This is a genomic window from Streptomyces scopuliridis (genome assembly GCF_042790125.1).
Taxonomy (GTDB): Bacteria; Actinomycetota; Actinomycetes; order Streptomycetales; family Streptomycetaceae; genus Streptomyces; species Streptomyces scopuliridis_A.
In genome coordinates this window covers 1-42,074 of sequence record NZ_JBHTZS010000048.1, presented here as the reverse complement: position 1 = coordinate 42,074, position 42,074 = coordinate 1, and the positions used below count along the sequence as shown (strand labels likewise).

The following is a 42,074-nucleotide window of genomic DNA, read 5'->3' as shown; positions in this document are numbered from 1 at the left end:
GAAGCTAAGCCTCACAGCGCCGATGGTACTGCAGGGGGGACCCTGTGGGAGAGTAGGACGCCGCCGAACAATCTTTGTGGGAATGCCCCGCACCTTCTGGTGCGGGGCATTTCTGCGTTCAAGGTCCATTTCGTGGAGCAGCAGCCGGTAATGGGTAGCCGATTGAAGTCCTCGGTCTCGGCTACCCATCTTCGCCCTCAGAGGCGTCCCGCAGCCTTCAGTGCCAGATATGCGTCAGCGAGGGCCGGAGCGAGGTTTTCCGGGGTGGCGTCGACGACTGTGACGCCGTAACGCTGCAATTGTTCTGCCGTACGACGTCGCTGGGCCTGCGCCTGTGTACCGGCGGCGGCCTCGTAGACCGCGTCCACTGTGCCCCGCCCTCGGCTCATCTTCTCGACGTGGGGATCGGCGACGGACGCCACCAGGACCGTATGGCGTCGGGTCAACTGAGGCAGGACCGGGAGGAGCCCTTCTTCGATGGGTGCGGCGTCGAGGGTGGTGAGCAGCACGACGAGTGATCGACGTGGGGCGTTCTTCAGTGTGGCCGCGGCGAGGCCGCGCGCGTCGGTCTCCACGAGTTCTGGTTCGAGTGGGGCGAGCGCATTCACCAACGCGGGCAGGACGTCGCCCGCTGCGCGGCCCCTGACCTGGGCGCGGGTACGGCGGTCGTATGCGAGGAGGTCCAGTCGATCGCCTGCTCGTGAGGCGAGCGCGGCCAGGAGCAGTGTGGCGTCCATGGCCGCGTCGAGGCGGGGGACATCGCCGACCCGGCCGGCTGAGGTGCGGCCGGTGTCGAGGACGACGAGGATGTGCCGGTCGCGTTCGGGACGCCAGGTCCGTACGGCGACGGCTGACTGGCGCGCCGTGGCCCGCCAGTCGATCGACCGGGTGTCGTCACCGGGTACGTACGCGCGGAGGCTGTCGAACTCGGTGCCCTCGCCGCGTGTCAGCAGGCTCGTACGGCCGTCGAGCTCTCGCAGACGGGCCAGTCGGGAGGGCAGGTGCTTGCGGCTGTGGAAGGGCGGCAGCACGCGTACGGTCCAGGGCACCTCGTGGTGGCCCTGGCGGGCCGCCAGACCCATGGGGCCGAACGAGCGCACCGTGATCCGTTCCGCGTGGCGGTCGCCGCGGCGGGTGGGGCGCAGCAGCGTGGTGAGCCGACGGCGCTCGCCCGCCGGCACGGTCACCTTGTGCCGTGACGTCGCCTGTTCGTCGCCAGGGAGCCAGCTGCTGGGCGGCCAGGCGTCGCGGAGGTGGGCGCGCAGGCGGCGGCCCGAGAGGTTGGTGACGGTGAGGTGGACCTCGGCGCCGTCACCGAGTCGAACTGACGTATCACCACTTCGGGTGAATCGGAGCGTTCGCACTGGTGCGGCGAGGGCGTAGTCGCACAGAATTGCTAGCGAGAGCGGGGCGTTGACAGCGAGGATGCCGGCCCAGCTGGGGGCGAAGAGGCCGACGGGGAGTGAGCCGAGGGCCGCGAGCAGCGCGGTTCGTCCGGTGAGGGCCACGGGTTCACCGGCTCATCGGGGGACGGGGACATGGGCGAGTATCGCGGTGATGACGGAGTCGGTCGTGACCCCCTCCATCTCGGCTTCGGGCCGGAGTTGGACGCGATGGCGGAGTGTGGGGAGGGCCAGGGCCTTCACATCGTCGGGGGTGACATAGTCCCGGCCGGTGAGCCAGGCCCAGGCGCGGGCGGTGGAGAGCAGGGCGGTGGCGCCTCGTGGGGAGACGCCGAGGGCGAGTGAGGGGGATTCACGAGTGGCACGGCAGATATCGACGACGTAGCCCGCGATTTCGGGCGAGACGGTGGTGCGGGCGACGGCGGCGCGTGCCGCTTCCAGGTCGGCGGGCCCGGCGACGGGCCGTACCCCCGCGGCCTGGAGGTCACGCGGGTTGAAGCCTTGCGCATGGCGGGTCAGGACATTGACCTCGTCGTCGCGGGACGGCAGCGGGACGGTCAGTTTGAGGAGGAATCGGTCGAGCTGGGCTTCGGGGAGGGGGTAAGTGCCTTCGTATTCGACCGGGTTCTGGGTGGCGGCCACCAGGAATGGATCGGGTAGCGGCCGGGGGGTGCCGTCGACCGTGACCTGGCGCTCCTCCATCGCCTCCAGCAGCGCCGACTGGGTCTTGGGCGGCGTCCGGTTGATCTCGTCGGCCAGCAGCAGATGGGTGAAGACGGGGCCTGGCTGGAAGGAGAACTCCGCGGTCCTCGCGTCGTAGACGAGGGAGCCGGTGATGTCGCTCGGCATCAGGTCGGGGGTGAACTGGACGCGCTTGGTGTCGAGTTCGAGGGACGCGGCGAGTGCCCGTACGAGGAGAGTCTTCGCGACGCCGGGCACTCCTTCGAGGAGCACATGCCCTCGGCAGAGCAGGGCGACCACAAGCCCGGTGACGGCGGGGTCCTGGCCGACCACCGCCTTCGCGATCTCCGCGCGCAGGGCCTCCAGGGAAGCGCGGGCGCTGTCCGCGTTCCCGGCGTCACCGGTGTGCGCGGCGTTCTGTGCGGTCGGGGCACTCATGAGGTGCGTACCTCTCTTTCGAGGGCGTCGAGTTGGTCCGCGAGGCGGACAAGAGCGGCATCGTCGGTCGGCGCCGGACCGAAGAGCAGGGTGCGCGGATCTCGGGCGGTGTCCGGGAGCCGGGCGGAGACGGCGGGGATCAGGACGTCGGGGGAGTGGGCGTCGGCCGGCGGCACGCCGAGGAGGGGCGCGAGGCGGTCACGGGTTGCCGAGCGCAGGGACGAGGCGGCGTGGTCCCTGGCGTTCGCCTTGCGGTAGAGGCGGGCGCGGCCCTCGGTGGACTCCGAGGCCCGGATGGCGACGGGGAGTCGTTCGGCCACGAGCGGGCCCAGGCGGCGGGCACGCCAGACGGCGGCGAGCACCGCGGCGAGGAAGAGCTGGAAGGCGCCCCAGAGCCAGCCGGAGGGGATGAGATCGAGGAAGCCACTGTCGTCTCCGCTCTCGGCGGCGGCGGAACCATCACTGAGCGAGGGGAGGTACCAGACGAGATGAGGCCGGGAACCGAGCAGTTGAAGAGCGAGCGACGCGTTGCCGCGTTGGTCGAGGCGGTCGTTGTACAGGATGTCGGGAGAGCCGAGAAGGACGGTGTCTCCGTCTTCGGTGCCGGTGTCCCTGATTCTGAGCAGGGTCGGGACGCCGTCGCTCGTGTAGCAGGCGTCGGCGTCGGCGATGTCGGTGGCGTATCGCTCACCTCCGATGTCGACGGTGCCCGCGCGGTCGGCGGCGGGCAGCGGGCATCGCGGGGCGCGTTCCGCGACCGGGGCGGGGGTGTCCGTGCGGACTCCCGGCGCCAGGGTGTCGACGGAGGGCGGACCGGCGCCGAGCAGGACGGTGCGGCCTCCCGAGGGCGCCGTCACGGTGTACAGGGAGCGCTGCTGGTGTTCTGTCAGCAGGTCGGGATTGGTGACGAGGAGCGTGGTGTCGGGGCCGGCCGCGGCGGTGGCCTCGTCCAGCGTGGTGACGGCTTCGACGGTGACTCCACGGTCCTTGAGGAGTTCGGCGACGGCGCGGCTGCCGAACCGGTCGGCCGAGCGCGGGTCGAGGCGGCCGTGCTGGTCACCGGAGTTGAGGGTGGCCATGGTGATCCCGGCCGCGAGCAGAATCACGAGCGCGAGGACCAGTCCGCGGCTGCGGGTCCACACCTGTCGGGTGGTGGGGGAGAGCGAGGTGGAGCTGATCGTGGAGGTCACTCGGCCGTTCCTCCGGATGCGGTGCTCAGCTGCGGCTTCGCCCTTTCCAGGTCGAGATCGAGTGCGCTCAGCCGCCGGTATGTGTCCTCGTCGGCGGTGCGGCCCCCGTATGTGATGTCGTCGAAGTCCCTGGCGGCCGCGCGCAGTCGGGCCGCGTGGCCGGGGAGCGGGCGGCCCGCCTCGGAGGCGGCCTCGTCTGCGGTGCGGCCGGGGCGCGGGTCGAGCAGGGCCCGTTCCTCCAGGGAGCGGACGATGGCGCGCATGCGTTCCTGGGCGGCCTGGTTCCAGCGGCCGGCGGCGGCGTGTGTGTCCGCGGTGGTGCGGTGCTCCGCCGCGCTGCGGGGGCCCCGCTCGAAGAGCGTGCGTGCTGTCCCGGGTATGCGGCGCGGTGTACCCAGCCTCCACCAGAGAGCGGCGAGGAGCGCGACGACGATCAGCACGATGACGACGAGACCGAGCGGGCCGCCGGGGGCCGCGCCGGAGGCGGAGTCGAAGAGGTCGCCGACCCACTCCCAGAAGCGGTTGAGCGCGCGCTGGAGGAGGTTCGGGTCGTTCTCGTGGTACGTCGGCCTGGACAGCTCGCGCTCCGCCGCTTCCCGGGCCGGAACGCGAGGGGTGTCCACCGGTATGTCGTCGTCCGCGCGGACGAGTTGCCGCGCGAGTGCCGTTCCCCCCGTGGTGGACACCGCGTCAGTTCCCCGGGGAGCCGTGGCCCGGCGGCTGTGTGCCGTAGCCCGCCACGCCGGCGGCCCGTGCCAGTTCGAGATCGAGGGCCTCACGCCGGATGCGCTGGTCGATATAGAGGAGCACGGTCACCCCGGCGGAGATCGGATAGGTGATCGTGGAGGCGATCACCGAGCCGATGCCGGTGACGATCAGGTACGGCCAGCTGTAGTCCGGGCCACTGCCGGAAAGCAGGCCGGCGAGACCCGCGCTGTCCACCGCGGTGGCGATGATGGCGGTCGGGATGGCGATGATCAGCGAGATCAGGAAGGAGATCAGCAGCGTAAGAAGCAGGATGCCGAAGGTGCGCCACCAGGCGCCCGTGACGAGCTTGGCGGAGCGCCGCATGGCGGACAGCACGCTCTGGCGTTCCAGCATGAGCGCGGGGGACGCGAGGCTGAAGCGGACCATCAGCCACACGACGACAGCGAGGGCGGCCATCCCGCCGAGCGCGGTGAGCGCGGCTCCTCCGGCCGAGCCCATCAGGAGGCCGGGAAGGATCGCGACGGTCATGATGGCAGCGCTCATCAGCGGCAACAGCAGGGTCAGGCCCAACAGTTGCGGAAGCCGGGGACGGGCCTCTTTCCAGGCTTCGGAGAGCTTGACAGGACGCCCCAGCACGGAGCGGCTGATCACTATGGTCAGTACGGCCGTGGTGAACAGGGTGCCGATGATCAGAATGGCGAGCGCCGGGATCTCGGACACGAGGGTGGACGAGAGCGAGTCGGCGGCCTGACTGAGGACTTCCGACGGGCTCGCGTTCGGGTCGAGTTCGACCGGCTCCGGGAGCAGGTAGCGGCGGAAGAGGATGTCGGCGATCTGGGAGACCACGGCGACGGCGAGGGTGACGCTGAGCACCACCCGCCAGTGGGTGCGCATCGTGGAGACGGCGCCGTCGAGGATCTCGCCGACCCCGAGAGGCCGGAGCGGGATGACACCCGGCTTGGCGGCGGGCGGCGGGCCCCAGCCGGGTCCGCCACCCTGGGGTGGCCCGCCCCAGCCCTGCGTGGGCCGGGGAATGGCGGGTCCTGCGCCGGGGGCGCTCGGCGGGGACCACTGACCGGCCGGCGGCTGGGCCGCGGACCACTTCGAGGAGGAGCCGGTGTCGTCGGCGGGCGCGGCAGGTCTGGGCACACCGGAGTCCTGGCCGTCGGACGGGGCGGATCCGGGCGAGGCCCAGCCCGGAGTGTCGTTCACGGTCGTCCACCTCGTGGATTGGTTGCGGGGCCGGCTCGGCGAGCCGGCGCTTCAACAGTGCCTGTCCGCGGAGCGGGGCGGCGGGCTGGCAGCCATCGTGCCACGCGCCGCGCTCCGGCGGACCGGGGGCCGTATCTCCTTCTGTGCTCCGTCCTCGTTCTCTGCTCCGTCCTTGCCTTCATTGTCCGTGCCGCAGCGGGCAGACTGAGCGGATGGCTGATCAGTACGCACCAACCCCGGCCGGCGCCGGGCCGCCCATGCTCCCCTCGATCCGCTGGGACGAGCCGCCGGAAGGGCCCGTACTGGTACTTCTCGACCAGACGAGACTTCCGGCCGAGGAGACCGAGCTGGTCTGTACGGACGTGCCGGCTCTGGTGCGGGCGATCAGGGCGCTGGCGGTGCGTGGGGCGCCGCTGCTGGGCATCGCGGGCGCCTATGGGGTGGCGCTCGCCGCGGTACGGGGCTTCGACGTGGAGGACGCGGCGGAGCGGCTGGCCGGGGCGCGGCCCACCGCTGTGAACCTCGGCTACGGAGTGCGGAGGGCGCTTGACGCGTACCGGGAGGCGGTCGGCAAGGGCGCCGATCCGGAGCAGGCGGGGGCCGCGGCGCTCGCCGAGGCCAGGCGGCTGCACCGTGAAGACGCCGAGGCCAGCGCGCAGATGGCGGCGTTTGGGCTTACGCTCCTCGATGAACTGCTGCCGGGTGGCGGCCACCGCATCCTGACCCACTGCAATACCGGGGCGCTCGTCTCGGGCGGGGAGGGGACCGCGTTCGCCGTCGCGTTGTCGGCCCACCGGGCCGGTCGGCTGCGGCGCCTGTGGGTGGACGAGACCCGTCCGCTCCTCCAGGGCGCCCGGCTGACGGCGTACGAGGCGGCTCGCAACGGGATGGCGTACACATTGCTCACGGACAACGCGGCGGGCTCGCTCTTCGCGGCGGGGGAGGTGGACGCCGTTCTGATCGGGGCGGACCGGATCGCGGCCGACGGGTCGGTGGCGAACAAGGTGGGGAGTTATCCGCTCGCCGTGCTGGCCAGGTACCACCATGTGCCGTTCGTCGTGGTCGCCCCGACCACCACGATCGACCTCGGTACCCCGGACGGGGCGTCGATCGAAGTGGAGCAACGACCGGGGCAGGAAGTGACGGAGCTCACGGCACCGCGGACAGCGGTGGCGGGAGTGGAGACGGGAGGTGGGATGCCGGTGGCGCCGCTGGGAACGCAGGCGTTCAACCCGGCCTTCGATGTCACCCCTCCGGAACTGGTGACGGCGATCGTCACCGAATACGGCGCGCTGTCCCCGGTGACCGGGGACGGAATCGCGGAGCTGTGTGCCAGGTCACGCCAAGGTAACGATGAGCTAATGGGATGATGTCGATATGAAGGGACGTGTCCTTGTCGTCGATGACGACACCGCACTCGCCGAGATGCTCGGCATTGTGCTGCGTGGTGAAGGTTTCGAGCCGTCGTTCGTAGCGGACGGTGACAAGGCACTGGCCGCCTTCCGTGAGGCCAAGCCGGATCTGGTGCTGCTGGATCTGATGCTGCCCGGCCGCGACGGTATTGAGGTGTGCCGGCTGATCAGGGCCGAGTCCGGGGTGCCCATCGTCATGCTCACGGCCAAGAGCGACACGGTCGACGTGGTGGTGGGGCTGGAGTCCGGGGCCGATGACTACATCGTCAAGCCGTTCAAGCCGAAGGAGCTGGTGGCGCGCATCAGGGCGCGGCTGCGCAGGTCCGAGGAGCCGGCGCCGGAGCAGCTGGCCATCGGTGATCTGGTCATCGATGTGGCGGGTCACTCCGTGAAGCGGGAGGGGCAGTCGATCGCCCTGACGCCGCTGGAGTTCGACCTGCTGGTCGCGCTCGCCCGTAAGCCGTGGCAGGTGTTCACCCGTGAGGTGCTTCTTGAGCAGGTGTGGGGCTACCGGCACGCCGCGGACACCCGGCTGGTCAATGTGCATGTGCAGCGGCTGCGCTCCAAGGTCGAGAAGGACCCCGAACGGCCCGAGATCGTGGTGACCGTCCGCGGGGTCGGTTACAAGGCGGGACCGAGCTGATATGAGCGGCGGCAGCGCTGCTCCGAAGCCCGGTGAACCGGGAGTCCGTGCGGGGCGGGCTGCCGGGCCGGGGCATGCGCTGGCGCGGTTCGTCCGGCTGTTCCAGAGCGGCAGGCTGCTTCAGGACGGCTCGCCCGGCGGACCGGTGCTGCGGCTCCTGGTGCGCTGGGTGCGGCGTCCGCTGCTGCCCGCGGTACGGCTGTGGCGGCGCAATATCCAGCTCAGGGTCGTCGCGGCGACGCTGCTGATGTCGCTCGGTGTGGTGCTGCTGCTCGGGTTCGTGGTCATCGGGCAGGTGCGCAACGGCCTGCTGGAGGCGAAGGAGAAGGCGGCCCAGAGCCAGGCGGCCGGCGGGTTCACCGTGGCGAAGGAGAAGGCCGACGCCCCGGCGGCGCCCGGAGCCCGGGAGGGCGACGGGACGAACGGCAGGTCGGGGAGGAACTCCGTCAACTGGCGGTCCGACCTTGTCGAACAGCTCGCCAGTGGCGGCCCGGGTGCGTTCAATGTGGTGGCGCTGAGCCCCGACGCGGCGGACGCCGTGTCCACCAGCCGGGCGCCGCGTGTCTCGGGCGGGGTGGACTTCGCCAGCGTTCCCGCGGATCTGCGGACGGCGGTCGCGCAGGGGACCGGGCCGTTCCAGACGTACGCCCAGATCAAGTACACCGGGGCCACCGAAGCCCGGGAGCCGGAGCCGGGGCTGATCATCGGCAAGCGGCTGAACGACGTCGACCGCAACGCGTACGAGCTGTACTACATATTTCCGCTGACGCAGGAGGAGCAGTCGCTCAACCTGGTCAAGGTCACGCTCGCCACGGCCGGGCTCTTCGTGGTCGTGCTGATCGGGGCGATCGCCTGGCTGGTGGTGCGGCAGGTCGTCACGCCCGTACGGATGGCCGCGGGGATCGCCGAGCGGCTCTCCACCGGCCGTCTCCAGGAGCGGATGAAGGTCACCGGCGAGGACGACATCGCCCGCCTCGGCGAGGCCTTCAACAAGATGGCGCAGAACCTCCAGCTCAAGATCCAGCAGCTGGAGGAGCTCTCCAGGATGCAGCGGCGCTTCGTCTCCGATGTCTCGCACGAGCTGCGTACGCCTCTGACGACCGTGCGGATGGCCGCCGACGTCATCCATGAGGCACGCGGTGACTTCGATCCGGTGACGGCGCGCTCCGCCGAACTGCTCGGTGACCAGCTGGACCGCTTCGAGTCGCTGCTGTCGGATCTGCTGGAGATCAGCCGCTTCGACGCGGGCGCGGCGGCGCTGGAGGCCGAGCCGATAGATCTGCGCGAAGTGGTGCGCCGGGTCATCGGCGGCGCCGAGCCGCTGGCGGAGCGCAAGGGCAGCCGGATCCGGGTCCTCGGGGACGAACAGCCCGTCGTCGCCGAGGCCGACGCGCGCCGGGTCGAGCGGGTGCTGCGCAATCTCGTCGTCAACGCCGTCGAGCACGGCGAGGGCCGGGATGTCGTCGTACGGCTGGGCGCGGCGGGCGGGGCGGTGGCGATCGCCGTACGCGACTACGGCGTGGGGCTCAAGCCAGGCGAGGCGACCCGGGTGTTCAACCGCTTCTGGCGGGCCGATCCGGCCCGTGCCAGGACGACCGGGGGGACCGGACTCGGGCTGTCGATCGCCGTCGAGGACGCCCGGCTGCACGGCGGCTGGCTCCAGGCGTGGGGGGAGCCGGGCGGCGGCTCCCAGTTCCGGCTGACGCTGCCGCGTACGGCGGACGAGGCGCTGCGCGGCTCGCCCATACCGCTGGAGCCCGAGGACTCCCGGCGCAACCGCGAGCGCGGCGGCGCCCAGGATGCCAAGGAGACCGCGCAGCGGCTGGCCAGTGTGCCGCTCCAGCCGGGCGCGGACCGCTCGGCGCAGGCCGGAGCCCCCGGCGTGCCCGCCCCGCCCCGTACGACGGCGACGGTGGACCCGGCGGCTCTGCCCGGCAGCGGTGCGCGGGTGGTGGCGCGGCCCACCGGGGAGCGGCCGTCCGAGAGCGAATCCGATCGCTTCGATCACGATCGCTCCGATCACTCTGTACGCCGGGCTCCGGAGCGGGAGGACACAATTCGTGGGCGCTGACCGCCGTCGTTATGGCCCGGGGCGCGCGGTCCGTACGCCGACGCTGCTGGCGGCCGTCGCCGCACTGCTGGCCGGGTGCGCGTCGGTCCCCGACAGTAGCGACGTCGAGCCGGTCAAGGCGTCGCCGCCCGGTGAGTCCCAGGTGCGGGTGTATGCCGTGCCTCCCCGGGAGAAGGCGGAGCCGGACGAGATCGTCAACGGCTTCCTGGAGGCCATGACCAGCGATGATCCCGACTTCGTGATGGCCAGGAAGTATCTGACGAAGAAGGCGTCGGATTACTGGCGGCCGGGCGCAGGTACGACGGTGCTGCGCGCCGCGCCCGACCCGGCGGGCCCGAAGGAGCTTTCCGGCGCCGACGGCTCCGCTCTCACCTATCCGCTGTACGGCGACCGGATCGCGGATGTGGACTCCGTACACGCCTACCAGCCGACCGAACCGAGCGAGTACACCGGAGAGATCCGGCTGGTCCGGCAGAACGTCGGGGGTGCCAAGGAGTGGCGGATCGACAGCCTGCCGCAGGGGCTGGTGCTCGGTGAGTCGGACTTCCAGCGCAACTACCGGTCGGTCAATAAGTATTACTTCGCGTCGGGGAAGAACTGGCTGGTCGCCGACCCTGTCTACATCCGTCAGCGAATAGACCCCACGACCCGGATGGATCCGGTGACCCAGGCGGTCAAGGTGCTGCTCGACGGGCCGACGAACTGGCTGAAGCCGGTGGTCGACTCGCCCTTCCCCGCCGGTACGGCGCTCCAGAAGGGCACCCAGTCGCTGGAGTTCGACGACCGCAACGCCCTCAAGGTGCCGCTGAACGACAAGGCGTCCAAGGCGGGCCGTACGCAGTGCCGGAAGATGGCGGCGCAGCTGCTCTTCACGCTGCGGGATCTCACGTCCACACCGGTCGGGCAGGTCGAGCTGCTGGCCGACGGGTCCTCGCTCTGTGTGCTGAGCGGCGACCAGGCCGAGGAGTTCGCGCCCGACCGCACCACCGGCCGGTCCGACAATCCGTATTTCGTCGACGACCGCGGACGGCTGTCGCTGCTGCGGGCGAGCGCCGACGAGAGCGTCGACCGGTCGCATGTCATCGGACCGTTCGGCAGCGGCGGCGTGAAGCTCGGCTCGGTGGCGGTGGCCCGCGACGAGAAGCGTGCGGCGGGCGTCACGGAGGACGCCAAGTCGCTCTATGTGTCGTCCATACTGTCGGACGGCGAGCTGGCCCCCGCGCTTGTGTCCAGCGGCGGTCCGGCGCACAGCCGGCTGTCCCCGCCGAGCTGGGACGGGCACGGTGATCTGTGGATCGCGGACCGCGACCCCGGCAAGCCGCGGCTGCTGCGGTTCGCGGGGGGCACCGGTACGCCGCGACCGGTCACGGTCGAAGGGCTCGGCAACGGGCGTATCCAGGGGCTTCGGGTGTCGGCGGACGGGGTACGCATCGCGCTGCTCGTAGCCGAGGGCGGACGGACCACGCTCCGGATCGGACGGGTGGAGCGGAGCGGCTCCGCGGCCGATCCGACCGTGTCCGTGGCGCAACTCCAGTCGGTGGCCCCGCAGATGGAAACGGTGACCGCGGTGTCCTGGGCCGGGCCGAGCCGGCTGGTGGTCGTCGGCAAGGAGTCCGGCGGTGTACAGCAAATGCGCTATATCCAGACCGATGGATCGACCTCGGCCGCGAGCGTGCTGCCCGGTCTGAACCAGGTGACCGCGATCGCGGCGGCGAACGACGACCGGCAGCCGCTGGTGGCAGATTCCGACGACGCCGGGATCGTCCGGCTGCCCTCCGGGGGGAACTGGCAGACGATGGTCGAGGTGGGCTCGTCGCCCGTCTACCCCGGCTGACACGTACGCGCCGGTCGGGGCTCCGCGAGCGCGCGGGATCGGGCCCCCGGGGGTGTTCCGGAGTGCCTGGCGGAACGAACCGGATCTTTGCCTGAACGAGTTGTCCACAGGGGTGGCCCGGCGCCCTCGTCGTTGGCACAGTGGTTGCCATGCGGGCGTGGTGGCGGGAGATCACCGGCCTGGTGCTGCCGGTCGCCTGTGGCGGCTGCGGGAGCCCCAGGACACCTCTGTGTGAGGACTGCGGACGGGCCCTGTACGGCACCTGGCCGTGCCGGGTACGGCCCGCGCCGGAGCCCGCGGGATTGCCGGCCGTCCATGCCGCCGCGCCGTACGAGGACGCCGTACGGGCCGTCCTGCTGGCGCACAAGGAGCGCGGCGCCCTCGGGATGGCGGCGCCGCTGGGGCGGGCCCTGGCGGGGGCCGTGCGGGCCGCCGCGCCGTCCGGCACGGGGGTCGGTCCGCTGCTGCTGGTGCCGGTGCCCTCCACGCGCCGTGCGGTCGGGGCGCGGGGACACGACGCGGCCCGCAGGATCGCGCTGGCCGCCGCCGGGGAGCTGCGGCGCGCCGACCGGCCGTGCCGGGTTCTTCCGGTGCTGCGGCAACGGCGCGCGGTGGCCGACCAGACGGGCCTCGGCGCCCGTCAGAGGCTGGCGAATCTGTCCGGGGCGCTGGAGGTCGCCGTCGGGGGCGCGCGGCTGCTGGAGGGCGGCAGGGTGGTGCTGGTGGACGATCTCATGACGACCGGCGCCTCGCTCGTCGAGGCGGCGAGGGCACTGCGTGCCGCGACGGGCCCCGGCATTCCGGGATTCGTGCAGGTGAGCGCGGCAGTTGTCGCCGCGCCGCCGCTCTCCTTCGAAATAAACCGGAACTGATCAGAAGCGTGCATCGTTGCAGGTAATGAGGGCAGGAGAGTAACTGAACAGAGGTACGTGCCGGTAGCGGGTGCCGACACCCGTCCGACAGGGCTATGTTCGGATATGAGGAGTGGCGCGAGTCATGATTCGCTGAATACCCCGTGTTGCGTCGGCGTTTTTCAGAACCTTGGAAGTTCGGGGGATGGGGATGATGCCGATGGGGGAGGAGGAGGTGAAAGTCGCCAAGTCCGAGGCTCCGGTGATTACCGGAGTCTGGTGCAACAGGGAGTAACTCCGCAGCGAGGCGGAGTGATCCGGGAACGGAGTTCTGCGTGGACATCGTCGTCAAGGGCCGCAAGACAGAGGTGCCCGAGCGGTTCCGCAAGCACGTGGCCGAGAAGCTGAAGCTGGACAAGATCCAGAAGCTCGACGGCAAGGTGATCAGCCTCGACGTCGAGGTGTCCAAGGAGCACAACCCGCGGCAGGCCGACCGGTGCGACCGGGTGGAGATCACGCTCCACTCCCGCGGCCCCGTGATCCGCGCGGAGGCGGCGGCGGCCGATCCGTACGCGGCGCTCGATCTGGCCACTGGAAAGCTGGAGGCACGGCTGCGCAAGCAGCACGAGAAGCGCCACAACCGCCGGGGTAACGGCAGGTTGTCGGCGGCCGAGGTCGTCGAGGTCGTTCCTGGGGTCGCCCAGTTGAACGCGAACGGCGAGACCGCGGCGCAGGAGGCGGCACAGGCCGTTCCCACCACGATGGTCGGCTCTCTTGAGGTGCAGGGCGAAGGGCCGCTCGTGGTGCGGGAGAAGACCCATGTCGCCGCTCCGATGACGCTCGATCAGGCGCTCTACGAAATGGAGCTGGTCGGGCACGACTTCTATCTGTTCGTCGATTCCGACACCAAGGAACCCAGCGTCGTCTACCGGCGCCATGCCTACGACTACGGCGTCATTCATCTCAGGACGGACCCGCTCGCCGGATCGGAAGCGGGCGGCGCGGGCGGCGCCCTCGGCGGCTGACACACCGATCGGGACCGCCGGAATCCGGCCGGAATAAGTCCGGAATCCATGCCCCCGTGGTGCCCCTGAGCGCCCTTCGCGGCCTCAGGGGCACCGTTGTGCGCCCCCAAGGACCATCGCTACGGCGTCCGGGCATGAAATCATGGCGTGGCGGCCAACAAGTGGTCCGCGAACTGCGGTTGGCCGGCCCCCGGGACATTCGGGCCATGGCCTCCAGGGGAGGGAACGATGGCGGACACCTTCGGTCCGGTGCATCACGCGAGCGATGCCGACGGCACGATCGGCGGCGCCGGGTCCGATGCCGCCGGGGAACGGGGCGACTCCCGCGGGGAGCCGATCCGGGTCCTCGTCGTGGACGACCACGCCCTCTTCCGCCGCGGACTGGAGATCGTCCTCGCCCAGGAGGAGGACATCCAGGTCGTCGGAGAGGCCGGGGACGGCGCGGAGGCCGTCGACAAGGCCGCCGATCTGCTGCCCGACATCGTGCTGATGGACGTACGGATGCCCAAGCGCGGCGGGATCGAGGCCTGTACCTCCATCAAGGAGGTGGCCCCCAGTGCCAAGATCATCATGCTGACGATCAGCGACGAGGAGGCCGACCTCTACGACGCGATCAAGGCGGGCGCCACCGGCTATCTCCTCAAGGAGATCTCCACCGATGAAGTGGCCACCGCGATCCGCGCCGTGGCCGATGGGCAGTCACAGATCAGCCCGTCGATGGCGTCCAAACTGCTGACCGAGTTCAAATCGATGATTCAGCGCACCGACGAACGCAGACTCGTTCCGGCGCCGCGTCTCACCGACCGCGAACTGGAAGTCCTCAAGCTGGTCGCCACGGGAATGAACAACCGTGATATCGCCAAGGAGTTGTTCATCTCCGAGAACACGGTGAAGAACCACGTCCGCAACATCCTGGAGAAGCTGCAACTGCACTCGCGGATGGAAGCGGTCGTCTACGCGATGCGGGAGAAGATCCTCGAAATCCGCTGAGGTTTTCCAGGCACCGCGCCCAGCGGCGTACCGGGACCCGGTGACGTATCCGGACCCGTGGACGGCGCTCAGAGGGCGGTGAGCGCGTCCACCAGCGGGCCGCGCAGCGCGGGCGCGTCGACCCGCTCCACCCGTACGTCCGAGCAGCCGACCCACTCCGCCGCCTCCCGCAGCGCCTGGGCCATCGGCGGCACCGCCCTGGGGGTCTCCAGGGACACCTGCTTCGCCACCAGCGTCTTCCCCTCGCGCGCCGGGTCGACACGGCCCAGCAGCTTCCCCCCGGACAGCAGCGGCATCGCGAAATAGCCGTAGACCCGCTTGGGCTTGGGCACGTACGCCTCCAGCCGGTGGGTGAAGCCGAAGATCCGCTCCGTACGGGCGCGCTCCCAGATGAGGGAGTCGAAGGGCGACAGCAGCGTCGTGCGGTGCCGCCCCCTCGGTGTGGTCGCCAGCGCCTCAGGATCGGCCCAGGCCGGCTTCCCCCAGCCCTCGACCGCCACCGGCACCAGCCCCGAGTCCGCGAGCACGGCGTCGACCTGCTCGCCCTTGAGCCGGTGGTAGTCGGCGATATCGGCGCGCGTACCGACGCCCAGCGACTGGCCCGCGAGCCGTACGAGCCGGCGCAGACACTCCGTGTCATCCAGATCGTCATGGAGGAACTCACCGGGGACGGCCCGCTCCGCGAGGTCGTAGACCCGCTTCCAGCCGCGCCGTCCCGTGCACACGACCTCGCCGTACATGAGCGCGCGCTCGACGGCGACCTTCGCCTCGGACCAGTCCCACCACGGCCCGCCGTTCTTGGCGCCGCCCAGCTCCGTGGCGGTCAGCGGGCCCTCGGACTCCAGCTGCTTGATCACCGTGTCGTACGCGCCGTCCGCCAGCTCGTGGTACCACTGCGGGCGGGCGCGGTAGGCACGCCGGCGGAAGGCGAAGTGCGGCCACTCCTCGATCGGCAGGATGCAGGCCGCGTGGGACCAGTACTCGAAGGCGTGCGGCTGTGCCGGTGACGTACCGGCCGGGGCCGGGGTCCAGTACGCGTCCTCGACCGTCCTGCGGCCGACCGCGCCCAGGCGCGCGTACGGAATCAGTTCGTGCGACCGCGCCAGCACCGAGATCGTGTCCAGCTGGACGGCGCCGAGATGGCGCAGCACGCCCCGTACCCCGCCGCGCCGGTCGGGGGCGCCGAGGAACCCCTGGGCGCGCAGCGCTATCCGGCGGGCTTCGTCGGCGGACAGCTCGGTGGTGGCGGGCGGCACAGTCGTCATGGACCGCACGATAGACGGCGGCACTGACAGTGCGGGGCCGCGCGGGCGCCTTCAGGCCCGCGCGGACCCGTCCAAGCCCCCTGCGGGCACGCCCGGACCCACCGCCGGGCCTTCCCCTCCCCGGAGGGGAGGTACGGGTGAGTGCCCGGCAGCCCCAGGTCGGACGGGAGCAGCGCGCCCACCCACATGTCCCGCAGCGTGTCCCTGTGGAACAGCGCGGCCCGCAGCGTGCCCTCCACCAGGAAACCGGCCTTCTCCGCGACGGCGCGCGAGCCCGTGTTGCCGACTTCGGCCCGCCACTCCAGGCGCTGCGCGCCCAGTGCCGTGAAGACCCAGTGGGCCACCGCCCGCGCGGCTTCGGCCGTATAGCCCCGGCCGCGGTGCTCCCTCGCCGTCCAGTAGCCGATCTCCCAGAGGCCCGACCGGCAGTGCGCGTTGACCGCGCCCATCACCTGGCCGCCGTCCCGGGGCACCACACCGAAGGTGCAGACGGTCGCCGTGCGCCAGCCGTCCGGGACCATCCGCTCGACGAAATGCTCCGCGTGCTGCCGCTCGTACGGCACGGGAATCGGGACCCAGCGCTGGATCTCGGGGTCCTGGCAGGCCGCGAGGACATCGTCGGCATCGTCCGGAGCGAGGGGGCGCAGCACCAGGCGCTCGGTGGTGAGAGTGACGGGTTCCATAGCCGGATTCTGCTGAGCGGGGTCCCCCGGCACGAGTGCTTTTCCCGTCTCACCGGCACCTTCCACGGGTCCCGCGCGTTCTCCTTGCGGGCGTCGGCGGGCCCGCGTGACCTCGGCCCTCCCTGCGCGGGCGGGTCCTCGCTTACGATGGCCGTTGCGGTGGGGCCCGCCTGCCGTGCCCGCGCCCGTGTCCGTATCCGACCCACGTGCCAGGCCCGACCGGCAAGGAGACCAACCTCAGTGTCCGTCTTCAACAAGCTCATGCGTGCAGGCGAAGGCAAGATCCTGCGCAAACTGCACCGCATCGCGGACCAGGTCAACTCCATCGAAGAGGATTTCGTAACCCTCTCCGACGCCGAGTTGAGGGCGCTCACCGCTGAGTACAAAGAGCGGTACGCCGACGGTGAGAGCCTTGACGACCTGCTCCCCGAGGCTTTCGCGACCGTCCGCGAGGCGGCCAAGCGCGTCCTCGGCCAGCGTCACTACGACGTGCAGCTGATGGGCGGCGCCGCCCTGCACCTCGGCTATGTCGCCGAGATGAAGACCGGTGAGGGCAAGACCCTCGTCGGCACGCTGCCCGCGTATCTCAACGCACTGTCCGGCAAGGGCGTCCACCTGATCACGGTGAACGACTACCTGGCCGAGCGCGACTCCGAGATGATGGGCCGCGTCCACAAGTTCCTGGACCTCAATGTCGGCTGCATCCTGGCGAACATGTCGCCCGCGCAGCGCCGTGAGCAGTACGCCTGCGACATCACGTACGGCACGAACAACGAGTTCGGCTTCGACTACCTGCGCGACAACATGGCGTGGTCCCAGGAGGAACTGGTCCAGCGCGGCCACAACTACGCCATCGTCGACGAGGTCGACTCGATCCTCGTGGACGAGGCCCGTACGCCGCTGATCATCTCCGGCCCCGCCGACCAGGCCACCAAGTGGTACGGCGACTTCGCCAAGCTGGTCACGCGGCTGACCAGGGGCGAGGCGGGCAACCCGCTCAAGGGCATCGAGGAGACCGGCGACTACGAGGTCGACGAGAAGAAGCGCACCGTGGCCATTCACGAGCCCGGTGTGTCCAAGGTCGAGGACTGGCTGGGCATCGACAACCTGTACGAGTCGGTGAACACCCCGCTCGTCGGTTATCTGAACAACGCCATCAAGGCCAAGGAGCTGTTCAAGAACGACAAGGACTATGTCGTCATCGACGGCGAAGTCATGATCGTCGACGAGCACACCGGCCGTATCCTCGCCGGCCGCCGCTACAACGAGGGCATGCACCAGGCGATCGAGGCGAAGGAAGGGGTGGACATCAAGGACGAGAACCAGACCCTCGCCACGATCACCCTGCAGAACTTCTTCCGCCTCTACGGCAAGCTCTCCGGTATGACCGGTACGGCCATGACCGAGGCCGCCGAGTTCCACCAGATCTACAAGCTGGGCGTCGTCCCGATCCCGACGAACCGGCCGATGGTCCGTATGGACCAGTCCGACCTGATCTACCGCACCGAGGTCGCCAAGTTCGCGGCGGTCGTGGACGACATCGCGGAGAAGCACGAGAAGGGGCAGCCGATCCTGGTCGGCACCACCTCGGTCGAGAAGTCCGAGTACCTCTCGCAGCAGCTCAACAAGCGCGGTGTCCAGCACGAGGTGCTCAACGCCAAGCAGCACGACCGGGAGGCGACGATCGTCGCCCAGGCCGGCCGCAAGGGCGCCGTCACCGTCGCCACGAACATGGCCGGACGCGGTACGGACATCAAGCTCGGCGGCAACCCCGACGATCTCGCCGAGGCGGAGCTGCGCCAGCGCGGCCTGGACCCCGTCGAGCATGTCGAGGAGTGGGCCGCCGCCCTGCCGGCCGCGCTGGAGAAGGCCGAGCAGGCGGTGAAGGCGGAGTTCGAGGAGGTCAAGGATCTCGGCGGGCTGTACGTCCTGGGCACCGAGCGGCACGAGTCGCGCCGTATCGACAACCAGCTGCGCGGCCGTTCCGGACGTCAGGGCGACCCCGGTGAGTCCCGCTTCTACCTCTCCCTCGGTGACGACCTGATGCGGCTGTTCAAGGCGCAGATGGTCGAGCGCGTGATGGCCATGGCCAATGTGCCGGACGATGTCCCGATCGAGAACAAGATGGTGACGCGCGCCATCGCCTCCGCCCAGTCCCAGGTCGAGCAGCAGAACTTCGAGACGCGTAAGAACGTCCTGAAGTACGACGAGGTGCTCAACCGGCAGCGTGAGGTCATCTACGGCGAGCGCCGCCGCGTCCTGGAGGGCGAGGACCTGCAGGAGCAGGTGCGCCACTTCATGGACGACACGATCGACGCGTACATCCAGGCGGAGACCGTCGAGGGCTTCGCCGAGGAGTGGGACCTCGACCGGCTGTGGGGAGCCTTCAAGCAGCTCTACCCCACGAAGGTCACGGTGGACGAGCTGGAGGACGCGGCGGGCGACCGCGCCGGGATCACCGCCGAGTTCATCGCGCAGTCCGTCAAGGACGACATCGCCGCCCAGTACGAGGAGCGCGAGAACCAGCTCGGCCCGGACATCATGCGTGAGCTGGAGCGGCGCGTGGTGCTGTCCGTCCTGGACCGCAAGTGGCGCGAGCACCTCTACGAGATGGACTACCTCCAGGAGGGCATCGGCCTGCGTGCCATGGCGCAGAAGGACCCGCTGGTCGAGTACCAGCGCGAGGGCTTCGACATGTTCAACGCCATGATGGACGGCATCAAGGAGGAGTCCGTCGGCTACCTGTTCAACCTGGAGGTCCAGGTCGAGCAGCAGGTCGAGGAGGTCCCGGTGCAGGACGCGGCCGAGCGTCCCTCGCTCGCGAAGAAGGACGACGCGGTGCCCGCGGGCACCGCCCGTCCGGAGATCCGCGCGAAGGGCCTCGAAGCGCCGCAGCGGCCCGACCGGCTGCACTTCTCGGCTCCCACGGTGGACGGCGAGGGCGGCATCGTCGAGGGCGACTTCCAGAGCGCCGAGGGGCCGACGCGGTCGACGTCGGACGGGATGACGCGCGCCGAGCGCCGTAAGGCCCAGAAGGGCGCGAGCGGCGGGCGGCGCCGCAAGAAGTAAGCCGGCGCACGAGGCGATGGGGTAATCGCGAGGTAATACCGACGAGGGCGGGCCGGGGCGCACAGCGAGTGCGCGCCCCGGCCCGCCCTCATGTGCGCCGCCGTCTCCGTTTTGCCGGACCTTTTCGTCGCCTCCGTCCTCATGCTTCCGCGCCCTCATGTCCGTTCGCCGCCGAGTTCGACCGCCGCGCAGCGCCAGCGCAGGTCGGGGCCCTGTTCCAGCCGGAAGGCCATGGCGCGCACCTGATCGCCCGCCGAGATGCTGGCGGCGGCCTCGACCGCTCCGGGGCGCGGCTGGAAGGCGCGGCAGGTACGGATGACGGGGCGGGCGCCCCGGGCCCTGAGCGGGGTGCCGGGCGCGAGCCGGACGAGCTGTTCGTACGCCTCGCCGATCGTCTGGCCGAGCATCCAGTGCACGGGGCGGTGGCCGCTGAGGACGGCGAGCAGGCGCTCCGCGAAGAGCTCGTGCGGCGGTGGGAGGTGCGGGCGCCGCCGCGGGCGTACGGCGCCGGGCCCGCGCTGGTCGCGCCGGCCGGGCGGCCTCGCCGCGGCGGTGGTCCGGGCCCTCGCCGTGCCGGTCGGAGTGCTGGTACCGGTCGGAGTGCCGGTGCCGGTCGTGTTCACGCAGATCGCCCCCGTTCTGCCCGGCCGGTTCGGATACCGGCCGGTAACTTTCTGTTGGGGGATCTTTTACGGGCCCTTGGGGGACGCCCGCAAGACCGGTCCGGACACGGAGCACGGGGCGCCGGAATCACCTATCCGGGTGACCGGCGGGCGATACCGGGCCCGGCGGCGGGGTGGCGTGCGGTTCCCGGTGGACGACTGGGGGCTCCATGAGCGTCACCCCGAAGAGGGACTCCCGCACGTATCCTTAGGTGCTCTCCCGACTACGAAAGCGGCCAGCCATGCGCGTCTACGTCCCCCTGACCCTTCCCGGTCTCGCAGAGGCGCACAAGACGGGTGAGCTGGGACCGGGACCGCTGACCGCGTACGCCGTGACCCCCGGGCTGCGCGAGTGGTACGTCTCCGACGACATCGAGGAGCTGGAGTACGCGGCCCTCAACCGCGCCGCCGCCGCCTCGCTCCGGCTGCTCGCCGCCGATCCGGCGGCCGGGCGCCGCAGGGTGGTCGTGGCGGCCGATGTGCCGGACAGGGAAGCCGTGTCGGATCCCGACCGCGGGCTGGACGACGCGGGCCTCGGCGAGGTGCGGATCGCCGCCCCGATCGCGCTGTCGAAGGCGGCGGCGGTGCATGTCGACTCCGACGAGGCGGACGCCGATGTGTCGGCCGCGGCGGCGGCGCTGGGCGCGGCGGACCACGGGGACGACGACGCGCAGTTCACGGTGGACGGTGCTGAGGACCACGAGCTGCTCTGGTACGGCGTCCAGGAGATCCCGAACCTGATCGGCTGACCGCGTCGACGGGCGACCCCGCCGCAGGTCACGGCGGTCGGCGGGGGCCGCGCCAGGGCCGTTGTCAGACCCGGCCGGTACCGTTTTCGGCATGGGGAAGCAGAACACGCATCTGGTCTGGGACTGGAACGGCACGATCCTCGACGACATCGAGGCGGTCATCGGGGCGACGAACGCGGCCTTCGCGGAGATAGGGCTGGAGTCCATCACGCTGGACACCTACCGCGAGCTGTACTGCGTCCCGGTCCCGAAGTTCTACGAGCGGCTGATGGGACGCCTGCCGAGCGACGCCGAGTGGGCCGTCATGGACGAGACCTTCCACCGCCACTACACGGAGCGGCGGACCGGCTGCGGGCTCACGGAGGGCGTCGAGGAGCTGCTGTCGCAGTGGCGGCTGGCCGGGGACAGCCAGTCACTGCTGAGCATGTACGGGCACGAGCAGCTGGTTCCGGTGGTGCGGGGATACGGGATCGAGAGCCACTTCCTCCGTGTCGACGGCCGGACGGGCCCGTCCGGCGGAAGCAAAGCGGTGCACATGGAGCGCCATCTGACCGCGCTGGCGTCGGCGGGCGCGATATCCGCCGAGCGGACGGTGGTGATCGGTGACGCGGTCGACGACGCGCTGGCGGCGGCGCATGTGGGCGCGCGGGCCGTGCTGTACACGGGGGGCTCGCACAGCCGGGCCAGCCTGGAGGCGGTGGGAGTGCCGGTGGTGGACACGCTCGCGGAGGCGGTCGACACGGCGCGACGGCTGACGTCCTGACGCTCTCGTGGCCGCCGGGACGCCGGGAGGGCCGCGACCGCCGGGGGGGACCGGGAGGGCCGCGACCGCCAGGGGCGACTGCGACGACCGGGACGACCGTAGGGTCCCGGGTGCGTCCGGCCCCCGCCGAGGGCCGGGCGTACCCCGGGCGGTCCCGCAGTCACCGCACGCCGCAGGGGGTCACCGGACCCGCGCCGCTCAGGTCACCGGGGCCTTCGCGCGCAGCACGGTGAGGAATTCGCGCATCCAGGCCGGGTGGTCGGGCCAGCCTCGGGACGAGACGAGCGTGCCGTCCACCACCGCCTCCGAGTCCTGGAAGGTGGCCCCGGCCGCCTGCATGTCCAGCTCCAGGGCCGGATAGGCCGTGACCCGGCGGCCGGCCAGCTCGCCGATCGCGGACGTCAGCAGCGGACCGTGGCAGATCTGGGCGACGGGCTTGTCGGCGTCGAAGAAGGACTTGAGGATCTTGCGCAGCTCCGGGTCGCCGCGCAGATACTCGGGGGCGCGCCCGCCCGGGATGACGAGGGCGGCGTACTGCGTCGCGTCGACCTCGGCGAAGGCGAGATCGGCGGGCCAGGTGTAACCGGGCTTCTCGGTGTAGGTGTCGAAGCCGGGCTCGAAGTCATGGACCACGAACTGGAGCTTCTTACGGGTTGGAGCGGCGATATGGACCTCGTACCCCTCCTCGCGCAGACGCTGGTACGGATAGAGCACTTCCAGCGATTCGGCGGCGTCGCCGGTGACGATCAGAACCTTGGCTGCCATGACTGCTCCCGGAGAGAGTGTGCCGGTCTGTCCAGCTGTCGACCAGTGTCGTCCTGTGGACCAGTGTCGTCCCGGTCGGCGCGCGTCGGCGAGGGTTCCGGGCCCGACACGGCCGTGAGCCTCCGACGGGCGTCCGTGTCGCTGTCCAGAGTGTCAAAGTTGGGGCCCCGTATTTGTACACATGCGGCCCATGACGGCGCCCCGGTCAAGGGCGATAGCCTGGTGCCCGTGATCAGCGCGATATGCCGTGGGGGCAGCGAAGCCTCCCGCCTGCGCCCGGAGCGCCACCGCGTCCGGGCGATCGCTGGTCCCCCAGGACCGGTCCCTCCGGGACAGGGCAGGGGGCGGAACCTCGATCCGGGTCGACTGCCAAAATTGGCCAATAACGCCCCGGACATCTCTCATCGCGGCATAACGTCGACTCCGACCGGAAACCCCGCGTCGTGGCGTTGTGTCGCTTCCTTCACCTACGTCACGCAACGGCGCGCGACAGGAGCCAGAGGACATGCAGACCAAGCTGGACGAAGCCAAGGCCGAGCTGCTCGAACAGGCGGCTCGGGCCGCTGAGAACAGCCCGGTGGGGGGAACCGGGGGGCTGGGGGCCGGCCCCCGGAAGGACGAGGCCTCGGCCGGATCCCGCACAGCCGGCCAGGAGGACGGTCCCGGCCGGGACGCCCTTCTCGCGTACCTCCAGCGCTACTACCTGCACACCGCTCCCGAGGACCTGGACGGCCGCGACCCGGCCGACGTCGTCGGCGCGGCGCTCTCGCACTACCGGCTGGCCGGGAATCGTCCCCAGGGGACGGCGAACGTACGGGTGCACACCCCGACCGTCGAGGAGAACGGCTGGACCTGCCGCCACTCCGTGGTCGAGGTCGTCACCGACGACATGCCGTTCCTGGTCGACTCCGTCACCAATGAACTCTCGCGCCAGGGCCGCGGCATCCACGCCGTGATCCATCCGCAGATCGCCGTACGGCGCGATGTCACCGGCAAGCTGATCGAGGTGCTGCCCGAGGAGGCGGTCACCGCCGCGGAGCCCCGGCACGATGTGTTCATCGAGTCCTGGATCCATGTCGAGGTCGACCGCGAGACCGACCAGGCCGATCTCCAGCAGATGACCTCCGACCTGCTGCGGATCCTCTCCGATGTCCGCGAGACCGTCGAGGACTGGGAGAAGATGCGGGAGGCCGCGCTGCGCATCGCCGAGGAGCTGCCCGGCGAGCCGACCGCCGACGATCTGCGCGAGCAGGAGGTCGAGGAGGCCCGGGAGCTGCTGCGCTGGCTCGCCGCCGACCACTTCACCTTCCTCGGCTACCGCGAGTATCAGCTGACGGACAGCGACGCCCTCTCCGCCGTGCCCGGCACCGGACTCGGCGTGCTGCGCTCCGACCCGGCGCACACCGGCGACGAGGACCACCCGGTCAGCCCGTCCTTCAGCCGGCTGCCCGCCGACGCCCGCGCCAAGGCCCGTGAGCACAAGCTGCTCGTGCTCACCAAGGCCAACAGCCGCGCCACGGTCCACCGCTCCGGCTATCTCGACTATGTCGGGGTCAAGAAGTTCGACGCCAAGGGCAATGTCGTCGGCGAGCGGCGCTTCCTCGGGCTCTTCTCCTCGGCCGCGTACACCGAGTCCGTCCGCCGGGTGCCGGTGATCCGCCGCAAGGTCGCCGAGGTCCTGGAGAGCGCGGGCCTCTCGCCCAACAGCCACGACGGCCGCGATCTGCTCCAGATCCTGGAGACCTATCCGCGCGACGAGCTGTTCCAGACGCCCGTCGACGAACTCCGCTCGATCGTCACCAGCGTGCTGTACCTCCAGGAGCGCCGACGGCTGCGGCTCTACCTGCGCCAGGACGAGTACGGGCGCTACTACTCCGCCCTCGTCTATCTGCCGCGCGACCGCTACACCACGGGCGTCCGGCTGCGGCTGGTCGAGATCCTCAAGGAGGAACTCGGCGGGACCAGCGTCGACTTCACGGCGTGGAACACAGAATCGATCCTCTCCCGGCTGCACTTCGTCGTCCGCGTCCCCCGGGGCACCCAGCTGGCGAAGCTCACCGACGCCGACACCGAGCGGATCGAGGCCCGGCTCGTCGAGGCAGCCCGCTCCTGGGCCGACGCCTTCGGCGAGGCGCTGACCGCCGAGTGCGGTGAGGAGCGCGCCGCCGAGCTGCTGCGCAGGTACGGCTCCGCCTTCCCCGAGGGCTACAAGGCCGACCACTCCCCGCGCGCCGCCGTCGCCGACCTGGCCCATCTGGAGGCGGTCACCCGGGCCGAGGCGGGCTCGGACTTCGCGCTCTCGCTGTACGAGCCGGTCGGCGCGGGTCCCGGCGAGCGCCGCTTCAAGATCTACCGCTCGGGCGAGCAGGTCTCCCTCTCCGCCGTCCTGCCGGTGCTCCAGCGGCTCGGTGTCGAGGTCGTCGACGAGCGCCCGTACGAGCTGCGCTGCGCGGACCGTACCCACGCCTGGATCTACGACTTCGGCCTGCGGCTGCCCCAGGGCGGCGGGGGCGACTATCTCACCGAGGACGACCGTCAGCGCTTCCAGGACGCCTTCGCCGCCGTGTGGACCGGAGCCGCGGAGAACGACGGCTTCAACTCCCTCGTGCTGCGGGCCGGTCTGGACTGGCGGCAGGCGATGGTGCTGCGCGCGTACGCCAAGTACCTGCGCCAGTCCGGCTCGACCTTCAGCCAGGACTACATGGAGGACACCCTCCGCAGCAATGTCCACACCACCCGGCTGCTGGTCTCCCTCTTCGAGGCCCGGATGTCGCCGGGCCGCCAGCGCGCCGGCGTCGAGCTGACGGAGGCGATGCTGGAGGAGCTGGACGGCGCCCTGGACCAGGTCGCGAGCCTGGACGAGGACCGCATCCTCAGGTCCTTCCTCACTCTCATCAAGGCCACGCTGCGGACCAACTTCTTCCAGCGCGCCGGCGAGGGCGACGGCGCGAAGGGCCAGAAGACCGCCGCGGGCGAGCAGCACAGCTATGTGTCGATGAAGTTCGACCCGCAGGCCATCCCCGATCTGCCCGCGCCCCGCCCGGCGTACGAGATCTGGGTGTACTCCCCGCGCGTCGAGGGCGTCCATCTGCGCTTCGGCAAGGTCGCCCGCGGTGGTCTGCGCTGGTCCGACCGGCGCGAGGACTTCCGAACGGAGATCCTCGGCCTGGTCAAGGCGCAGATGGTCAAGAACACCGTGATCGTGCCGGTCGGCGCCAAGGGCGGCTTCGTCGCCAAGCAGCTGCCCGACCCGGCCGCGGACCGGGACGCCTGGCTCGCCGAGGGCATCGCCTCGTACAAGATCTTCATCTCGGCGCTGCTCGACATCACGGACAACATGGTGGCGGGCGAGGTCGTGCCGCCGGCCGATGTGGTCAGGCACGACGAGGACGACACGTATCTGGTCGTGGCCGCCGACAAGGGCACCGCGAGCTTCTCCGACATCGCCAATGACGTCGCGGTCGCCTACCACTTCTGGCTCGGGGACGCCTTCGCCTCCGGCGGCAGCGCGGGCTACGACCACAAGGGCATGGGCATCACGGCGCGCGGTGCCTGGGAGTCCGTCAAGCGGCACTTCCGCGAGCTCGGCCATGACACCCAGACCGAGGACTTCACGGTCGTCGGCGTCGGGGACATGTCCGGTGACGTGTTCGGCAACGGCATGCTGCTCTCCGAGCACATCCGGCTGGTCGCGGCCTTCGACCACCGGCATATCTTCCTCGACCCGCACCCGGACGCGGCCACCTCGTACGCGGAGCGCCGCCGGCTGTTCGAGCTGCCGCGCTCGTCGTGGGCCGACTACGACAAGGGGCTGCTGTCGCAGGGCGGCGGAATCCACCCCCGCACCGCCAAGTCGATCTCCATCAACGCGCATGTACGGGAAGCGCTCGGTATCGAGCCCGGCGTCTCCAAGCTGACGCCCGCCGAGCTGATGAAGGCGATCCTCCAGGCCCCGGTGGACCTGCTGTGGAACGGCGGCATCGGTACGTATGTGAAGGCCTCCACCGAGACGGACGCCGATGTCGGCGACAAGGCCAACGACGCGATCCGCGTCAACGGCGAGGACCTGCGGGTCAAGGTCGTCGGCGAGGGCGGCAACCTGGGGCTGACCCAGCTCGGCCGTATCGAGTTCGACCGGCGCGGCGCCGGCGGCGAGGGCGGCAAGGTCAACACCGACGCCATCGACAACAGCGCGGGCGTCGACACCTCCGACCACGAGGTGAACATCAAGATCCTGCTCAACGGCCTGGTCACGGACGGCGACATGACCGTCAAGCAGCGCAATACGCTGCTCGCCGCGATGACCGACGAGGTCGGCGCGCTGGTGCTGCGCAACAACTACGCGCAGAACACCGCGCTCGCCAACGCCGTGGCCCAGGCCCCGTCGCTGCTCCACGCCCACCAGCGGTTCATGCGCCGGCTGGCGCGCGACGGACATCTCGACAGGGCGCTGGAGTTCCTGCCCAGCGACCGGCAGATCCGCGAACTGCTCAACGCGGGCCGCGGGCTGTCCCAGCCCGAGCTGGCCGTGCTGCTCGCCTACACCAAGATCACGGTGGCGGAGGAGCTGATCCATACCGAGCTGCCCGACGACCCGTATCTGCGCAAGCTGCTGCACGCGTACTTCCCGCAGGCGCTGCGGGAGAAGTTCGCCGAGCAGGTCGACACGCACGCGCTGCGCCGCGAGATCGTGACGACGGTGCTGGTCAACGACACCGTCAACACCGGTGGTTCGACCTTCCTGCACCGGCTGCGGGAGGAGACCGGGGCGTCGACCGAGGAGATCGTACGGGCCCAGGCGGCGGCCCGCGAGATCTTCGGGCTGAACGCGGTCTGGGACGCCGTCGAGGCGCTGGACAATCAGGTGGCGGCCGACGTCCAGACCCGGATCAGGCTGCACTCGCGCCGGCTGGTCGAGCGCGGTACGCGCTGGCTGCTGGGCAACCGGCCGCAGCCGCTGGAGATCGCGGGGACCATCGAGTTCTTCGCGGCGAGGGTCGAGCGGGTCTGGGCGCAGCTGCCCCCGATGCTGCGCGGCGCGGAGCTGGAGTGGTACCAGCGGATCCTGGCGGAGCTGACCGAGGCGGGGGTCCCCGAGGAGCTGGCCCTGCGGGTGGCGAGCTTCTCGTCCGCCTTCCCGACGCTCGACATCGTGGCGATCGCGGACCGTACGGACCAGGACCCGCTCGCCGTCGCCGAGGTGTACTACGACCTCGGTGACCGGCTGCGGATCACGCGGCTGATGGACCGGATCGTGGAGCTGCCGCGGGCCGACCGCTGGCAGTCCATGGCCCGCGCCTCCATCCGTGAGGACCTGTACGCGGCGCACGCCGCGCTGACGGCGGACGTGCTGGCCGTGGGCAACGGCGACTCGACGCCCGAGGAGCGCTTCAAGGCGTGGGAGCAGAAGAACGCCGCGATCCTCGGCCGTTCGCGCGCCACGCTGGAGGAGATCCAGGGGTCGGAAGCGTTCGATCTGGCGAATCTCTCGGTCGCGATGCGGACGATGCGCACGCTGCTGCGTACGCACCGCTGAGCGGCGCACGGAAGGAGGGGCGCCCGGCTCGTCGTGAGCCGGGCGCCCCTTGCCCTGTCGGCCGCGGCCTTGTCGGTCGGCTTTGCCGGCCCCAGCGTTGTCGGCCCCAGCGTTGTCGGTCTCCGCTTGGACAGTCCCGGCTTCGGCGGTCTCGGCCTCGGCGGTCTCGCGCGGGCTACTTCTTCCGGCCGGTGAACTCCTCGTACGCCGCGACGACTTCCTGGGCCGGGCCGTCCATCCGCAGCGTCCCCGACTCCAGCCAGAGCGCCCGGTCGCAGGTTTCGAGGATCGACTTGTTGCTGTGGCTGACCAGGAAGACCGTGCCGGCCTCCGCGCGCAGTGCGGTGATGCGCTCCTGGCTGCGGCGCTGGAATCTGGCGTCGCCGGTGGACAGCGCCTCGTCGATCAGCAGGACGTCATGGCTCTTGGCGGCGGCGATCGAGAAACGCAGCCGGGCGCCCATCCCCGAGGAGTACGTCCGCATCGGCAGCGAGATGAAGTCGCCCTTCTCGTTGATCCCGGAGAACTCCACGATGTCGTCGTAGCGGGTACGGACCTGCTCCCGCGACATGCCCATCGCCAGCCCGCCGAGGATGACGTTCCGTTCTCCGGTCAGATCGCTCATCAGCGCCGCGTTGACCCCGAGGAGCGAGGGCTGGCCCCGGGTGAAGACCTGGCCCCGCGACGGCGGCAGCAGCCCCGCGATCGCCTTGAGCAGGGTCGACTTGCCTGAACCGTTGGAGCCGATCAGACCGATGGCCTCGCCCTTGTACGCGGCGAAGCTGACGCCCTTGACGGCGTGCACCTCGCGCGCGCCGGGGGCCGACCGGCGCGAGACGATCCGGCTCAGCGCGGAGGTGGCGCTGCCCCGGCCGCCCTTGGTGCCATGGACGGTGTAGGTGATGTGGACGCCGTCGACGACCACGGTGGGGACACGTTCGGGCGCCCCGAACGGCTCGGCGGTGTCCGTACGCTGCCTCTTGTCAGCCACGTCCGTACTCCTCCTCGGCCTTCCAGAAGAACAGGAATCCGCCGACGCCCGCGAGCAGGGCCCAGCCGAGGGCGACGGCCCAGATGTGCGGGGGCAGTTGACCGGCGGTGTAGCTGTCGATGAGCGCGAAGCGCATCAGATCGATATAGACGGCGGCCGGGTTGCACGTCAGGATCAGCGTCACCACATGCGGCAGATGGTCGCCGTTCGTGACCTTGTCGACGCTCCACATCACGCCCGACACATACATCCAGGTGCGCAGCAGGAACGGCATCAGCTGCGAGATGTCCGGCGTCCTGGCCGCGAGCCTGGCCACGGTCATCGAGACGCCGGTGTTGAAGAGCGACTGGAGCAGCAGGGCCGGTATCGCGAGCAGCCAGCTGACCGCGGGGTACTGGCCGAAGCAGACCAGGATCACCACCAGCGCGCCCATGGAGAACAGCAGTTGCTGGAGCTGCTGGAGCGCGAGCCCGATCGGCAGGGCGGCGCGCGGGAAGTGCAGGGCCCGTACGAGACCGAGGTTGCCGGAGATCGCGCGGGTGCCGGCCGTGATCGAGTTCGAGGTGAAGGTCCAGATGAAGACGCCCGTGACCAGGAACGGGATGAAGTCCGGTATGCCGTGCTTGGTGTTGAGCAGCACACCGAAGATGAAGTAGTAGACCGTCGCGTTCAGCAGCGGGGTCATGATCTGCCAGATCTGGCCGAGCTTCGCCTGGCTGTACTGGGCGGTCAGCCGGGCGGTGGCGAAGGCGCCGATGAAATGCCGGCGCGACCACAGGGCGCGGAGATAGTCGGGCAGGGCGGGGCGGGCGCCGCTCACGGTCAGGCCGTGGCGGCGGGCGAGGGCGCTGAGATCGGTCCCGGTCCCGGTATCGGACTCCGGGACCGGTGAGGCCGGTGCGATCGTCTGGCTCACGGGGGTCGCTTTCGACGGTGTTCCGGCACGGTGTGGCCGGCGGTGGCCCCAGACCGGCGACGGGGGCGGTATAGGCAGGTGCGGCCGGGTGTGGGAGGGTTCAACGACGGAACGGGTACGTATCGTCGTAACGTCAAAGGTAGGACGGAGTACGTCGCAACGCAACCGTGTCGTCGTCACGTCGGTCGACGCTATGCTCGTACGCGATGACTACCGACCCCCGCGCCACGGAACCCCGTGGGAACGCCCCGCGCACCGCACGCCGCGTCCCGGCGGGAGCCGCCGTGCTCCGGGAGGACGTGACCGACGCCATCCGCGCCGCCGTCTTCGAGGAACTGGCCGCCGTCGGCTTCGCCCGGATGTCCATCGAGGGCATCGCGCGCCGGGCCGGGGTCGGCAAGACCGCCGTCTACCGGCGCTGGAAGTCCAAGCTGGAGCTCGTCCTCGATCTGGTCTCCGCCTTCGCGGCGCAGGGGCTGCCCGCCCCCGGGACGGGTTCGCTCCACGGCGATGTGCGCGCCCTGCTCGAAGTGGCCTCCCACACCCTGCGCCACCCCGTGGCCTCGCAGGTCATCCCGGATCTCCTGGTGGAGGCCGCCCGGCACCCCGAGATCTCCGACGCGATCAGGGCGGCGCTGCTCGACGGGCAGCGGGGCATCGCGGCGCTGATCGTCCGCGCGGCGGTCGAACGGGGTGAGCTTCCCGAGGGCGCGGACGCCGACCGGGCGCTGGATCTGATCATCGGACCGCTCTACTGGCGGCTCGTGGTGGTCCGCGGCGAGCTGCCCCCGGGCTATCTGGACGATCTGGCGGCCTCGGCGGTCGCGGCGCTCGGCCACCGGGACTGACGTACCGGACAGCGCGCCCGTCACAGCGCGCCCGCACAGCACAGCGCGCCGGACAGCGCGACGGGGGAGAACCGGCCGCCGTGGCCCGTTCTCCCCCGCCTGTACCGTTGTCCGTTGTCCGTTTCCGCCAGGCGGACGCTACTTGACGGCTCCCGCCATCACGCCCGTCACGAACTGCCGCTGGAACGCGAAGAACACGGCCAGCGGGATCACCATCGACACGAAGGCGCCGGGCGCCAGGACGTCGATGTTGTTGCCGAACTGCCGTACCTGCTGCTGGAGCGCGACGGTGATCGGCGGGTTCTTCGAGTCCGCGAAGATCAGCGCCACCAGCATGTCGTTCCAGACCCAGAGGAACTGGAAGATACCGAGCGAGGCGATCGCCGGACCGCCCAGCGGCATCACGACCCGTACGAACAGCCGTATCTCGCCCGCCCCGTCGAGCCGCGCGGCCTCCAGCAGCTCCCTCGGGATCTCCGCGAAGAAGTTCCGCAGCAGGAAGATCGCGAAGGGCAGACCGAAGGCGACATGGAAGAGCACCACACCGAAGGTCGTCTCGAAGATGCCCACGGCGCCGAACAGCTTCGAGACCGGGACCAGCGCGACCTGCACCGGGACCACCAGCAGCCCGACGACCACCAGGAACCACCAGTCGCGCCCCGGGAAGTCCATCCACGCGAAGGCGTATCCGGCGAGCGAGCCGATCACCACGACCAGGACCGTCGCGGGGACGGTGATCAGGATCGTGGAGAGCAGCGAGTTGGTGATGATGTCGTTGTCGAAGAGCCGCGAGTAGTTCTCGGTGGTGAGCTGCGCGGGCGTGGTGAACACCTGCCACCAGCCGCTCGCGCTGATGTCCGTGGCGCCGCGGAGTGAGGAGATCAGCAGACCGATCGTGGGCATCAGCCAGAACAGGCCCACCAGGATCAGGAAGACCCGCATCACCCCGCCGCCCGCGCGGGCCGCGATCCTGCTCGCGAGGGGCTGCTTCGCTCTGACCTTGATCGCACCGTCGTTCGTGGTCATCGGCGAGTCTCCCTTCGCATGCGTCGTATGTTGAACAGCATCACCGGGATCACCAGCAGGAGCAGCAGTACGGCGATCGCGCTGCCCACGCCGAGATCCGCGTCCGTACCGAACGACGAGCGGTAGAGCTGGAGCGCCAGTACGTTCGCGTCGTCCTGGGACGAGCCCGGCGCGATGATGAAGACCAGGTCGAAGATCTTCAGTACGTTGATCATCAACGTGACCATGACGACCGCGAGGACCGGCGCCAGCAGCGGCACGGTGATCCGGCGGAAGACCTGCCACTCGGTGGCGCCGTCCACCCGCGCCGCCTCCATGAGTTCACGCGGCACGCTCGCGAGCCCGGCCGCGATCAGCACCATCGCGAACCCGGCCCACATCCAGATGTAGCTGCCGATGATCGCGGGCGTGACCAAGGAGGGCCCCAGCCAGTCCACGCCGTTGTACGGCTCCCTGAAGTTCTCCGCGGGCAGCCTGAGCTGCGCGCCGTCGGCCGCTTCCGGCAGGCTGAACGTACCGTCGGCGCCCGCGGTCGTGGACGCGACGACCTTGCCGTCCTTGACCGCCTCCACCTTGATGCCCTTGAGGCCGAGCTCCTTGGCGTCGATGACATTGGGCTTGCCGCCGCCACCCTTGGTGAAGTCCAGCCAGGAGGTGCCGGTGACCCGGCCGTCCGCGGTCTTCGCGGCCTTGGCCGGCGCCGCGTCGGACGGCATCTTCGCGGGCGCCACCCCCACCAGCGGGAGCAGCACTTCCGTCCCGGCGCTCACGGGCTCCTTGGTGACGAACGCGCCACCACCCGCCGGTTTCAGCGGATGCACCGGCAGCGGACGCGCTCTGGGGAAGCCCGCCGACTCGTTGAACGTGTCGTGCACCCCCACCGCGACCGCGTTGGCGATGCCGCGCTCCGGGTCCTGCTCGTACACGAGCCGGAAGATGATGCCCGAGGCGAGCATCGAGATCGCCATCGGCATGAAGATGACGAGCTTGAAGGCCGTGCTCCAGCGCACCCGTTCGGTGAGTACGGCGAAGATCAGCCCGAGCGCCGTGGCGATGGTGGGCGCCACCACCACCCAGATCGCGTTGTTCTTGACCGCGGTCAGGATGGTGTCGTCGGTGAAGAGCTCGATGTAGTTGTCGAGTCCGGCGAAACTGTTGCCCGACTTGTCGAAGAACGACCGGTAGACCGAGAACCCGATGGGGTAGACCACGAGCGCGCCCAGCAGCACCAGCGCGGGCAGCAGGAAGCCGGCCGCGACGAGTTTGCGTGTGCCTGTCACGCTCTTGCGTTTGCCCTTGACGGGGGGCACCGCCGCGGCGGTGCCCCCCGTGACTGCCGACTTCACCGCGTCAGCTCGTGTACGCCTTGGCCGCGGCCGTCTCCAGCTGCTGCTGGATCCCGGCGACGTCCTTCGGGTTCTTCAGGAAGTCCTGGAGCGCCTTCCACTCGCCCTTGCCGGGGGTACCGCCGAACGACTGCGGCATCTGGTCCGACATGTCGAAGCGGAAGTCGTCGCCCGCCGCGATCAGCGCCTTGGCGATGTCGCGCTGGACGTCGTTCGGGTACGCGGCCACGTCCAGGGACTTGTTCGGCGAGACGAACCCGCCCGCCTCCGCCCAGATCTTCGCGGCGTCCGTGGACGCCAGGAAGGTCAGCAGCGCCTGCGCGCCCTTGGTGTCCTTGAGCGCCACGGCCGCGTCGCCGCCGGTCACCACGGGGGAGTCGGTGCCCACCGCGGGGAACGGGAAGACCTTCGCGTCCGTACCGATCTTCGCCTCGGTCTGGCCGATGTTGACGCCGACGAAGTCACCCTCGAAGACCATCGCGCCCTTGGGCTGGTCGCCGCCGGTGAACGTCTGGGTGACGGACGCGGGGAACTCCGTCTGGAGCGCGCCGTCCGTACCGCCCGCGATCAGGTTCGGCTTGCCGAAGAGCTGGCCGAGCGTGGTGAGCGCGTCCTTCACGGAGCCGTCGGTCCACTTGATCTCGTGCTTGGCGAGCTGGTCGTACTTCTCCGGGCCCGCCTGGGAGAGATAGATGTTCTCGAACCAGTCGGTGAGCGTCCAGCCGTCCGCGCCCGCGACCGAGACCGGGGTGACACCCGAGGCCGAGATCGTCTCGGCGGTCTTCAGGAAGTCCTGCCAGGTCTTGGGGGCCGCGGCGCCGGCGTTCTCGAACGCGGCGTTGTTGTACCAGACCAGCGACTTGTTGGCGGCCTTGAAGTACACGCCGTACTGCGTGCCGTCCACCGCGCCGAGGTCCTGCCAGCCCTTGCTGAAGTTCTTCGCGAGCTGGGCCTTGGCCTCCGCGCCCACGGGCTTGGCCCACTTCTTCTCCACGGCCTGCTGGATGGCGCCGACCTGCGGCAGCATCGCGACATCCGGCGGGCTGCCACCGGCTATCTTCGTCCCGAGGAAGTTGACGATCGGGTCCTGGGCGGGGACGAACGTGACCGTCGCGCCGGTGCGCTTCTCGAACTCGCTGAGGACCTTGGTGAAGTTCTCCTGCTCGGGGCCGGTCCAGACGGCCGCGACCTGGATCTTCTCGCCGTCCAGCTTGGGCAGCTGGACCGTGGCCGCGGGCGCCTTGCTCGCGGCGTCGCCCGAGCCCTTGTCGTCGCTCGACGAATCACCACTGCAGCCGCTGAGGGCCACGGCGCCGACGGCGACGATCGCCACGGCCGCCCGGCGCGTGCCGAGCCCGTTTCTGCCGGTCCCAAGAGCCTTACGTGCTCTACGAGTTGTGCGCATCACTGCCCCGTCTCTTTCCCGTGTGCGTACGGATCTACGCAAGCGGGACCAGCGACGTGGCCGTGACGTGGCAACGCTGCACTCGTCCCGTGCGCACAGTCCTACGCCGCGTGACCGGGTGCCGCAATAGCCATCCCGGTCCGGGGGCAGTGATCGTGATGGGCTCGTGACGTGCCACGACGGACGTATGCCCTGTCCGGGGATCTTCAGGGGTGAGCCGGGGTCAGTGGTGCGACAGGTACAGCATCGACGGAACGGGCGGCCCGTTCGAGAGCGCTCGCGAGCAGCGCCAGATCCGTCGGTCCGTTGCCCAGCTCCCTGACCGGCCGGCGGGCCGGCGGATCGCCCATCCGCTCCCACTCCAGCGGCACGACCGTGGGCCGCAGCGTCGCCGTACGCGGGATACGGCCGGTGACCCGGCCGCCCTGGAACGGCGTGACCCGGCCGTCGGGATGACCGAGCCGGCCGCGGCCGGGCGCCGGATCGTCCGGGGAGGGCGCGACGGGCGGCGCGTCCAGCACGACCCGCAGCCGCGCGCCCTGGGCCAGCTCCGTGTCGACCGTACGGTCGGGGCGGGCCGAGGTCGCCACCAGATGGACGCCGAGCCGCTCGCCGTCCCTGGCCACGGCCTCCAGGGCCCGTACGACCGAACCGGCCGCGGGCCGCCCCGGACTGCCGAGCGCGGGCGCGACCAGGGCGTCGAAGTCGTCGACCAGCACGACGAGCCGGGGGAGGGGCGCGGGGTCCTGGGACTGCTGCCGCGTCCGCGGCTGTTCCGTACGGGCCGAGGTGGTCCTGAGCCGGAGCGTGCCGCTCGCGTGCGTGTCCGGATCGCCGCGGTGCGGGTCGGTCCGGTACGGGTCGGGGCGGTGCGGGTCCGTGCCGTGCGGGTCGGTCGCGCGCGGATCGCTTCCGTGGAGTTCGGCTCCACGCTGATCGGGTCCGCGCTGGTCGGTTCCGCGCTCGGGGCGGAACTCGCCGCGTCTGCCGCCCCGTTGCTCGGCGGCGCCCGGCGCGCGCTGGCCGACTATCCGCTCCGCCACTTCGTGCCGGTCGTGCCACTCCGTGAAGTCCAGCCGTCCCAGCAGCTCGGCCCGCCGCTTCAGCTCGGCCCCGAGCGCCTGCGCGAACTGCCGCATCCTGACCGGGTCGGAGGCGATCAAATGCTCGGTCACATGCGGCAGTTCCGTACAGACGGACAGCCCCTCGCCGCGCTCGCCCCCGGCGCCGTCGACCAGCAGCAGCCCCAGCCGGTCGGGCCGGCCGGCGGCGGCCAGTGAGGCGGCGACGGAGCGCAGCAGCTCCGTACGGCCGCTCCCCGCCGGCCCCTCGATCAGCAGATGCGGGCCCTCTTCGGTCAGATCGATGCTCACCGGGCCGCGCGGACCGGCGCCGAGCACCGCCGTGCAGTCGCCGGTGCGGTCGGCGGCGGACGCCCAACGGGCCATCAGGGACGCCGGGGTGGCCCGCGCCAGCCCCAACTCGTCGAGCAGCCTGGCGGAGCGCGGGAGCGCCGCCGCGGGCCGCCCCCGGCCGCTGCCCGTCGACGCGCGCAGTGGCGCCAGCGCCCGTCCGAAACGATCCGCCCAGGCCGCCGAGACCGCGTCCACGACGGCGACCGTGCCATGCCCGGCGGGCTGCCCCACGGCCGTACGCAGCAGCCGCAGCGCGGTCGCCACATCACCGCTCAGCAGGGCGACGGCCCCGCACTCGCGGAACGGGAGCGAGGCCGCGCACGCCGTCTCATAGGTCGCGGCGATCGGGGAGAGGGGCGAGGCGGCGTCCGTCTCGGCGAGACAGATGAGATGGACACCGGCCGCCGAGCCCGCGCCGGCCAGCTGCGCTGTCGACTCGCGCAGCGCGGCCGTCCCGGGATCGCCGTCGACGATCACGACCGTGTACGGGCCGTCGTAACGGGCGGCGGCCTCCGTGATGGTCCACGGGTCGGCCGAGGCCCAGCCGGGCCCCATGGGGCCGTCGTCGAGCCGGCGGGTCAGCTCGGCGGTCCTGGCCGCCGCCTGCTCGCGGTCGTACGCCAGCAGCAGCCGGCAGTCCTGGCCATGGGCGGGCCGTACATGCGGCAGCCAGCCGAGCCAGCCCCAGGCCCGCCGGCGCTCCTCCAGGCTTCTCGTACGGTCCGCGCTGATCAGCACGATCTCCAGATCGGCCGGTGAGTGCAGCGCGGCGAGCTGGGCGACAACCGCTCTGGCCAGCCCCGCCAGCCGCTCCCTGGGGCCCGCCAGACCGAGCGACCCGGCCTCGCGCAGGCCGACGGTGACCGGTACGGAGGGCAGCGGTCCGCCGCCGTCAGGGGCGGCCCGGTCGGCCGTGCCGAGCCGTACGGCGAGCGCCTCGGGATGGCGGCTGTCGCGCTCCCACAGCCGGGGGCCGGGACCGAGCGCCGTCAGCAGGACCGCGGCCGGATCGGGCCAGGTGTCCGCGCGCGGGGCGCGCCCGGCCGCACCGCCGGCGGGCAACGGGCCGGGGCCGGACTCCGGCAGCTCCTCGCCCCTGCTTCCGGTGAGCCGCCGGGCCCAGGCGCCTATGCCGCCACGCCGCCGGGCCGCGGCGTCCGGGGCTTCCGTCCCGCGCGGGGGCGTGGCCTGCCGCCGTGAGGCGGAGGTCCTGCTGTGCGCCTGCGGGCCGTCGTCGGCGGCGCGCGTGTCCGCGCCTCCCGGGCCCGCGACCGCGCCGGTCCCGTACGCCGGGTCCGGCATCGCGGCCCTGCTGTGCGTCCCGTCCGGGGAGCCCCCCGTCGGGCGGCTGCCGTAGTGCGTATCGGCGCTGCGCGGGTCGGGCACGCGCGGGGCGCCCGGCGGATTGCCGTACTGCGGTCCCAGGACGCGGCTCGAAGCGCCGGAGGGGACGGAGCCGCCGTACGCGCGAGGGGTGTGACCCTCGTCACGACTCCGGGGCTCCTCGCCCGGGACCTCGCCCGGTCCGGACCCCGGGGCATGGGCGCCGGGGGCGGCCGGGCCATGGGCGGGGGCCGGCTCGCGCCGCGCTCCGCCGTACCGCGGCCCCGATGAGGCGCCCGCGGAACCGTCCGTGCCGTAACCGCCCGTGCCGTACGCGCCCGACTCCGGGCCCGGACCGGAGGCCGTCGCCGTCGCGCCGCCGTCGCCGCGGGCCGTGGCGGGGCCGTCCGGGGAGCTGCGCGCGGCACCCCCCGGGCCGCTCTTCGTGCCGTGCGGGAGCGCACCCTGGCCGTCCGTGCCCGGCCGCGCGATCCGCAGATGGCCCTCGCCGTCCGGCGCCGTCGGCAGCGCGGGCGCCCGGCCCCCGGCCGTGAGCCGGAGCGCCGACTCACCGAGCCGCAGCAGCGCGCCGGGCGGCAGCGGAACCGGCCGGTTGCCCACCGCGACGCCCTCCAGCGTCGTCCCGTTCGTGGAGAAGAGGTCCGCGACCGAGACCCGGCCGTCCTCACCGACCGTCACCGCGCAGTGCAGCCGGGAGACGTCCGGGTCGTCCAGCGGCACATCGGCCTCGGCGGACCGGCCGATCCTGATCTGTCCGCCGTGCAGCAGATGCACCCCGCCCGCGTCGGGGCCCGCGACCACATGGAGCTGGGCCGGGACGTCGTCGGCGGGCGCGTCGTCCTCGCCGGGGACCTGGAGGGAGAGCACCGCGCCGTCGATCAGCGGCGGCTCGCCGAGGGCGCAGCGCTGGGCGTCGAGCCGCTCGCGGCCCGCGTACAGGACGACGGTGCCGGAGGCGTCGGGGCCCGAGACGGCCGTGGCGAGCCCGGAGGCGACGGCGGCCAGCGCTGTCCCTGCCGGGGCGGTGACGAGCACGTCGCACACGCGCCCGGCGGCATGGCCGCCGCGCGGCGCGAGGACGGTCAGCCGGATCTGCATCGCCGTCAGCGGTCCCTTCTGCGCGGGGTGCCCGACAGGGGAATATCCGCTGATCTCCCCCCACCGCGCACGGACGCGTCGTCCGGTACAGGTCGGCACGGGGCGGTGTGAACCCCCACTCCACACGTCACGTGCTGGGGGCATCCTCGCACCTGCCACTGACAACACGCCCGGCGACCGGCGGCAAGTGATCTTGAATAGTCGGCTGTTGGCGCAAAAGTACCTGCTTGGGAACGGCTTCTGGACGCGTAGGGACCGGGTGTGATGTCGTCCCGCCCGCTTTCCGGCAACCATCCGTACGATGCGAGCGTCTTCCTTTCGAACATGACCGGACCTGGGCCGGGTCCGGTCCGGAGCGGTGCCGGGGCGGGAGCGGAACGGTACCGGAAGCGGACGGGCCGGTAACTTGACAGGCCCTAGAGTGGGTCGGAGACCCGGCGGGGCCGGGACCACGAAATGACCACGACCAGCAGGGAGCGCATGACGTGCGGCCGGTAGGCAGCAAGTACCTGCTCGAGGAGCCGCTGGGACGCGGCGCCACGGGCACCGTCTGGCGAGCCCGTCAGCGAGAGACCGCGGGGGCCGAGGCGGCCGTGGCCGGCCAGCCCGGCGAGACCGTCGCGATCAAGGTCCTCAAGGAGGAGCTGGCGAACGACGCGGACATCGTGATGCGCTTCCTGCGCGAACGTTCCGTACTGCTCCGCCTGACCCACCCCAATATCGTGCGGACCCGCGACCTGGTCGTCGAGGGCGATCTGCTGGCACTCGTCATGGATCTGGTCGAAGGCCCTGACCTGCACCGCTATCTGCGCGAGAACGGCCCGTTCAGCCCCGTCGCCGGGGCCCTGCTGACCGCCCAGATCGCGGACGCGCTCGCCGCCAGCCACGCCGACGGCGTCGTGCACCGCGACCTCAAGCCCGCCAACGTGCTGCTCAAGAACGACGGCGAGCGGCTGCACCCGATGCTCACCGACTTCGGTATCGCGCGGCTCGCGGACTCCCCGGGACTGACCCGCACGCACGAGTTCGTCGGCACCCCGGCCTATGTCGCGCCGGAGTCCGCCGAGGGCCGTCCGCAGACCTCCGCCGTCGACATCTACGGCGCGGGCATCCTGCTGTACGAGCTGGTCACGGGCCGCCCGCCGTTCGCCGGCGCGACCGCGCTCGAAGTGCTCCACCGCCACCTCAGCGAGGAGCCCCGCCGCCCCACGACCGTGCCCGAGCCGCTGTGGACGGTCATCGAGCGCTGCCTGCGCAAGGACCCGGACCAGCGGCCGAGCGCCGAGAACCTCGCCCGCGGGCTGCGGACCGTCGCCGCCGGTGTCGGCGTGCACTCCACGCCCGCCCAGGTCGACGCGGCGCTGGGCGTCGGCGCGCTCCTCGCTCCGGATCCGGCGCCCGCGCAGGTCCCCGAGACCCCGGGCGCGGCCGACCCGACGCAGGTCCTGCCGAGCAACGCCGGCTCGTACGACCCGAGCGCGGCGACCAGCGTCATGCCGTCCACCGGTCACGGTCCGGGCGGTCCCGGCGCCGCCGGTCCGACCTCGGTCATGCCGCCCGTACCGGCGGACCCCGACGGCCCGCACCCCTGGCAGGGCCAGCTCCAGGCCGCCCGCGACCGCAACGAGCAGACGCAGGTCCAGTACCTCGACCCGAGCCAGGACCCGCTGCGCCGCCGCCCGCAACGGCAGCCCCAGCAGCCGCCCGCGCACCAGCGGCCCCCGCAGCCGCCCCAGCACCAGCAGCGGTACGCGCCGCCCCCGCAGCACCAGCAGCAGCCGTACGCCCCGGCTCAGCGGCAGCAGTACGCGCCTCCGCAGCAGCCGCCGCCCCAGCAGCCGGCCCCCCGCCAGCAGCGTGAGCCGCGCCCGCCGCGTCAGCGCAACGCCAACCCGATGCGGATCCCGGGCCTGGGCTGCCTCAAGGGCTGTCTGTTCACGCTCGTCCTGCTCTTCGTCGCGGGCTGGCTCGTCTGGGAGCTGACCCCGCTTCAGGACTGGGTGGCCCAGGGCAAGAGCTACTGGACCGCGATCGGTGACGCGATCTCGACGGTGACGGACTGGATCTCGGAGCTGGGCGGCACGGACCCGGGCGTGAACTCGGGACAGTGACGGGGGGACGCGCGGCCGGGGGTGAGGGAGGAGTTCCCCTCGGACCGGGGTGAGGGATGTATCCGCCCGGACCGTGCCATTTCCCCCGCTGTGTGGGGTGACGGTGCCGACCAGGGCACGGAACACCCCGATACCCGCGTACTTTGAGGGGCAACGCCAGCCGCTGAGGGAGCAGTCTTGGCACGGAATATCGGCAGCCGGTACACCGCCCACCAGATTCTGGGACGGGGCAGCGCCGGCACGGTGTGGCTCGGGGAAGGGCCCGAGGGCCCCGTCGCCATCAAACTGTTGCGCGAGGACCTCGCGTCGGACCAGGAGCTGGTCGGCCGCTTCGTCCAGGAGCGCACCGCCCTGCTCGGACTCGACCACCCCCGGGTGGTCGCCGTCCGTGACCTCGTCGTGGACGGCAACGATCTCGCGCTCGTCATGGAGCTGGTCCGCGGTACGGATCTCCGTACCCGCCTCGACCGCGAGCGCCGGCTCGCCCCCGAGGCCGCGGTCGCGATCATCGCGGATGTCGCCGACGGGCTCGCCGCCGCGCACGCCGCCGGGGTCGTCCACCGCGACGTCAAGCCCGAGAACATCCTGCTCGACATGGAGGGCCCGCTCGGCCCCGGCGGCGCGCACCCCGCGCTGCTCACCGACTTCGGTGTGGCCAAGCTCATCGACACCCCGCGGCGCACCAAGGCGTCCAAGATCATCGGCACCCCCGACTATCTGGCGCCGGAGATCGTGGAGGGCCTGCCGCCGCGCGCGGCCGTCGACATCTACGCGCTGGCCACCGTCCTGTACGAGCTGCTCGCCGGCTTCACCCCGTTCGGCGGGGGCCACCCCGGGGCCGTGCTGCGCCGGCATGTCACCGAGACCGTCGTACCGCTGCCCGGAATCCCCGAGGAGCTGTGGCAGCTGCTCGTCCAGTGCCTGGCGAAGGCCCCGGCCTCACGGCTGCGCGCCTCGGAGCTGGCGGCGCGGCTGCGGGAGCAGCTGCCGACGCTCGCGGGCATTCCGCCGCTGGACGTGGACGAGCCGGAAGCGGAGCCCGCGGAGCGGCCGTACGAGGAGCCGGGGCCGTCCGCTCCCGAGGAGCCGCGCCGGAGGGGAGCGGTTTCGCTGGTCCCGGGCGCGGTGCCCGACTCCAACCGGGACACGCACACGAGCATGCGGGTGCCGGGGCCGGACGAGCTGGCGGGCGGGGCGCGCGGTACGGCGCGGGCGCCGCGGTCTCCGGGGCAGCGGCGGCCTGGATCGGCGCGGCACAAGGCGGAGGCGGTGCGGAAGCGCCGGATGTTGCTGGGGGTGGTGGCGGTGCTGGTGGTCGCGGTGGTGGGGGTGGGCGGCTGGCTGATGCTGGGCGGGGGCGGCGGGGAGGCGCCCCGGGATTCCCAGCGGACGACGTCGCCTGCGCCGTAGCGCCTCCCGGCGGGGGGTCGTGGTGCGGGGCGCCGTCCGGCGGGGGGCGTGGGTGCGGTGCGCCGTTGTGGTGCCGGGGGCCGGGGCGGTGCGCCTCCGGCGGGGGTACGGGTTGCGGTCGCGCCGTGCTGGTGCCGGGGGCCGGGGCCTCCTGAGGTGCGTGTCCGGACTGCTTTCCTCACCGCGCTTCGCGCGAGCTGCGACGCTTTACGTC

The 42,074-nt window shown here is 71.3% G+C and carries 29 protein-coding genes and 1 rRNA gene; 15 read left to right on the top strand and 15 right to left on the bottom strand.

What is annotated here, in order from left to right; translation table 11 throughout:
- A 5S ribosomal RNA gene (gene rrf, locus ACFRKB_RS38980) occupies positions 1-69 on the top strand; the annotation flags it as partial.
- Between the two features lie 128 nt (positions 70-197).
- Here rrf and ACFRKB_RS37100 read toward each other — a convergent pair.
- Genes ACFRKB_RS37100 through ACFRKB_RS37080 form a run of 5 tightly spaced genes read right to left on the bottom strand, consistent with a single transcriptional unit; the run spans position 198 to position 5,632 of the window.
- The gene (locus tag ACFRKB_RS37100) at positions 198-1,508 is read right to left on the bottom strand and encodes a DUF58 domain-containing protein (protein ID WP_383111013.1); all 1,311 of its coding nucleotides are present in this window, start codon (positions 1,506-1,508) and stop codon (positions 198-200) included.
- Positions 1,509-1,520: 12 nt separating this feature from the next.
- Positions 1,521-2,522 carry an AAA family ATPase gene (locus ACFRKB_RS37095; RefSeq protein ID WP_383111012.1) on the bottom strand — a complete coding sequence of 334 codons (1,002 nt, stop codon included), beginning with the start codon at positions 2,520-2,522 and terminating at the stop codon, positions 1,521-1,523.
- Complete coding sequence (locus ACFRKB_RS37090; RefSeq protein ID WP_383111011.1) at positions 2,519-3,712, bottom strand: DUF4350 domain-containing protein; 1,194 nt, start codon at positions 3,710-3,712, stop codon at positions 2,519-2,521. The genes ACFRKB_RS37095 and ACFRKB_RS37090 overlap by 4 nt, the downstream gene beginning before the upstream one ends.
- Positions 3,709-4,398, bottom strand: a complete 690-nt coding sequence (locus ACFRKB_RS37085) for a DUF4129 domain-containing protein (RefSeq protein ID WP_383111010.1) — start codon at positions 4,396-4,398, stop codon at positions 3,709-3,711. Before ACFRKB_RS37085 ends, ACFRKB_RS37090 begins: the two co-directional genes overlap by 4 nt.
- A gap of 4 nt (positions 4,399-4,402) precedes the next feature.
- On the bottom strand, positions 4,403-5,632 hold the full coding sequence (locus tag ACFRKB_RS37080) for a DUF7544 domain-containing protein (RefSeq protein WP_383111009.1): 1,230 nt from the start codon (positions 5,630-5,632) through the stop codon (positions 4,403-4,405).
- A 212-nt stretch (positions 5,633-5,844) separates the two neighbouring features.
- Here ACFRKB_RS37080 and mtnA point away from each other — a divergent pair, with 212 nt between their 5' ends.
- The 7 genes from mtnA to ACFRKB_RS37045 all read left to right on the top strand — a co-directional run bounded on the left by mtnA (position 5,845) and on the right by ACFRKB_RS37045 (position 14,458).
- A complete protein-coding gene (gene mtnA / locus ACFRKB_RS37075) occupies positions 5,845-7,002 on the top strand; it encodes an S-methyl-5-thioribose-1-phosphate isomerase (protein WP_383111008.1) in 1,158 nt (385 codons plus the stop codon).
- A 7-nt stretch (positions 7,003-7,009) separates the two neighbouring features.
- Positions 7,010-7,687, top strand: a complete 678-nt coding sequence (gene mtrA / locus ACFRKB_RS37070) for a two-component system response regulator MtrA (RefSeq protein ID WP_005486885.1) — start codon at positions 7,010-7,012, stop codon at positions 7,685-7,687.
- Between the two features lies 1 nt (position 7,688).
- On the top strand, positions 7,689-9,758 hold the full coding sequence (gene mtrB, locus ACFRKB_RS37065; protein ID WP_383111007.1) for an MtrAB system histidine kinase MtrB: 2,070 nt from the start codon (positions 7,689-7,691) through the stop codon (positions 9,756-9,758).
- Positions 9,748-11,592, top strand: coding sequence for an LpqB family beta-propeller domain-containing protein (locus ACFRKB_RS37060; RefSeq protein WP_383111006.1), 1,845 nt, complete (start codon positions 9,748-9,750; stop codon positions 11,590-11,592). The genes mtrB and ACFRKB_RS37060 overlap by 11 nt, the downstream gene beginning before the upstream one ends.
- A gap of 149 nt (positions 11,593-11,741) precedes the next feature.
- Positions 11,742-12,464 (top strand): ComF family protein, encoded by a 723-nt coding sequence (locus ACFRKB_RS37055; protein WP_365973742.1) that lies wholly within the window; start codon positions 11,742-11,744, stop codon positions 12,462-12,464.
- Between the two features lie 314 nt (positions 12,465-12,778).
- Positions 12,779-13,468 carry a ribosome hibernation-promoting factor, HPF/YfiA family gene (gene hpf / locus ACFRKB_RS37050; protein ID WP_365973743.1) on the top strand — a complete coding sequence of 230 codons (690 nt, stop codon included), beginning with the start codon at positions 12,779-12,781 and terminating at the stop codon, positions 13,466-13,468.
- A gap of 228 nt (positions 13,469-13,696) precedes the next feature.
- A complete protein-coding gene (locus tag ACFRKB_RS37045; RefSeq protein ID WP_365973744.1) occupies positions 13,697-14,458 on the top strand; it encodes a response regulator transcription factor in 762 nt (253 codons plus the stop codon).
- 68 nt (positions 14,459-14,526) lie between these two features.
- Here ACFRKB_RS37045 and ACFRKB_RS37040 read toward each other — a convergent pair whose 3' ends face one another.
- Positions 14,527-15,723, bottom strand: coding sequence for a winged helix-turn-helix domain-containing protein (locus ACFRKB_RS37040; RefSeq protein WP_383111005.1), 1,197 nt, complete (start codon positions 15,721-15,723; stop codon positions 14,527-14,529).
- Positions 15,720-16,406, bottom strand: a complete 687-nt coding sequence (locus tag ACFRKB_RS37035) for a GNAT family N-acetyltransferase (protein WP_383111004.1) — start codon at positions 16,404-16,406, stop codon at positions 15,720-15,722. The genes ACFRKB_RS37040 and ACFRKB_RS37035 overlap by 4 nt, the downstream gene beginning before the upstream one ends.
- A 240-nt stretch (positions 16,407-16,646) precedes the next feature.
- Here ACFRKB_RS37035 and secA point away from each other — a divergent pair, with 240 nt between their 5' ends.
- Positions 16,647-19,475, top strand: a complete 2,829-nt coding sequence (secA, locus tag ACFRKB_RS37030; RefSeq protein WP_383111003.1) for a preprotein translocase subunit SecA — start codon at positions 16,647-16,649, stop codon at positions 19,473-19,475.
- Between the two features lie 155 nt (positions 19,476-19,630).
- Here the strand turns inward: secA and ACFRKB_RS37025 are convergent, their stop codons facing one another.
- Complete coding sequence (locus tag ACFRKB_RS37025; RefSeq protein WP_383111002.1) at positions 19,631-20,098, bottom strand: Rv3235 family protein; 468 nt, start codon at positions 20,096-20,098, stop codon at positions 19,631-19,633.
- 281 nt (positions 20,099-20,379) lie between these two features.
- Here ACFRKB_RS37025 and ACFRKB_RS37020 point away from each other — a divergent pair, with 281 nt between their 5' ends.
- On the top strand, positions 20,380-20,886 hold the full coding sequence (locus ACFRKB_RS37020; RefSeq protein ID WP_365973750.1) for a DUF6912 family protein: 507 nt from the start codon (positions 20,380-20,382) through the stop codon (positions 20,884-20,886).
- 91 nt (positions 20,887-20,977) lie between these two features.
- Positions 20,978-21,649 (top strand): HAD family hydrolase, encoded by a 672-nt coding sequence (locus ACFRKB_RS37015; protein WP_365973751.1) that lies wholly within the window; start codon positions 20,978-20,980, stop codon positions 21,647-21,649.
- Positions 21,650-21,847: 198 nt separating this feature from the next.
- On the opposite strand, the gene ACFRKB_RS37010 is transcribed toward ACFRKB_RS37015, so the two are convergent.
- The gene (locus tag ACFRKB_RS37010) at positions 21,848-22,414 is read right to left on the bottom strand and encodes a DJ-1/PfpI family protein (protein WP_383111001.1); all 567 of its coding nucleotides are present in this window, start codon (positions 22,412-22,414) and stop codon (positions 21,848-21,850) included.
- A 505-nt stretch (positions 22,415-22,919) separates the two neighbouring features.
- Here ACFRKB_RS37010 and ACFRKB_RS37005 point away from each other — a divergent pair.
- On the top strand, positions 22,920-27,950 hold the full coding sequence (locus ACFRKB_RS37005) for an NAD-glutamate dehydrogenase (protein ID WP_383111000.1): 5,031 nt from the start codon (positions 22,920-22,922) through the stop codon (positions 27,948-27,950).
- A gap of 175 nt (positions 27,951-28,125) precedes the next feature.
- Here ACFRKB_RS37005 and ACFRKB_RS37000 read toward each other — a convergent pair whose 3' ends face one another.
- Positions 28,126-28,941, bottom strand: coding sequence for an ABC transporter ATP-binding protein (locus ACFRKB_RS37000; protein ID WP_383110999.1), 816 nt, complete (start codon positions 28,939-28,941; stop codon positions 28,126-28,128).
- Positions 28,934-29,857: an ABC transporter permease gene (locus ACFRKB_RS36995; RefSeq protein ID WP_383110998.1), complete on the bottom strand. Its 924-nt coding sequence runs from the start codon at positions 29,855-29,857 to the stop codon at positions 28,934-28,936. The genes ACFRKB_RS37000 and ACFRKB_RS36995 overlap by 8 nt, the downstream gene beginning before the upstream one ends.
- A 206-nt stretch (positions 29,858-30,063) precedes the next feature.
- On the opposite strand from ACFRKB_RS36995, the gene ACFRKB_RS36990 reads away from it, so the two are divergent.
- On the top strand, positions 30,064-30,705 hold the full coding sequence (locus ACFRKB_RS36990) for a TetR/AcrR family transcriptional regulator (protein ID WP_383110997.1): 642 nt from the start codon (positions 30,064-30,066) through the stop codon (positions 30,703-30,705).
- Positions 30,706-30,843: 138 nt separating this feature from the next.
- Here the strand turns inward: ACFRKB_RS36990 and ACFRKB_RS36985 are convergent, their stop codons facing one another.
- The 4 genes from ACFRKB_RS36985 to ACFRKB_RS36970 all read right to left on the bottom strand — a co-directional run bounded on the left by ACFRKB_RS36985 (position 30,844) and on the right by ACFRKB_RS36970 (position 38,339).
- Positions 30,844-31,731: a carbohydrate ABC transporter permease gene (locus tag ACFRKB_RS36985; RefSeq protein WP_383110996.1), complete on the bottom strand. Its 888-nt coding sequence runs from the start codon at positions 31,729-31,731 to the stop codon at positions 30,844-30,846.
- Positions 31,728-33,011: a carbohydrate ABC transporter permease gene (locus ACFRKB_RS36980; protein ID WP_383110995.1), complete on the bottom strand. Its 1,284-nt coding sequence runs from the start codon at positions 33,009-33,011 to the stop codon at positions 31,728-31,730. Before ACFRKB_RS36980 ends, ACFRKB_RS36985 begins: the two co-directional genes overlap by 4 nt.
- A 70-nt stretch (positions 33,012-33,081) precedes the next feature.
- Positions 33,082-34,482: an ABC transporter substrate-binding protein gene (locus ACFRKB_RS36975; protein WP_383110994.1), complete on the bottom strand. Its 1,401-nt coding sequence runs from the start codon at positions 34,480-34,482 to the stop codon at positions 33,082-33,084.
- A 206-nt stretch (positions 34,483-34,688) separates the two neighbouring features.
- On the bottom strand, positions 34,689-38,339 hold the full coding sequence (locus ACFRKB_RS36970; RefSeq protein WP_383110993.1) for an FtsK/SpoIIIE domain-containing protein: 3,651 nt from the start codon (positions 38,337-38,339) through the stop codon (positions 34,689-34,691).
- Positions 38,340-38,824: 485 nt separating this feature from the next.
- On the opposite strand from ACFRKB_RS36970, the gene ACFRKB_RS36965 reads away from it, so the two are divergent.
- Both ACFRKB_RS36965 and ACFRKB_RS36960 read left to right on the top strand, forming a co-directional pair.
- Positions 38,825-40,450 (top strand): serine/threonine-protein kinase, encoded by a 1,626-nt coding sequence (locus ACFRKB_RS36965; protein ID WP_383110992.1) that lies wholly within the window; start codon positions 38,825-38,827, stop codon positions 40,448-40,450.
- Between the two features lie 177 nt (positions 40,451-40,627).
- Positions 40,628-41,860, top strand: coding sequence for a serine/threonine-protein kinase (locus ACFRKB_RS36960; RefSeq protein ID WP_383110991.1), 1,233 nt, complete (start codon positions 40,628-40,630; stop codon positions 41,858-41,860).
- The last annotated feature ends 214 nt before the right edge of the window (positions 41,861-42,074 follow it).

Excerpts from the sequence above, each read along its gene's own strand:
- mtrB (WP_383111007.1), top strand. The coding sequence starts at position 7,689 with ATGAGCGGCGGCAGCGCTGCTCCGAAGCCCGGTGAACCGGGAGTCCGT.
- ACFRKB_RS37010 (WP_383111001.1), bottom strand. The coding sequence starts at position 22,414 with ATGGCAGCCAAGGTTCTGATCGTCACCGGCGACGCCGCCGAATCGCTG.
- ACFRKB_RS36975 (WP_383110994.1), bottom strand. The coding sequence starts at position 34,482 with ATGCGCACAACTCGTAGAGCACGTAAGGCTCTTGGGACCGGCAGAAAC.
- ACFRKB_RS37005 (WP_383111000.1), top strand. The coding sequence starts at position 22,920 with ATGCAGACCAAGCTGGACGAAGCCAAGGCCGAGCTGCTCGAACAGGCG.
- ACFRKB_RS36970 (WP_383110993.1), bottom strand. The coding sequence starts at position 38,339 with ATGCAGATCCGGCTGACCGTCCTCGCGCCGCGCGGCGGCCATGCCGCC.
- ACFRKB_RS36990 (WP_383110997.1), top strand. The coding sequence starts at position 30,064 with ATGACTACCGACCCCCGCGCCACGGAACCCCGTGGGAACGCCCCGCGC.
- ACFRKB_RS37095 (WP_383111012.1), bottom strand. The coding sequence starts at position 2,522 with ATGAGTGCCCCGACCGCACAGAACGCCGCGCACACCGGTGACGCCGGG.
- mtnA (WP_383111008.1), top strand. The coding sequence starts at position 5,845 with ATGGCTGATCAGTACGCACCAACCCCGGCCGGCGCCGGGCCGCCCATG.
- ACFRKB_RS37045 (WP_365973744.1), top strand. The coding sequence starts at position 13,697 with ATGGCGGACACCTTCGGTCCGGTGCATCACGCGAGCGATGCCGACGGC.
- ACFRKB_RS36985 (WP_383110996.1), bottom strand. The coding sequence starts at position 31,731 with ATGACCACGAACGACGGTGCGATCAAGGTCAGAGCGAAGCAGCCCCTC.
- ACFRKB_RS37055 (WP_365973742.1), top strand. The coding sequence starts at position 11,742 with ATGCGGGCGTGGTGGCGGGAGATCACCGGCCTGGTGCTGCCGGTCGCC.
- ACFRKB_RS37015 (WP_365973751.1), top strand. The coding sequence starts at position 20,978 with ATGGGGAAGCAGAACACGCATCTGGTCTGGGACTGGAACGGCACGATC.
- mtrA (WP_005486885.1), top strand. The coding sequence starts at position 7,010 with ATGAAGGGACGTGTCCTTGTCGTCGATGACGACACCGCACTCGCCGAG.
- ACFRKB_RS37020 (WP_365973750.1), top strand. The coding sequence starts at position 20,380 with ATGCGCGTCTACGTCCCCCTGACCCTTCCCGGTCTCGCAGAGGCGCAC.
- ACFRKB_RS37035 (WP_383111004.1), bottom strand. The coding sequence starts at position 16,406 with ATGGAACCCGTCACTCTCACCACCGAGCGCCTGGTGCTGCGCCCCCTC.
- ACFRKB_RS37040 (WP_383111005.1), bottom strand. The coding sequence starts at position 15,723 with ATGACGACTGTGCCGCCCGCCACCACCGAGCTGTCCGCCGACGAAGCC.